General features: G+C 33.7%; 55 protein-coding genes, 2 pseudogenes and 1 other annotated feature. Of the genes and pseudogenes, 50 read left to right on the top strand and 7 right to left on the bottom strand.

Annotated elements, in window-relative coordinates:
- The 19 genes from yqeK to sdhB all read left to right on the top strand — a co-directional run.
- Positions 1-416 (top strand): bis(5'-nucleosyl)-tetraphosphatase (symmetrical) YqeK (yqeK, locus tag KBI38_01880; GenBank protein MBP8628809.1); only part of this gene is annotated, 416 nt, incomplete at its 5' end.
- Positions 417-434: 18 nt separating this feature from the next.
- The gene (locus tag KBI38_01875; protein ID MBP8628808.1) at positions 435-1,385 is read left to right on the top strand and encodes an LCP family protein; all 951 of its coding nucleotides are present in this window, start codon (positions 435-437) and stop codon (positions 1,383-1,385) included.
- Between the two features lie 14 nt (positions 1,386-1,399).
- Complete coding sequence (rsfS, locus tag KBI38_01870) at positions 1,400-1,741, top strand: ribosome silencing factor (protein MBP8628807.1); 342 nt, start codon at positions 1,400-1,402, stop codon at positions 1,739-1,741.
- Positions 1,734-2,594: a S1 RNA-binding domain-containing protein gene (locus KBI38_01865; protein MBP8628806.1), complete on the top strand. Its 861-nt coding sequence runs from the start codon at positions 1,734-1,736 to the stop codon at positions 2,592-2,594. The genes rsfS and KBI38_01865 overlap by 8 nt, the downstream gene beginning before the upstream one ends.
- A gap of 176 nt (positions 2,595-2,770) precedes the next feature.
- The gene (locus KBI38_01860; GenBank protein MBP8628805.1) at positions 2,771-3,679 is read left to right on the top strand and encodes a chemotaxis protein CheV; all 909 of its coding nucleotides are present in this window, start codon (positions 2,771-2,773) and stop codon (positions 3,677-3,679) included.
- A 132-nt stretch (positions 3,680-3,811) separates the two neighbouring features.
- Positions 3,812-4,204 (top strand): acyl-CoA thioesterase, encoded by a 393-nt coding sequence (locus tag KBI38_01855; protein MBP8628804.1) that lies wholly within the window; start codon positions 3,812-3,814, stop codon positions 4,202-4,204.
- 31 nt (positions 4,205-4,235) lie between these two features.
- Positions 4,236-5,033 carry a glutamate racemase gene (locus KBI38_01850; protein ID MBP8628803.1) on the top strand — a complete coding sequence of 266 codons (798 nt, stop codon included), beginning with the start codon at positions 4,236-4,238 and terminating at the stop codon, positions 5,031-5,033.
- A 19-nt stretch (positions 5,034-5,052) separates the two neighbouring features.
- Positions 5,053-5,598, top strand: coding sequence for a hypothetical protein (locus KBI38_01845; protein ID MBP8628802.1), 546 nt, complete (start codon positions 5,053-5,055; stop codon positions 5,596-5,598).
- A 1-nt stretch (position 5,599) separates the two neighbouring features.
- Positions 5,600-6,259, top strand: a complete 660-nt coding sequence (locus KBI38_01840) for a coenzyme F420-0:L-glutamate ligase (GenBank protein MBP8628801.1) — start codon at positions 5,600-5,602, stop codon at positions 6,257-6,259.
- 83 nt (positions 6,260-6,342) lie between these two features.
- Complete coding sequence (locus KBI38_01835) at positions 6,343-7,323, top strand: 2-hydroxyacyl-CoA dehydratase (protein ID MBP8628800.1); 981 nt, start codon at positions 6,343-6,345, stop codon at positions 7,321-7,323.
- 11 nt (positions 7,324-7,334) lie between these two features.
- A complete protein-coding gene (locus KBI38_01830) occupies positions 7,335-8,111 on the top strand; it encodes a 2-hydroxyglutaryl-CoA dehydratase (GenBank protein ID MBP8628799.1) in 777 nt (258 codons plus the stop codon).
- A gap of 156 nt (positions 8,112-8,267) precedes the next feature.
- Positions 8,268-9,011 (top strand): ribonuclease PH, encoded by a 744-nt coding sequence (gene rph / locus KBI38_01825; protein MBP8628798.1) that lies wholly within the window; start codon positions 8,268-8,270, stop codon positions 9,009-9,011.
- On the top strand, positions 9,008-9,601 hold the full coding sequence (locus tag KBI38_01820; GenBank protein ID MBP8628797.1) for an XTP/dITP diphosphatase: 594 nt from the start codon (positions 9,008-9,010) through the stop codon (positions 9,599-9,601). Before rph ends, KBI38_01820 begins: the two co-directional genes overlap by 4 nt.
- Positions 9,598-10,068 (top strand): metallophosphoesterase, encoded by a 471-nt coding sequence (locus KBI38_01815; GenBank protein MBP8628796.1) that lies wholly within the window; start codon positions 9,598-9,600, stop codon positions 10,066-10,068. The genes KBI38_01820 and KBI38_01815 overlap by 4 nt, the downstream gene beginning before the upstream one ends.
- Before the next feature lie 210 nt (positions 10,069-10,278).
- Positions 10,279-11,121 (top strand): fumarate hydratase, encoded by an 843-nt coding sequence (locus KBI38_01810; protein ID MBP8628795.1) that lies wholly within the window; start codon positions 10,279-10,281, stop codon positions 11,119-11,121.
- An 18-nt stretch (positions 11,122-11,139) separates the two neighbouring features.
- Positions 11,140-11,697 (top strand): Fe-S-containing hydro-lyase, encoded by a 558-nt coding sequence (locus KBI38_01805; protein MBP8628794.1) that lies wholly within the window; start codon positions 11,140-11,142, stop codon positions 11,695-11,697.
- Between the two features lie 33 nt (positions 11,698-11,730).
- A complete protein-coding gene (locus tag KBI38_01800; GenBank protein MBP8628793.1) occupies positions 11,731-12,348 on the top strand; it encodes a succinate dehydrogenase in 618 nt (205 codons plus the stop codon).
- Between the two features lie 49 nt (positions 12,349-12,397).
- Positions 12,398-14,152: a succinate dehydrogenase flavoprotein subunit gene (gene sdhA, locus KBI38_01795; protein ID MBP8628792.1), complete on the top strand. Its 1,755-nt coding sequence runs from the start codon at positions 12,398-12,400 to the stop codon at positions 14,150-14,152.
- Between the two features lie 5 nt (positions 14,153-14,157).
- Positions 14,158-14,910: a succinate dehydrogenase iron-sulfur subunit gene (sdhB, locus tag KBI38_01790; GenBank protein MBP8628791.1), complete on the top strand. Its 753-nt coding sequence runs from the start codon at positions 14,158-14,160 to the stop codon at positions 14,908-14,910.
- 52 nt (positions 14,911-14,962) lie between these two features.
- Here sdhB and lgt read toward each other — a convergent pair whose 3' ends face one another.
- Positions 14,963-15,739 (bottom strand): prolipoprotein diacylglyceryl transferase, encoded by a 777-nt coding sequence (lgt, locus tag KBI38_01785; GenBank protein ID MBP8628790.1) that lies wholly within the window; start codon positions 15,737-15,739, stop codon positions 14,963-14,965.
- 139 nt (positions 15,740-15,878) lie between these two features.
- Positions 15,879-16,070 (top strand) — a binding site (T-box leader).
- A 58-nt stretch (positions 16,071-16,128) separates the two neighbouring features.
- On the opposite strand from lgt, the gene KBI38_01780 reads away from it, so the two are divergent.
- The 7 genes from KBI38_01780 (at position 16,129) to KBI38_01750 (ending at position 25,123) form a co-directional block, all read left to right on the top strand.
- Positions 16,129-18,609 (top strand): leucine--tRNA ligase, encoded by a 2,481-nt coding sequence (locus KBI38_01780; protein MBP8628789.1) that lies wholly within the window; start codon positions 16,129-16,131, stop codon positions 18,607-18,609.
- A gap of 65 nt (positions 18,610-18,674) precedes the next feature.
- Positions 18,675-19,328 (top strand): HAD-IA family hydrolase, encoded by a 654-nt coding sequence (locus tag KBI38_01775; GenBank protein MBP8628788.1) that lies wholly within the window; start codon positions 18,675-18,677, stop codon positions 19,326-19,328.
- A gap of 105 nt (positions 19,329-19,433) precedes the next feature.
- Positions 19,434-20,942, top strand: coding sequence for an IMP dehydrogenase (locus KBI38_01770; protein MBP8628787.1), 1,509 nt, complete (start codon positions 19,434-19,436; stop codon positions 20,940-20,942).
- Between the two features lie 70 nt (positions 20,943-21,012).
- Positions 21,013-22,182: an ABC transporter substrate-binding protein gene (locus KBI38_01765; GenBank protein MBP8628786.1), complete on the top strand. Its 1,170-nt coding sequence runs from the start codon at positions 21,013-21,015 to the stop codon at positions 22,180-22,182.
- Positions 22,183-22,293: 111 nt separating this feature from the next.
- Positions 22,294-23,250, top strand: coding sequence for a D-2-hydroxyacid dehydrogenase (locus KBI38_01760; protein ID MBP8628785.1), 957 nt, complete (start codon positions 22,294-22,296; stop codon positions 23,248-23,250).
- A gap of 147 nt (positions 23,251-23,397) precedes the next feature.
- Entirely contained in the window at positions 23,398-24,093 is a 696-nt protein-coding gene (locus tag KBI38_01755) for an iron-sulfur cluster assembly scaffold protein (protein MBP8628784.1), read from the top strand.
- Positions 24,094-24,124: 31 nt separating this feature from the next.
- Positions 24,125-25,123 carry a GGGtGRT protein gene (locus tag KBI38_01750; GenBank protein MBP8628783.1) on the top strand — a complete coding sequence of 333 codons (999 nt, stop codon included), beginning with the start codon at positions 24,125-24,127 and terminating at the stop codon, positions 25,121-25,123.
- Between the two features lie 59 nt (positions 25,124-25,182).
- Here KBI38_01750 and KBI38_01745 read toward each other — a convergent pair whose 3' ends face one another.
- Complete coding sequence (locus KBI38_01745) at positions 25,183-26,742, bottom strand: response regulator (protein MBP8628782.1); 1,560 nt, start codon at positions 26,740-26,742, stop codon at positions 25,183-25,185.
- A gap of 189 nt (positions 26,743-26,931) precedes the next feature.
- Here KBI38_01745 and KBI38_01740 point away from each other — a divergent pair, with 189 nt between their 5' ends.
- The 12 genes from KBI38_01740 (at position 26,932) to KBI38_01685 (ending at position 39,443) form a co-directional block, all read left to right on the top strand.
- A complete protein-coding gene (locus tag KBI38_01740) occupies positions 26,932-27,417 on the top strand; it encodes a purine-binding chemotaxis protein CheW (GenBank protein ID MBP8628781.1) in 486 nt (161 codons plus the stop codon).
- A gap of 29 nt (positions 27,418-27,446) precedes the next feature.
- Complete coding sequence (locus KBI38_01735) at positions 27,447-29,135, top strand: MCP four helix bundle domain-containing protein (GenBank protein MBP8628780.1); 1,689 nt, start codon at positions 27,447-27,449, stop codon at positions 29,133-29,135.
- A gap of 105 nt (positions 29,136-29,240) precedes the next feature.
- Positions 29,241-30,329, top strand: coding sequence for a response regulator (locus KBI38_01730; protein ID MBP8628779.1), 1,089 nt, complete (start codon positions 29,241-29,243; stop codon positions 30,327-30,329).
- A 29-nt stretch (positions 30,330-30,358) separates the two neighbouring features.
- Positions 30,359-30,787 carry a response regulator gene (locus KBI38_01725; protein MBP8628778.1) on the top strand — a complete coding sequence of 143 codons (429 nt, stop codon included), beginning with the start codon at positions 30,359-30,361 and terminating at the stop codon, positions 30,785-30,787.
- Positions 30,784-31,167, top strand: coding sequence for an Hpt domain-containing protein (locus KBI38_01720; protein ID MBP8628777.1), 384 nt, complete (start codon positions 30,784-30,786; stop codon positions 31,165-31,167). The genes KBI38_01725 and KBI38_01720 overlap by 4 nt, the downstream gene beginning before the upstream one ends.
- On the top strand, positions 31,164-31,526 hold the full coding sequence (locus KBI38_01715) for a response regulator (GenBank protein ID MBP8628776.1): 363 nt from the start codon (positions 31,164-31,166) through the stop codon (positions 31,524-31,526). The genes KBI38_01720 and KBI38_01715 overlap by 4 nt, the downstream gene beginning before the upstream one ends.
- An 18-nt stretch (positions 31,527-31,544) precedes the next feature.
- Positions 31,545-33,635, top strand: a complete 2,091-nt coding sequence (locus tag KBI38_01710) for a chemotaxis protein CheA (GenBank protein ID MBP8628775.1) — start codon at positions 31,545-31,547, stop codon at positions 33,633-33,635.
- A 16-nt stretch (positions 33,636-33,651) separates the two neighbouring features.
- Positions 33,652-34,116, top strand: a complete 465-nt coding sequence (locus KBI38_01705; GenBank protein ID MBP8628774.1) for a purine-binding chemotaxis protein CheW — start codon at positions 33,652-33,654, stop codon at positions 34,114-34,116.
- 38 nt (positions 34,117-34,154) lie between these two features.
- Positions 34,155-34,970, top strand: coding sequence for a protein-glutamate O-methyltransferase CheR (locus tag KBI38_01700; protein ID MBP8628773.1), 816 nt, complete (start codon positions 34,155-34,157; stop codon positions 34,968-34,970).
- Between the two features lie 5 nt (positions 34,971-34,975).
- Positions 34,976-35,995 carry a chemotaxis response regulator protein-glutamate methylesterase gene (locus KBI38_01695; protein ID MBP8628772.1) on the top strand — a complete coding sequence of 340 codons (1,020 nt, stop codon included), beginning with the start codon at positions 34,976-34,978 and terminating at the stop codon, positions 35,993-35,995.
- An 18-nt stretch (positions 35,996-36,013) separates the two neighbouring features.
- The gene (locus KBI38_01690; protein ID MBP8628771.1) at positions 36,014-39,025 is read left to right on the top strand and encodes a PAS domain S-box protein; all 3,012 of its coding nucleotides are present in this window, start codon (positions 36,014-36,016) and stop codon (positions 39,023-39,025) included.
- A 25-nt stretch (positions 39,026-39,050) separates the two neighbouring features.
- A complete protein-coding gene (locus KBI38_01685; GenBank protein MBP8628770.1) occupies positions 39,051-39,443 on the top strand; it encodes a response regulator in 393 nt (130 codons plus the stop codon).
- A 44-nt stretch (positions 39,444-39,487) separates the two neighbouring features.
- On the opposite strand, the pseudogene KBI38_01680 reads toward KBI38_01685, so the two are convergent.
- Positions 39,488-41,332 (bottom strand): annotated as a pseudogene (locus KBI38_01680) (APC family permease).
- A 492-nt stretch (positions 41,333-41,824) separates the two neighbouring features.
- Here KBI38_01680 and KBI38_01675 point away from each other — a divergent pair.
- From KBI38_01675 to KBI38_01625, 11 genes are read left to right on the top strand one after another with little or no spacing between them, the layout of a single operon-like run.
- Positions 41,825-42,178, top strand: a complete 354-nt coding sequence (locus KBI38_01675) for an NADH-quinone oxidoreductase subunit A (protein ID MBP8628769.1) — start codon at positions 41,825-41,827, stop codon at positions 42,176-42,178.
- Positions 42,169-42,687: an NADH-quinone oxidoreductase subunit B gene (locus KBI38_01670; GenBank protein ID MBP8628768.1), complete on the top strand. Its 519-nt coding sequence runs from the start codon at positions 42,169-42,171 to the stop codon at positions 42,685-42,687. Before KBI38_01675 ends, KBI38_01670 begins: the two co-directional genes overlap by 10 nt.
- Positions 42,665-43,135 (top strand): NADH-quinone oxidoreductase subunit C, encoded by a 471-nt coding sequence (locus KBI38_01665; GenBank protein ID MBP8628767.1) that lies wholly within the window; start codon positions 42,665-42,667, stop codon positions 43,133-43,135. The genes KBI38_01670 and KBI38_01665 overlap by 23 nt, the downstream gene beginning before the upstream one ends.
- A 1-nt stretch (position 43,136) precedes the next feature.
- Complete coding sequence (locus KBI38_01660) at positions 43,137-44,234, top strand: NADH-quinone oxidoreductase subunit D (GenBank protein MBP8628766.1); 1,098 nt, start codon at positions 43,137-43,139, stop codon at positions 44,232-44,234.
- Between the two features lie 24 nt (positions 44,235-44,258).
- Positions 44,259-45,293 carry an NADH-quinone oxidoreductase subunit NuoH gene (gene nuoH, locus KBI38_01655; protein ID MBP8628765.1) on the top strand — a complete coding sequence of 345 codons (1,035 nt, stop codon included), beginning with the start codon at positions 44,259-44,261 and terminating at the stop codon, positions 45,291-45,293.
- Positions 45,294-45,317: 24 nt separating this feature from the next.
- Positions 45,318-45,749 (top strand): 4Fe-4S binding protein, encoded by a 432-nt coding sequence (locus KBI38_01650; protein ID MBP8628764.1) that lies wholly within the window; start codon positions 45,318-45,320, stop codon positions 45,747-45,749.
- Complete coding sequence (locus KBI38_01645; GenBank protein MBP8628763.1) at positions 45,742-46,245, top strand: NADH-quinone oxidoreductase subunit J; 504 nt, start codon at positions 45,742-45,744, stop codon at positions 46,243-46,245. Before KBI38_01650 ends, KBI38_01645 begins: the two co-directional genes overlap by 8 nt.
- A gap of 2 nt (positions 46,246-46,247) precedes the next feature.
- Positions 46,248-46,553: an NADH-quinone oxidoreductase subunit NuoK gene (gene nuoK, locus KBI38_01640; GenBank protein ID MBP8628762.1), complete on the top strand. Its 306-nt coding sequence runs from the start codon at positions 46,248-46,250 to the stop codon at positions 46,551-46,553.
- Between the two features lie 15 nt (positions 46,554-46,568).
- On the top strand, positions 46,569-48,476 hold the full coding sequence (gene nuoL, locus KBI38_01635) for an NADH-quinone oxidoreductase subunit L (GenBank protein ID MBP8628761.1): 1,908 nt from the start codon (positions 46,569-46,571) through the stop codon (positions 48,474-48,476).
- Between the two features lies 1 nt (position 48,477).
- A complete protein-coding gene (locus KBI38_01630) occupies positions 48,478-50,013 on the top strand; it encodes an NADH-quinone oxidoreductase subunit M (protein ID MBP8628760.1) in 1,536 nt (511 codons plus the stop codon).
- Positions 50,010-51,431, top strand: coding sequence for an NADH-quinone oxidoreductase subunit N (locus KBI38_01625; protein ID MBP8628759.1), 1,422 nt, complete (start codon positions 50,010-50,012; stop codon positions 51,429-51,431). The genes KBI38_01630 and KBI38_01625 overlap by 4 nt, the downstream gene beginning before the upstream one ends.
- A 47-nt stretch (positions 51,432-51,478) precedes the next feature.
- Here the strand turns inward: KBI38_01625 and KBI38_01620 are convergent, their stop codons facing one another.
- The 4 genes and pseudogenes from KBI38_01620 to KBI38_01605 all read right to left on the bottom strand — a co-directional run bounded on the left by KBI38_01620 (position 51,479) and on the right by KBI38_01605 (position 53,431).
- Positions 51,479-51,856: an ATP-binding protein gene (locus KBI38_01620; protein MBP8628758.1), complete on the bottom strand. Its 378-nt coding sequence runs from the start codon at positions 51,854-51,856 to the stop codon at positions 51,479-51,481.
- A 36-nt stretch (positions 51,857-51,892) separates the two neighbouring features.
- Positions 51,893-52,159: pseudogene (locus KBI38_01615) on the bottom strand (hypothetical protein).
- The gene (locus KBI38_01610; protein MBP8628757.1) at positions 52,144-52,575 is read right to left on the bottom strand and encodes a hypothetical protein; all 432 of its coding nucleotides are present in this window, start codon (positions 52,573-52,575) and stop codon (positions 52,144-52,146) included. Before KBI38_01610 ends, KBI38_01615 begins: the two are co-directional and overlap by 16 nt.
- A 73-nt stretch (positions 52,576-52,648) precedes the next feature.
- A complete protein-coding gene (locus KBI38_01605) occupies positions 52,649-53,431 on the bottom strand; it encodes a transglycosylase domain-containing protein (protein MBP8628756.1) in 783 nt (260 codons plus the stop codon).
- Positions 53,432-53,664: 233 nt separating this feature from the next.
- On the opposite strand from KBI38_01605, the gene argC reads away from it, so the two are divergent.
- Positions 53,665-53,772, top strand: a 108-nt coding sequence (gene argC, locus KBI38_01600; GenBank protein ID MBP8628755.1) for an N-acetyl-gamma-glutamyl-phosphate reductase, incomplete at its 3' end; no start/stop codon positions are given.

Here is a 53,772-nt window from a genome sequence, read left to right as displayed (position 1 = left end):
GTGCTAGCGAATTTAGTGTTACATCTTTGCTTAATTGTGCACAAGAGTATAATATTAAGATAAGTGCTTTAGAAAAAGGCCATCCAATCTTATTACATTCTTATGTTGGTGCTATGATTGCAGAGATGGAATACTTTGTAACAGATCAAGAAATTTTACGAGCAATAAGGCTTCATACAACGGCCGGAGAAAAGATGACAAAGCTTGATAAAATAATTTATTTAGCCGATGCGATTGAAGATGGCCGAAGTTATGCTGGCGTTTTAGAACTTAGAGCTGTTGCGATGGTTGATTTAGATGAAGCGCTATTATTAACAATTGACAAATCGATTCAATATCTTATTAAGAGAAAAAATATTGTGCATCCAGATACAATTATGGCAAGAAATGAATTGATTTTAAAACTTAGTGATTAGACGAAAGAGGTAATAAGGTTGAAAAAACGACGAAAAATTCGTTGGAGTAGAGTTCTTTTATTGATTGTTTTTTTAATTGCTTTATTAATAGGTGTTGTTTGGCTAGGGAAAAATATTGCAGTAATAGTTCAAGGAATTCAGCTCAAATACAGTGAATTAGTTGCAGAACAAAAATTGCACAGTAAGTTTCAAGATGAAAAATTTAAACAGTATGCTAACATCTTATTTTTTGGTCTGGATGATGGTGATTTAGATCAAACTAACTCCGGGAAAAGAGCTGATGCGGTTTTTCTAATTAGCATTAACAAGCAAACTGGACAGATTAATATTTTATCAATACCAGCGACTGCGCAAATCAACATTATCGGTAAAAAAGATCAAACTGATATTAGTAAAGCCTATTATTACGGTGGAGCACAACTGGCAGTGCGTAGCATTGAAAACTTCTTAGAAGTTCCCATACACCATTATATTGCGTTAGATTGGAACTCTTTTGAAAAGTTAGTAAATGAAATGGGTGGAATAAATTTATATGTTGAAAAAGATATGCAATATATTGATCCTACTGTTAATCTTTCAATAAATCTTAAACAAGGATATCAACATTTAAATGGTCTGGAAACAGCACACTATGCAATGTTTTGTAAAGATGAACTTGGTGAAGTTGGCAGGGTCAAACGACAGCAAAAACTTATTAAAGTGATGTTGGATGAATTTATTAAGATTGATACTATTGTTAAACTACCCAAAGTAATAGAGCTGATTAATCAACATATTACAACCAGCTTATCAATGTATGATGTAGCAACATTGGCAAAATATATAAATAGTAGTAGCCCAGAGAATTTAAATATGGAAATGCTGGGGGGCAATAATATCGTTGCTCAAAACAAAGAAATCTGGGCGGTAGACAAAGAAAAAGTTAATGGACAAATGGAAAAAATGTTTATTAATAAAAATATAGAATAATTTTGGAGGAACTTATGAATACAACAGAAATGAGTAATTTTATAGCAAAAGCTGCTAGTGACAAGAAGGCCCGTGATATCGTTATGCTGGATATGCGTAATATTTCAATCATAACCGATTATTTTATAGTTTGTAGTGCAAACTCAACAACTCAAGTAAAAGCAATTGCTGATAATATCGAAGATGAATTAGCTAAACAAAACTTGAATTTTAAAAGTAAAGAAGGTTACCGCGAAGGCAGATGGGTTTTATTAGATTATTGTGATTGCGTAGTTCATATTTTCTTGGATGAAGATAGAGAATTTTATAATTTAGAAAGATTATGGAGTGAAGCTCCGCAAATTAAATATGAATAATATAATTAAGCTAAAACCCAGTAGTGTGGCAACCTTAAAAGCCGTTCGCGAAAATGAAATGGGCGTTTTTCTTGATGCGATAACAGGTAATACCTCAGATGATATTTTATTGCATAAAACGCAACAAACTAAACCGGTAGCAATTGGTGAAGAAGTTTCCGTTTTCTTATATCTTGATCCGAAAGGTCGTTTAACTGCTAGTATGAGAACGCCAAAGATGAAAGAAGGACAAATTGCTAGAGTTAATGTTATTAATGTTAGTAAAGATGGTGCTTTCGTAGATGTTGGTGCGGAACGTGGGATTTTCATGCCTTTTGCTGGGATGAGAGGTAAACTGAAAATTGGTGAAAAAGTATGGGTTAAATTATATACTGATAAGTCGGGAAGATTGGCTGTTACTATGGAAGTTGAAGACGAAATGCGCAGAGCCTCTAAGCCGGCGGTTGATGTAAAAGTTGGGGATATGGTAACCGGTACGGTCTATAATTTTACTGACCAAGGAGCCTTTGTTTTTACTAGTGAGCGTTATATTGCCTTTTTGCACCGCGGTGAAATACTTGAAAAGCCAACTGTTGGTCAGGAGATTAATGCTAGAATTACTTTTATTAGAGAAGATGGCAGAATAAATATTTCGATGAGACCACAAAAGGAAAGTGCGATTGAAATTGATGCAGAAAAAATTCTAAATTATCTTACAGATCGTGGTGGTAAAATGCCGTATGGTGATACTACTGCACCAGAAGTAATTAAGGACAAGTTTAATATTAGTAAGGCTGCATTTAAAAGAGCATTAGGTTTTTTGCTTAGGTCAAATAAAATTGAGCAAATTGATGGTTGGACATATATAAAATAAATTTTATATATTACAAAAGCAGGAATTAAGATTGTAGATATAGAAATAATAGTAAAATCTAAACCTTATTTTTATTTAAAATAAAGTTTAAACTAAAATTAAGAGGAACATGGTAATTTTCTTACTGTAAGGCATACACTTTTGAAAGTATATTTTACTGTGTGGGGGGAATTTAAATGGATGATAAAAAAGGGATATTATTAGAAACTGGTACTAATGAATTTGAAATAGTTGAATTTAATGTTGGTAAAGTTAATTATGGAATTAATGTTGCTAAAGTTCGTGAGGTTATTAATTTAGTTCCGATTACCAAAATGCCACAAGCGCACCCTTACGTTGATGGATTATTTACTTTACGGGGAAGAGTTATGCCACTAGTTAATTTGCCACGTTGTTTAAATCAGGAAACTGAAGATGATTTAAAAAATATAATTGTTACTGAAATAAATAATTATAATATCGGTTTTTTGGTAAATAGCGTTTCACGCATTCATCGAATTTCTTGGACAGAAATGGAACCAGCTCCAAATGTTAGTGATTCACCAATGGTTGTTGGTATTATTAAAATGCTTGATAAAATGGTGTTGTTGCTTGATTTTGAAAAAATAATTGCGGAAATTAATCCGGAAATTAACGAAAAATTAACAACTTTACCGGAAGTAACTAAAGATATTAAAGACCAACGTAATGATATTAAAGTTTTTGTGGCTGAGGATTCACCAATGCTTCGTGACTTATTAGTACAAACATTACATGATGCAGGTTATATTACTACTCGTGATTTCAGCAATGGTAAATTAGCCTGGGAGGCATTACAAAAAATTGGTCAAGAAGAGGCGCCTCTTGATGATAGCATCAATATTTTAATCTCAGATATTGAAATGCCACAGATGGATGGACATCACTTATTAACTCAAATCAGAGAACATAATAAACTAGGGAAATTACCGGTAATTTTCTTCTCTTCATTAATTAACGAAGAAATGAGAAGAAAAGGTGAGGCGATTGGTGCGAACGGACAAATTTCTAAACCTGAAATTGGGCAACTGATAGATTTAATTGATAGATTGGTCTTTAAAAAATAATACTTTAAAACCTGCGGAAACGCAGGTTTTTATTTGTGCTAATCCCTGAATATAAGCTATGCGGTTAAAATTATTGATACTTAAATGCAAAAATGTTATTATTTAAGGATGGAAGTAAGAGGTGAAGAAGTCTTGATTACAGTAACAGAAAAAGTTCGGTTTGTTGAAACTGATGCGATGGGTGTTGCACATCATTCAAATTATTTTCGTTGGTTTGAAATGGGACGGGTTGAATTTTTAAAGCAACATGAAATTTCTTTGAATGATTTACTAAATAGTGGGATTGTCTTTCCGATTACAGCAGTAGAATGTCAATATAAGCATTCAGCGAAGTTTGATGATGTTATTATTATTAAAACTGTTTTAGAGACAATAACACCAGTAAAAATGATTTTTTCTTATCAAGTCTTTAGAGCTGTTGATAATGTTTTATTAGCACTAGGAAAAACCCAGAATGTTTTTACAAATAAGGCTGGTAAAATAACAAAATTACCGCCGGAGATATATCAAAAAATAAAACAATAAGATTGATGTGAATGTGATAGGGGGCGGTGCAATGGACAAAAATGCACCAATTGGATTATTTGATTCAGGAATTGGCGGATTAACAGTAGTAAAAGCAATGAAAAAAATATTGCCTAATGAAAACATTATTTATGTGGGTGATAATAAAAGAGCGCCATATGGACCAAGATCACCAGTTCAAATTGTTGAGTTCATGCATGAAATTTTAAAATTTTTCTTAACAAAAAAAGTTAAAATGGCAGTATTTGCTTGTAATACGATGACCGCGTATGGGTATGAAGAAGCAAAAAAAAATTACCCGTTTTTAATAACAGCGATGAATACAGGGGCTCAGCAAGCTTTGCAAAGTAGCATTAATAAAAAAATAGGGGTAATCGCAACGCAAGGAGCAATAACCAGCAAGATGCATGAAAAAGCAATTGCTCAAATTAATCAAGAGGCGGATGTTTATGCTGTTGCCTGCCATGATTTTGTACCATTGATTGAAAAGGGAGATTTTGTTGGAACAAAAATAAAAGAAGTAGCGAAAAAATATTTACAACCATTAAAAGAAAAAGAAATAAAATCATTAATTTTAGGTTGTACGCATTATCCGCTGATTAGTAGTGTCATTAATGAAATTTTAGGTTCAGAGATAACTTTGATAAATCCGGCCGAAGCAACGGCGGCTGATGCTAAAGAGTTACTAAGAGTACATAATTTACTAAAGACAACACAAAGTGCTGGCACTACTGAAATTTACTTTTCAGCAGAGCTTGAAAAATCAAAAAAATTATCACAAATGATTCTTAATAATAATACTGATTTATATAAAACTGTTGAATTATAATTTTATTTTAGGAGTGAAGATGTTGGAAATTTTATATTATACCATTGGCTTGTTAGCGGTTATAACAATTTTAATTAGTTTATACATTAAAAATAAAGGTGATGCCAATATTGAATTCAAAGTTGCAGATCGGACAGCCTTTGAAGTTGTAAGTGCTAACCCACAAGAAGTAATTCTTAGTTGTAAAATTCCTTATATTAATAAAGGAAAACAATGTGGAACTATTATGGATTGTTTTTCTAGACATTATTTACCGCAAGAACAATTTGCTAATGTAGAGGTTAAGACGCAAATAGAATTGTTGAGCGCACCAAGAACAGATGATTATTTTGAAGCGGTTTTAGTACAAGCCGGAACTGGTGATGTTTTAAATTTAAGGGTTGTTTTAAAAACTTCTAAAGAAGAAATCAAAAATGTTTTAGTAGAGATGGTTGATTTGCCAATCGATATTTTCTATCAGATTGTAGCCCGCAAAGAATGGTTTATTAATAAGAGTAGACTAGAATTAAAGGCAGAAGAAATAAAACTAGCAATGAAAATTGCTGATGAGTTGAAGGAGGTCTAAAATGTCTAGTATTGAAATATTGCCGGTGCCAACGAGAATTTTAACAGATAAAGATAATATTGTTGAGATAATTGAAAAATATACGCAAGGTCAAGTTGGACCAAATGATGTTATTAGTGTTGCTGAAAGTGTAGTAGCAATAACTCAAGGGCGAATAACTAGACCAGAGGATCTTAAACTATCCTTTTTGGCAAAAGTTTTATGTCGTTTTGTTCCGGCCGAAGGAAGCTTAGCTAGTCCCTATGGAATGCAGGCTTTAATGAATGTTGAAGGACATTTTAGAGTGCTCTTTGCGATGATTTTAGGAATGCTAGGGAAGTTAGTAGGGAAAAGTGGTGTCTTTTATCAATTGGCGGGCGAACAAGCAGCACTAGTTGATGATGTTACAGGGACGATGCCACCGTTTGATAAATATATTGTTTATGGGCCGAAAGACCCTGAAAAAGTTGCCAATGAAATTAAAAATAGATTATCTTGCTACGGAGCAGTAGTAGCTGATGTTAATGACCTAAAAAGATCGAGAATCGTTGGAATAACAGCTGGATTAGATGGTAGGGAGATTGCTGGCTTACTAATTGATAATCCGTTTGGTAATGCGTCACAAAAAACTCCGATTGTGATAATTAAAAATTATGCTCAATATCAAGCTAAGAATAAGTAATACTGGACATTACTTGATTTTTCAAAAGAGGATAGTTAAAACTATCCTCTTTTTCTTAAAAAATAGAGGATTAGGAGGTGTTGATGTTGAAAATAGGAATTACAACAACTGTCCCTGTTGAGATAATTTTAGCAGCAGGCTATACGCCTGTTGATCTAAACAATATTTTTATAATGGATAATGAACCTAATAAATTAGTAGAAGCTGCAGAAACAGCTGGTTACCCCAGAAATATTTGTGGCTGGATTAAAGGGTTATATTCCGTAGTTTTGTCACCGGAAAATAATATAAACAAGATTATTGCTGTGACTCAAGGTGATTGTAGTAATACTCATGCACTAATGGAAACATTACAATTAGCAGGGGTAGAAACGATACCGTTTGCTTATCCTTTTGACAGAGATTATGATTTACTGAGACTGCAAATGGATAAATTAATCAAAATTTTAGGGACGGATTGGGACAGTGTTGAGCAACAAAGAAAACGCTTAGTTAAGTTGAGAAAGAAAGTAGCAGAAATTGATGCTTTAACGTGGCAAAAAAATAATGTAAGTGGTATTGATAATCATATTTTTCAAGTTAGCTGTAGTGATTTTGATGGTAATGTTGATTTATTTGAAAAGAAGGTTGATCAGTTTTTACTAAAAGCTCAAACTGCACCAGAAAAAGGAGAAGAGCTTAGATTAGCCTTTATTGGTGTTCCGCCAATTTGCCCTGACATTTATAATTATCTTGAAAGTATTGGTGCTAGAGTGGTGTTTAATGAAGTTCAACGGCAATTTGCAATGCCAAATGAAGTAGCTGATATTGTTACGCAGTATCAACTCTACACCTATCCTTATGGTGTTTTTGGCAGGCTAGAGGATATTCAGGAAGAAATAGACAAACGCAATATTGATGGCGTTATCCACTATGTTCAAAGCTTTTGTTATCGACAAATCGAAGATATGATTTTTCGCGAAAAGCTGAATGTTCCTCTGTTGACGATTGAAGGGGATAAACCGGGGAAAATTGATGCCAGAACAAAACTAAGAATCGATAGTTTTGTCGAAATGCTAAAATGAGGTGATTAATTGTGTTTTGTGGAATTGATTTAGGTAGCCGCAGTGTTAAACTAACAGTTATGAGCGATGAGAAAAAAATAATTTTCAATAAAGTTTTTGAAACAGTAAATTTCTATCGCGAATATGGTCAAAAAACACCGGAAGGGTTAGTAGTTGATTTTTCAGCACTTAATATTGATAAAGCAGATACGCTTGTTGCTACCGGTTACGGACGCAACACCCTTGATATTGTTGGAGCGATAGTGATTCCAGAACTAAAAGCTCATGTTTTAGGTGCGATTTATCAAACGGGCTTAAAGGATTTTACATTACTGGATTTAGGTGGACAAGATAGTAAGGTTATTAAAGTCGAACAAGGTAAAATGGTTGACTTTGATACTAATGATAAGTGTGCTGCCAGTACGGGACGTTATTTAGAAAATATGGCCAACGTGCTAAATATATCATTAGATGAAATGAGTAATTATAGTGAAAATCCCGTAGAATTGAGTTCAACTTGTGCTATTTTTGGTGAATCTGAATTAATCGGCAGAATCGTTGAAGGTTATAGCGTTGAAGAACTGTCAGCAGGGGTTAATTATACTATTTTTAAAAGAATAAAACCGATGCTTATTGGTTTAAAAAGTGATAAAATTATTTTTACCGGTGGAGTTGCAATCGGCTATGCTATAAAACATTTTATTGAGACTGAGTTAAATGTCGAAGTGATTGTTCCGGAATATCCCCAATTAAATGGGGCTATTGGTTGCATTGCTTATGGCATTGAACAGGTGGAAAAAAACAAATGATATTATGCAGATGGAAATTATAGAAAGTATTATGATTTTCATCTGCCTTTTTCTGTAATAAAAGGCAGATGTGCTAATTTGTAATTTTTATCACCATTATAAATAAAAAGAGAACACAGAGAGTTTAACGATGTGTTTCTTATACAAGGAGAATTTATGAATAGATTTGATAATAGAAAATTTGATCAAATGAGGTTTGTTAAGATAACCAGAAACTATTTAAAATATGCAGAAGGATCGGTGTTAATTGAGGTTGGTAATACCAAAGTTATCTGTGCAGCCACTATTGAAGAAAGAGTTCCGCCATTTTTAAAGGGTAGTGGACAAGGCTGGATTACTGCCGAGTATTCCCTGTTACCACGTTCGACGCAAACTCGCAATGCTAGAGAATCAGCGCGAGGAAAAGTTTCAGGGCGGACACATGAAATTCAACGACTAATTGGACGAGCTTTGCGGAGCGTTATTGATTTAAAAGCTTTGGGTGAAAGAACAATTTTAATTGATTGTGATGTCATTCAAGCTGATGGCGGTACTAGAACTGCTTCGATTACCGGTGCTTTTGTGGCGTTAGTTGAAGCCATTGCTGGTGTTTACAATAAAGATAAACCTTTTCCCATTAAAGATTTTATTGCAGCTATCAGTGTTGGTATTTTAAGTGACAACAATGCAGTTTTAGATTTATGTTATGAAGAAGATTCAAAAGCAACGGTTGATATGAATGTTGTTATGACGGGCAGTGGTGAATTTATTGAAATTCAAGGAACAGGTGAAGAAAGACCATATACAAGAACTGAACTTAATATGATGCTTGAAAAAGCTGAAAAAGGAATTAATGAATTAATAGATTATCAAAAAGGGGTGTTGGGTGACTTAGCTTGGAAAGTTGGTTCTGAGCCATGAAAGAAATAGTTATTGCTACTAAAAATAAAGGTAAGATTGCTGAGATAAAGCTAGCATTAAAAAACCTGCCGATAAAAGTTTATGGTCTGGACGAATTTGATAATGTACCGGATGCTATTGAAGATGGCAGAAGCTTTACCGAAAATGCGATGATAAAGGCTAAATTTTATGCTGACTATTTAAATAAAGCCTGTTTAGCAGATGATTCGGGATTGGAAGTTTACAACCTTAATGGTGAACCGGGGATATTTTCGGCACGATATGCCGGAGAAAATGCCACTGATGCTGATAATAATCAACATCTATTAAAAAGGCTTGAAACATTAAAAATAACCGATACTACCTGTTGTTTTCGTTGTGTCTTAGCGTTTGTTGATAATGAAACTAGTATTACGACCGAAGGAATTTGTGAAGGGGTTATTTTGGCTGAGGGTCGAGGAGACGGTGGCTTTGGCTATGATCCTTTATTTTTCTTGCCTCAATATAAAAAAACAATGGCGGAATTAACCCCGTTGGAAAAAAATAAAATTAGTCATAGAGGGATAGCGATAGACAAAATGACTGATAAATTAACAGAGTATTTAAAATGAAAATTGGCATAATGAGTGATAGCCATGGGCAGGAGAAGGCTGTTAAAATCGCAGTAGAAAAAATGGGAGCAGTGGACTTATGGATTCATTGTGGTGATCATGATAAGGATTCGTTGTTATTAAGGACAGGTGCTGTAAAAGAGGTAATTGCGGTACAAGGAAATTGTGATTACCACTCATATTATAAAGTTGATGAATTTATCGAAATAGCTGGCAAGAAAATATGGATTACTCATGGGCATCAATATAAAATCAAAAATTCAAAGTTGGAGTTATTGTGGTGGGCTAAACAATATGAAGTAGATATTGTTATTTACGGTCATACTCATATTGCTGAAAATGTTATGATTGATAATGTTGTTTTATTTAATCCTGGAAGCGTTGGGAGTCCTCGTCAAGGAAAGCCGAGCTGTGGCTTATTAGAAATTAATAAGGAAATAGTAAAATTTGAAATAATTCAATTGTAATTATTAAAAAATAGGAGTAAAATATAATGGTTGTGTTTGGATAAATACAACTATTATATTACAACTACAGTGGCAAATTAGTAGATGATTTCAAGGGTTTTCAAGGTCTTTCTTATGGTGAAAAGTGGTTGAAACGCCTAGCTAAATATGCTATGATTGTGACTGTAAGTTTAATAAAAATTTCACATAATTTTTTTAGGAGGGTTTGCATTGCGTACAATTCAAGTTGAGCAAATAACAGAAGCAGTTGCTAATATGTGCAAAGAAGCCTGTTATTATTTGCCTCAAGACGTTTATGATGCCTTGGTAAAAGGTAAGGAAACAGAGGAGTCTCCTCTTGGGAGAGACGTATTAGACCAAATAATTAGAAATGCTGACATAGCACGTAGTGAAGATAGACCGATCTGCCAAGATACAGGTATGACGGTTGTTTTTATGGAAATTGGGCAGGATGTTCAATTTGCTGGTGGCAATTTAATTGATGCGGTTAATGCTGGTGTTGCCAAAGGTTATATTGAAGGTTATCTTCGTAAATCAGTAGTAGCAGAGCCATTATTTGATCGTAAAAATACTACCAATAATACTCCGGCAGTTATTTATACTGATATTGTGCCAGGTGACAAATTGAAAATTAAATTAGCACCAAAAGGTTTTGGTAGTGAAAATAAAAGTGCATTAAAAATGTTAGTGCCAGCTGATGGTATTGAAGGTGTGAAAAAGGTAGTTCTTGATACTGTTATTCATGCCGGGGAAAACCCATGTCCGCCAATTGTGGTTGGTGTTGGTATTGGTGGAACAATGGATAAAGCGGCTGTTTTATCTAAAAAAGCATTATTACGTTCTATTAATAAGCGTAATGACCATCCTGAATATGCAAAATTAGAAGAAGAACTATTGGATTTAATTAACAAAACTGGTATTGGGCCACAATTAGGTGGTACTACAACCGGATTAGCAGTTAATATTGAGTGGTATCCTACTCATATTGCAGGTTTACCTGTATCGGTAAACATTAGCTGTCATGCAACTAGGCATGCGGAAGTAGAATTATAAGAGGAGGTGTAAATTTAAATGAGTGAAAAAATACGCATTACTACTCCACTAACTGAAGAGCAATCTCGTAAGTTAAAAGCGGGTGATAGTGTTCTTATTACTGGTACTATTATTAGTGCTCGTGATGCTGCCCACAAAACTATGACTGAAGCGTTGGCTCGTGGTGAAAAATTACCAGTAGACTGGCAAAATCAGATCGTTTATTATTTAGGGCCAACTCCGGCTAAGCCTGGTAACCCTATTGGTTCAGCAGGTCCAACAACAGCTGGTCGTATGGATGCTTATACTCCAACGATGCTGGCACAAGGTATTAAAGCGATGATTGGTAAAGGTTCACGTAGCAAAGAAGTTGTTGAAGCGATGAAAAAACATGGCGTAACTTACCTTGCTGCTGTTGGCGGTGCTGCTGCTTTAATTTCCAAAAGTATTAAGAAATATGAAGTATTAGCGTATCCGGAACTCGGACCTGAGGCAGTTGCAGCTCTTGAAGTTGTTGATTTCCCTGCAATAGTTGTTATTGATAGTGAAGGCAATAATTACTATGAAGAAGGTCAAAAACCTTATCGTAAACTATAAAATAGAGGTTACCTAAAAACAGGAGGCTAAAAAATGAATAATACTGATTTTTACATTAGACGATTTCATTCATTATTAGGGATTGTACCGATTGGTTTCTTCCTAATTGAACACGTTTTCTCAATTTCTACAGTGCTAGGTGGACCAGGCGTGTTTGATAGTACTGTTGCTAAATTAGCAGCAATTCCACACGAAATATTATTATTTATGGAAATTTTCTTTATTGCTATTCCACTGTTACTACATGGTATTTATGGAGTTTATATTGCATTACAAGCTAAAAATAATCCAACTAATTATGGTTATGCTCGTAACTGGCAATTCTATTTACAAAGAATGACTGCATGGTACACTTTCTTCTATTTAATTTGGCACGTTGGTTATTTACGTGTAATGATGAAAGGTTCCGGCGTAGCAATTAATTATGCACTTATGAATAGTTATTTAAGCAATCCAATCGTATTTGTTCTTTATGCAATCGGGTTGGTTGCAGCAATTTATCATTTTACAAATGGCTTATTTACTTTTACTATTACTTGGGGTATTGCAAAAGGCCCTCGTATTCAATCATTCGTTAACAAATGTGCATTAGGTTTATGTGCACTAATGTCAATCGTTGGTTTAGTTGCATTAACTCGCTTTATAGCATAAATAATACATATGGTAATCCATATAATCTTAGATTAAGGAGAGAATCCGAGTGAAAAAAAGAATTATAGTTGTAGGTGGCGGTTTAGCCGGCTTAATGGCTACGATGAAGATTTGTGAAGCTGGCGGACAAGTTGACCTTTTCTCTTTATGTCCAGTAAAACGTTCCCATTCGGTTTGTGCCCAAGGCGGTATTAATGCCTGCATGAACACTAAAGGTCAAAACGATAGCATTGATGAACATTATGATGATACTGTATATGGTGGTGACTTCTTAGGGGATCAAATTGCCATCAGAGGGATGATTGAAACAGCACCAAAACTTATCGAAATGTTTGATAGAATGGGTGTTACTTTTACCCGTACTCCTGAAGGTTTATTAGATCTTCGCAACTTTGGTGGTCAAAAAAATAAACGTACTGTATTCTCCGGTGCAACAACTGGTCAACAATTGTTATATGCCTTAGATGAACAAGTACGTAAATGGGAAACCAAAGGTGCAGTTAAAAAATATGAATTCTGGGAATTCTTAAAAATCATTAAAAATAATGCTGGCGAATGTCGTGGTATCGTTGCTCAAAGCATGAACTCCATGGAAATCGAAGCATTCCCTGCTGATGCAGTAATTCTTGCTACAGGCGGTCTTGGTGTTGTGTTTGGTAAAAGCACTAACTCCACAATTTGTACAGGGGCAGCAGCAGGTGCTGTTTACCAACAAGGTGCATTACTTGGTAACAGTGAATTTATTCAAATCCATCCATCCGCAATCCCTGGTGATGACAAAAACCGTTTGATGTCAGAGTCTGCTCGTGGTGAAGGTGGTCGTGTTTGGACATACAAAGATGGCAAACCTTGGTACTTTTTAGAAGAAATGTACCCTGCATATGGTAACCTTGTACCTCGTGATATCGCAGCTCGTGCAATTTTCGATGTTTGCGTAAATCAAAAATTAGGTATCAATGGTGAAAATAGAGTTTATTTAGATTTATCACATATTGACAGTGATTATCTTGATCATAAACTTGGTGGTATTTTGGAAATTTATGAAGAATTTGTTGGTGAAGATCCGCGTAAAGTTCCAATGCAAATATTCCCGGCAATCCATTACTCCATGGGTGGTATTTGGGTAGATGTTACTCATAGAACAAACATTCCTGGTCTACTTGCTTCCGGTGAGTGTGACTACCAATATCACGGTGCTAACCGTCTTGGTGCTAACTCCTTATTGTCAGCAGCATATTCCGGTACTGTTTCCGGTCCTAGTGCAATGAAATGGGCAAAAGATGAGCAACAAGGTCCTGCATTAACAAAAGAAGAATTAGAAGCAGCTAAAAAAGCGGAAATCGAAAGATTTGAAAGCTTATTAAAAATGAGCGGTACTGAAAATGCTTATGCATTACATAAAGAGCTTGGTGATATCATGCTTGAAAATGTTGCTATCGTTCGTTTCAACGAAAAACTTGCAGCAACTGATGTTAAATTGCAAGAATTGTTAAAACGTTGGGACAACATTGGTATTTCAGATAAAGGCCGTTGGGCTAACCAAGAAGTTATGTTCGTAAGACAATTACGCGATATGATTATTCTTGCTCGTGTAATTACTTTAGCAGCATTAAACCGTGATGAAAGCCGTGGTGCTCATTACAAACCTGAGTTCCCTAATCGTGATGATGAGAAATATTTAAAAACTACTATTGCTAAATTCAACCCTGCAACAAATGCTCCTGAAATTAGCTATATTGATTTTGATCACTCTGCGATTAAACCACGTCCTCGTCGTTATGACATTGCTAAAGGAGGTAAATAGTAGCTATGACAAACAAAAAAACAGTTCATTTTATAATTGAAAGACAAGATTCTCCTAACAGTGCTCCTTACACTGAAGAATTTGTTCTTCCATATAAACCGGCAATGAATGTTGTTTCCTCTTTAATGGAAATTCAAAAAAATCCTGTTACTAAAGACGGCAAAAAAACTACTCCTGTAGTTTGGGAATGTAATTGTCTTGAAAAAGTATGCGGTGCTTGTATGATGGTTATCAATGGTAAAGCACAACAAGCTTGTGCAGCACTGATTGATCATTTAGAACAACCTATCCGTCTTGCTCCTGCTCGTACTTTCCCGGTAATTCGTGATTTGTATATTGATAGAGCAGTAATGTTTGAAAGCTTGAAAAAAGTTCAAGCTTGGGTTGATGTTGATGGTTCATGGGAAACAAAACCAGCACCTCGTCAAAACCCTAAAACTGCTGAAACGGCTTATGAAATTTCCCGTTGCATGACTTGTGGTTGTTGCATGGAAGCTTGTCCTAATGTTAATTCCGGTTCAGACTTTATCGGTCCGGCACCATCAGCACAAGCTCATTTATTCAACCTTCATCCAATTGGTGAATACTCTAAAGAAGAACGCCTTGGTGCTTTAATGCAAAAAGGTGGTATCGGTAGCTGTGGTAACAGTCAAAACTGTGTACAAGCATGTCCGAAAGACATTAAACTTACAGACTATCTTGCACAATTAAATCGTGATACCAATAAACAAGCTATCAAAAACTTATTTAATAAATAAGCAAAATGGGCATCTTAACTTTTCGTTAAGATGCCCATTTTTTATAAGTTTATTACAGTGATGATTTCTTTTGGTTATAGCCTGACCAAACAAATAAAGTAAAAGCTATTCCTAAAACGATTAAACTTGTCCATTGTGCTGATTTTAAGCCCCAAATTAGATTAGTATAATCGCCACGGAGATATTCTAAAAAAAAGCGGGCTAAAGAATATAACATTGCATACAACAAAAACACTTGCCCTTTGGCATAGTTAGTAGTTCGGAAAATTAGTAAAAGTGCAAAAATAACAATATCAATTTGCCCCTCCCAGATTTCAGCTGGCCAAAGTGGCTGATTACCATAAGTTTGATAAGCTAAGGTTGTTTGCGGATAAATGATTCCATAACTTGTACCGGTAGGGTTACCAAAGGCATCACCATTTAATAAATTAGCGATACGACCCAAGGCTTGACCTAAGATAATGGCAGGAGCAATGATATCAGCTAACGCCCAAGTATCAATTTTATGAATTTTAGTATAGATATAACCAGCTAATAGTCCGCCAACAATACCACCTTGAATCGCCATTCCGCCTTGCCAAACAAATGGTATTTCTAATAAATGATTATGATAATAAGACCAATCAAAAAAGAATACATCCCATAATCGAGCTCCAATGATACCGGAAAAACCACCAATTATGCCAATATCAACAATATGATCAGACCATCGACCATCTTGCTTGGCAAAAAAATAAGCAACACCTGTCGCTAAAATAATACTAAAGCTTAATACCAAACCATAAGCTCTAATCGGAAAATCGCCAATAAAAAACAAATATTGATGCATAATGCCCTCCTTATTTACTTAATAATTATTATAGGTTAAATAAAAAGTTTAAGCAAATAATAGTGATGTTATGGAGATATTGACTTTTAAAAAAGGAAAATATATAATAAAATTTAGTAATTATTATTATATATTGTTTTTAAATCTGGTGATGCAGAGTAGTAAGCAATTATTTTTTTGCAGAAAGTTAGCGGTTGATGCGAGCTAATAAAAAATAAAGCTGAACTTGCTGTTGAAGAGCAATTAGTTTGCCGGTGGTTACGTTATAACTAATGAGAGGATGATTATTTTCATCAATCAGGGTGGTACCGCGAATTAATTCGTCCCTGGCATAAGCCAAGGGATTTTTTTATTTTATAGTGGAAGTAAAACTCAAGGAGGTTATGATAATGGATGAAAAATATATGCCACAAGAAATTGAAGGAAAATGGCAACAAAAATGGCTTGATAACAAAGCCTTTAAAACTGAATTGGATCGTCAAAAACCGGAATACTATGTATTAGAAATGTTTCCATATCCGTCGGGAAATTTACACATGGGTCATGTCCGTAACTATTCTATTGGCGATGTGTTAGCACGATATAAAGCCATGGATGGTTATAACGTACTGCATCCAATGGGCTGGGATGCCTTTGGGATGCCGGCAGAAAATGCGGCGATTAAACATGGTGTTCAACCGGCTGAATGGACGATGAAGAATATTGAGAATATGAGAAAGCAACAAACTGAAATTGGTCTTTCTTATGATTGGGATAGAGAGGTTGCAACTTGCACTCCTGAATACTACCGCTGGACTCAATGGCTATTTTTATTGTTTTATGAGCGTGGTTTAGCTTATAAGAAAAAAGCAGCTGTAAATTGGTGCGAACAATGCAATACTGTATTGGCTAATGAACAAGTTATTGACGGTAATTGTTGGCGTTGTGACACCGTTGTGATAAAAAAAGAATTAGAACAATGGTTTTTTAAGATTACAGATTATGCTGATATTTTATTGGATGATTTAAAATTATTAAATGGTTGGCCGGATCGCGTTAAAACAATGCAAGAAAATTGGATTGGCCGTAGTGAAGGGGCTGAGTTTAATTTTTGTCTAGATGGTTCGACAGAGAAAATTCCTGTTTATACAACTAGACCGGATACAGTTTTTGGTGTAAGTTATGTTGTGTTAGCGGCAGAACATCCGCTGGTAGCGAAACTTATTGCCGAGCAAGAAAACAAAAATGAAATTGAAGATTTTATTACAAAAGTTCGTAATCAAACTGAGCTTGAACGTACTTCGACGGAAGTAGAAAAAGAAGGTGTTTTTACCGGTGCCTATGCTATTAATCCGTTTAATGGCGAAAGAGTACCGATTTGGATTGCTAACTATGTATTATTTGAATATGGAACTGGTGCAGTAATGGGAGTTCCAGCTCATGATGATCGAGATTGGCAATTTGCAACAAAATATAATTTGCCGAAAAAATTAGTTATAACCGATAAAGAAAAATCTTTTGATATTAGCACTATGACTAAAGCTTATACTGATGAAGGCATTTTAATTAATTCAGCTCATTTTTCAAATATGGAAAATGAAAAAGCTAAAAAAGCAATCACTGCATGGTTAGAAGAAGAAAACATTGGTATAAAACGAGTTAATTATCGCTTGAGAGATTGGTTGGTTTCGCGTCAACGTTATTGGGGAGCACCAATTCCAATGATATATTGTGAGCATTGTGGAGTAGTTCCTGTACCAAAAGAACAATTGCCGGTAATGTTGCCGGGAAATGTTGATTTTACAGCAGGAGCGGTATCACCGTTAGCCCAAGTTGAAGATTTTGTTAATTGTTCTTGTCCGAAATGTGGTGCTGCTGCCCGACGGGAAACTGATACAATGGATACGTTTATTTGTTCATCATGGTATTATTTGCGTTATACTGACCCTAAAAATACTAATCTACCATTTGACAGTGACCGAGCTAATTATTGGATGCCGGTAGATCAATATATTGGTGGGATTGAGCATGCTATTTTACATTTATTATATTCCCGCTTTTTTACAAAAGTTTTAAAAGATGCTGGATTAGTTAACTTTAGTGAACCTTTTAAAAACTTGTTAACACAAGGGATGGTTATTAAAGACGGTTCAAAAATGTCAAAATCTAAAGGTAATGTTGTATCACCGGAAGAGATTATCAGTAAATATGGTGCCGATACAGCTCGTTTATTTATTTTGTTTGCCGCTCCGCCGGAACGTGATTTGGAGTGGAGTGACCAAGGGGTTGAAGGTGCTTATCGTTTCTTAGGTCGGGTATGGAGAATTGTTTACCAATTAGCGCAAAAAGTTTCGCAAGGGACAGAAAATTATGATGTGGCAGTTTTAACGAAACCTGAAAAAGATTTACGCAGAGTACTCCATGCCACCATTAAAAAGGTTACTGATGATATTGGCTTAAGATTTAATTTTAATACTGCAATTAGCGCGATTATGGAGCTAGTAAATGCCATCTATACTGTTAATGATAAACAAGAAAATATAAACAATGATTTGGCGAGGGAAGTAGTTAGTTCATTATTAAAATTGTTGGCACCGTTTGCTCCGCATATTACTGAAGAATTATGGAGTGAGGTTATTGGTTGTGGCAGTGTTCATAAACAAGTTTGGCCAAAGTTTGATGAAAAAGCTGTTGTGTTAGATGAAGTTGAAGTTGTTTTACAAATTAATGGCAAGGTTCGCGATAAAATAGTTGTACCGGCTGGCTTAAATGCAAAAGAACTCGAAGAAAAGGCTTTGGAACAACAAAAAGTAAAAGATGCTGTAGCAGATAAGAATATTGTGAAAGTAATTTGCGTTCCCAATAAATTAGTTAATGTTGTAGTAAAGTAATAACTTAAGGATTAGGTGTAATAACCTAATCCTTAGTTAGTGATAATAGCTTTTTAGGAGGAAAAATGAAAAAATATAAGGTTATTTTATTTGATTTGGATGGAACTTTATCAGACTCGCAAGAGGGAATAGTAAAGAGTATTCAATACTCCTTAAAAAAACTGGGGATTATCGAAGATGATTTATTGAAGTTAAAATCAAGTATTGGCGGTTCTCTAGCTGATATTTATACTAAATGGTATGGCTTATCGCCAGAAATAGCACAAGAAGGAATCAGATTATATCGAGAAAGGTTTGAAAAAGAAGGTATTTTTGAAAATAATTTATTTTATGGCGTTAAAGATCTTTTAGCAAATTTAAAAGATTCTGGTAAGATATTGGGTTTAGCTACAGCCAAACCTAATATTTATGCTGAACAAATATTAATTAAAGAAGATATTAGAAAATACTTTGACGTTGTAGTGGGCGCAGATTTTAACAATAACCAAAAGACTAAAAGCGATATTATCAGATTAGCAATTGAAGCGGTGAGTTTTGATAATAAACAAGACTATATTATGGTTGGAGACCGCTATCATGATATTGTTGGCGCTAATGATAATGGCATTGATAGTGTCGCGGTTACTTATGGCTATGGTGAGCTAGCAGAATTAACAAAAGCACAACCTAAGATGATTGTGAACAGCGTGGCAGAATTAACAAAAGTTTTGCTAATATAATTTTACTAATTGATAAAATAGATATTGACAACTCTAGCTAAAAAGTAGTAATATACAAAACAATAATTATAAATGAAATATCTCAAGATAAAGGAAGGAATAATCATGGCTTATTACTTTAAAGAAGCATCACATACTTTTGGAGAATACTTATTGGTACCGGGCTATTCTTCAAAAGACTGCATTCCACAAAATGTTAGTTTAAAAACACCACTTGTAAAATTTAAAAAAGGTGAAGAACCTTTAATTTCAATGAACATTCCTCTTACTTCAGCTATAATGCAGTCAGTTTCGGATGATAAAATGGCAGTAGCATTAGCTAAAGAAGGTGGTGTGTCCTTTATTTATGGATCACAATCCATTGAAAATGAAGCAGCGATGGTCGCTAGAGTGAAAAATTATAAATCAGGTTTTGTAACTAGTGATTCAAACTTGAAGCCTAACGATACTTTATTATCAGTAATTGATTTAAAAGAAAAAACAGGACATTCAACAATGGCCGTTACCGAAGACGGTACGCCTACCGGTAAATTGGTAGGGATAGTGACTAGTCGTGATTATCGTGTTACTAGAATGCCAATGGATACAAAAGTTTCTGAATTTATGACCCCTTTTAGCGAATTAATTTATGCTGATGCTGATATTTCACTAAAAGAAGCGAACAATATGATTTGGGATCATAAATTAAATATGTTGCCATTAGTTGATGCGGAGCAACGCCTAAAATATATGGTTTTCCGTAAAGATTATACTGATAACAAAGAAAATGTCAGCGAATTGATTGATCCAGAGAAACGCTATGTTGTAGGTGCTGGTATTAATACTCGTGATTATGCAGAAAGAGTACCTGCATTAATTGAAGCTGGAGCAGATGTATTATGTATTGATTCATCTGAAGGATTTTCGGAATGGCAAAAAATCACACTAGAGTATATTCATAAGAACTTTGGCGATCATATCAAAGTTGGTGCGGGAAATGTTGTTGATCGTGAAGGGTTTAGATTTTTAGCGGAAGCCGGTGCTGATTTTATTAAAGTTGGTATTGGTGGCGGTTCAATTTGTATTACGCGTGAGCAAAAAGGGATTGGTCGTGGTCAAGCAACTTCGATTATTGATGTTGTGGCAGCACGTGATGAATACTATCAAGAAACAGGAATTTATATTCCGATTTGTTCTGATGGTGGGATTGTTCATGATTATCATGTGACCTTAGCCTTAGCAATGGGTGCTGATTTTGTAATGCTTGGTAGATATTTTGCACGCTTTGATGAAAGTCCAACTAACCGTGTAAAAATTAAAGGTAATTACTTAAAAGAATATTGGGGCGAAGGTTCAAGTAGAGCAAGAAACTGGCAACGTTATGATATGGGTGGCGAGAAAAAATTATCCTTCGAAGAAGGTGTTGACTCTTATGTCCCTTATGCCGGTAGCCTAAAAGATAATGTTAAAGTTACATTAGATAAAGTTCGTTCAACAATGTGTAACTGTGGTGCATTAACTATTGATGAATTGCATAAAAATGCTAAGCTTACTTTAGTTTCATCAACCAGTATTGTTGAAGGTAGCTCGCATGATGTAATAGTTAAAGACAAATATTATCGTAATGAAGAGTAAATAAAACAGCGGAGTATATTGAAAAATGTACTCCGTTTTTAGCTATTAATAAAATAAAGGCGGTATGATGATGCGCAAGAATATTATGGTGGTTTTATCATTGGTCTTAGTTTTAGTATTAGGTCTTATTACTAGCGGTTGTAATAACCTAATTAAAAATGATAAGGAAATTATTTTGGGAGCAAATTATGAAATGACCGGAGCGTTAGCGGCAGTTGCGAAACAAACCGTTAATGGTATTAATTTAGCTATTAAACAAACTAATGAACAGGGTGGAGTTTTAGGAAAACAAATTAAATTGATTATTGCTGACAATAAATCGGAGCCTTCTGAATCAGCAAATGCTATAACAAAATTAATTAAAAATGATAATGTAAAATTAGTATTTGGTTCAGTAGCAAGTTCAAATGTTTTAGCAACAGTGCAAATTGCCCATGACTCTAAAATACCATTAATAACTGCTACTGCTACTAATCCTAGTGTTACGATGGAACAGGATCAAGTTCGACCATATGTTTTTCGTACTTGTTTTATTGATCCGTTTCAGGGGGAAGTTATGGCTAATTTTGCTGCGAAATCGTTACAAGCGAAAACGGCTGTTATGTATATCGACAGTAGCTCAGATTATTCCAAAGGGTTAGCCAAAATATTTGCCGAAAAGTTCATTGCTAATGGTGGCATTATTATTGGTGAAGAATCTTTTTTACAAAAAGACCAAGATTTTAAATCAACGTTAACAAAAATTAAAGCAATAAATCCTGATGTTGTCTTTATTCCGGCTTACTATGAAGAAGTCGGCAAAATAATCAGGCAAGCCCGTGAAATCGGCATAAAATCACAATTGATCGGGACTGATGGATGGGATGATCCTAAATTAATAGAAATTGCCGGATTGAGTGCAGTTGAAGGAACATTTTTTAGTAATCACTACTCTCCACAGGATCAAGATCCGAAAGTTGTAGAATTTGTTAAAGCTTATAAAGCTGAATATAATCAAGAACCTAGTGCACTGGCGGTTTTAGGCTATGATTGTGCATTAGTTGTGATTGATGCAATTAAAAGAGCCGGTAGTGATGACCCGGAAAAAATCCGTCAGGCGCTAGAAGAAACAAAAAAACTACAGATTACAACCGGTTTACTAAGTATTGATAATAATCATAACCCAATAAAAAGTGCAGTAGTAGTAGAAATAAAAAATGGTCAACAGATATTTAAAGAAAAAATTAACCCTCAACAATAAATGAGTTATAATGATAGCAGAATAGCTGAAACTTCAGTTGTTCTGCTATTTTATTAATTTTTTCTAAGGCTCGTCTTGCTATAAATTTTTATAATACAAAAGGAGAAAATGATGAAAATAGTAGTATTGGATGGCTATGTGCTAAATCCTGGCGACTTGAGTTGGTCGAACTTAGCCAGTTTAGGTGAATTGATAGTGTATGACCGAACGAAGCCGGGTGAAGTTATAGAAAGAATAGCTGATGCTGAAATAATTTATACTAATAAAACAGTTATCAATGAGGAAATAATTACAGCTTGTCCTAATTTGAAATTTATTGGAGTACTGGCTACCGGTTATAATGTAGTGGATATAGTTGCTGCTAAGAAGAATAAAATAGTAGTTACTAATATTCCTGATTACGGCACTACGGCGGTGGCACAGTTTACGTTTGGACTAATTTTGGAGCTGTGTCATCGCATCGGACTACATAGTGATAGTGTTAAACAAGGAAAATGGAGTAATAATAGCGATTTTTCATATTGTTTAACGCCACAAACTGAATTGAAAGATAAAATTTTAGGGATTATTGGTTTTGGTAAAATTGGTAAAGCTGTTTTGAAAATAGCGCAAGCTTTTGGTTTGAAAGTAGTAATTAGCACAGCTTATCCCCAAGAACAATATTTAAATGAAAATGTAAAGTTTGTCACTACAACTGAACTTATTAAAATATCTGATATTATTTCACTACATTGTCCGTTAACAACACAAAATGAAAAATTAATAAATAAAGATAGAATAAAAGAAATGAAAGATGGGGTTATGATTATTAATACTGCACGAGGTGGGTTGATTGATGAAAAAGCTTTGGCAGAAGGTTTAACTACAAGAAAAGTATTGGGGGCAGCATTAGATGTTGTTAGTGCTGAGCCAATTTCAAGCAATAACCCTTTATTAAAAGCACCTAATTGTATTATTACCCCTCATATTGCTTGGGCTCCTAAAGAGGCTCGACAGCGACTAATGGATATTGCAGTGTTAAATTTGGAAAAATATCTTGAACAAACTCCAATTAATATTGTAAATTAAGTTATTGAGCTATTTACAAGGTTAAAGTAAATGATATAATATATATTGTGGTTAAAAAAGCGATGGAGTTCGCTAGGAAACCTGTTTACATGGTTACAACTCCTGCGATTATGTAGGAGTTTATTTATTTTTGAGAGGAGAGCTAATATGATTTACTCGCATGAAGTAAAAGAAATGACTTGCGTGGCAAGAGCTACTAATCATGGTTCTGCGCCAATCCCACAAGAAGGCAAATGGACAAAAACAAAAGAGGTAAAAGACATTAATGGTTTAACACACGGTATTGGCTGGTGTGCACCTCAACAAGGCGCTTGTAAATTAACTTTAAATGTTAAAGATGGCGTTATCCAAGAAGCTTTAATTGAAACAGTTGGTTGTTCCGGTATGACTCATTCTGCAGCAATGGCAGCAGAAATCCTTACAGGTAAAACAATTTTAGAAGCATTAAACACAGATTTAGTTTGTGATGCTATTAACACAGCAATGCGCGAATTGTTCTTACAAATTGCTTATGGTAGAACTCAAACTGCTTTCTCCGAAGGTGGTTTACCAATCGGTGCTGGTCTTGAAGACTTAGGAAAAGGTTTACGTAGCCAAGTTGGTACAACTTTTGGTACTTTAGCAAAAGGTCCTCGTTACCTTGAATTAGCAGAAGGTTACATTACTACATTAGCACTTGATGAAAATAATGAAATCACTGGTTACAAATTTGTTCATCTTGGTAAAATGATGGAAATGATTCAACAAAAAGGTATGGATGCTAACGAAGCACTACAAAAAGCTACTGGGCAATATGGTAGATTTGATAATGCTGCTAAGTACATCGATCCACGTAAAGAATAGAATTATTTAATATAGAGAGGGGATTTATAGTATGGCGATGTTTGAAGGTTACGAACGACGTATAGATAAAATCACAGAATCTTTAAAAACATTTGGTATTTCTTCATTAGAGGAAGCTAAAAAAATCTGTGATGATAAAGGTATAGATGTAGCAGGTATTGTAAAAGGAATACAACCAATCTGCTTTGAAAATGCCTGTTGGGCATACACTTTAGGAGCGGCAATTGCAATTAAAAAAGGTTGCACTAAAGCTTCTGATGCGGCAAAAGCAATTGGTGAAGGGTTACAAGCTTTTTGTATTCCTGGTTCTGTTGCTGATAGCAGACAAGTTGGTATTGGACATGGTAATTTAGCATCAATGCTACTTACTGAAGATACTAAATGCTTTGCATTCTTAGCAGGTCATGAATCTTTTGCAGCTGCTGAAGGTGCGATTGGTCTTGCTAGATCTGCTAATAAAGTTAGAAAAGATCCATTACGTGTAATTTTAAATGGTCTTGGTAAAGATGCTGCTCTTGTAATTTCTCGTATTAATGGTTTCACTTATGTGCAAACTGATTACGATTATTACACAAACGAATTAAAAATCGTTAAAGAAACAGCTTACTCTGATGGTGAAAGAGCAAAAGTTAGATGCTATGGCGCTGATGATGTTCAAGAAGGTGTGGCAATCATGAGATCTGAGAAAGTTGATATTTCCATCACTGGTAACTCAACTAACCCAACTCGTTTCCAACATCCTGTTGCTGGTACATATAAAAAAGAATGTAACGAAAATGGTAGAAGTTATTTCTCCGTTGCTTCAGGTGGTGGTACTGGTAGAACATTACATCCTGATAACATGGGTGCCGGTCCTGCTTCATATGGTATGACTGATACTATGGGTCGCATGCATTCTGATGCTCAATTTGCTGGTTCTTCTTCAGTTCCTGCACACGTTGAAATGATGGGGCTAATCGGTATGGGTAATAACCCAATGGTTGGCGCTAGCGTTGCCGTGGCAGTTGCTATTGAAGAGTCCAATAAATAATTTTACAATTAAAGATAAAGTCGCAATTAACATTTTGTTAATTGCGACTTTTTTTGTTTTCACAGATTGACATAATCAGCAGGAACATTTTTGGACAATAAGTTTTTTAAGCGATAGAACTTATAAGCTAGTAATAATTGATTTTTAATATGAATATCATCTAAGTTGTAACCTAAAATTTCCTCTATTTTTTGTTTACGCCATAAAACGGTGTTTTGATGAATAAATAACTTTTGTGAAATGATTTTTGTACTGGCATTATTTAAAATATAAAATAGGGTTTTTAATAATTGCCCATCATTCTGTTTGTCGGATAAAATTATTTTTCCGAGCATTTTATCAATAAATCGATCTACATCAGTATTATTAAAAGCATTTAAAACTATTTGGTAAATTGCATGTAATTCAAAATTAAATAATACATAATTATCATTATTATCAAGGGCAAATAGTAAGCTAGATAAAGCGTCAGCATAAATTTGGTTAAAATTAAAATTATCTTCTTCTAACGATATGGATATTTTAAATTTATATTCAGGAAACCTCAACAAGAGTTTTTCCGCTAGAAGTTTGGCATTTTTATTTATACTTGCCGGATTAACCGGTTGGACTAAAGTAGAGATACCCCAGGTTGTAAGCCAAGTCCAAGCATAGCCATTAATAAATAACCATTCTCCTAATGCATTATTAATAATGTCAGTTAGATGATGCTTATCATCTAACACTGATATTATATAACAAGCTACCGGAGCGTTTAAATCCAAACCATAAGTTTCGAGGATTTGATTTTTTTGTTTAACACTATATTGTTCTGACAATAAGTTGTTAAATAAACGATTGCGATTTTGAAACTCATATAATAAATCAATTTGCCTATTTTCAAGGACTTTGTTTGTGATATCCAAGATATGTAGCGATAAGATCTTTTTATTATTAAAGCTATACTTCATGTCTGAAATAGAAATTTGCAATACTTTTCGTACGCCGTTTTGTGTAAGTTCACTTTCAAAAGAAAAGTTGGCATTTGATTTTAATGCTTTTTTAATCCCTAGAATAATTTGATTAAGAAATTTACTGTTACTGGTATCGGTAGGTAACTTTATATTATGGGGTAAATTAGGACATTGTGTTTCAAAAGAACCGAATTTTTCTAAAATAATTCCTTCTTCATTAATTATTGCAGAGGCTCCGGAAATGGCTTGAGCAAAGGATCTTAATAACTCAAAACTGGTATCATAGCTATTTTTCACATTAAAATGATTTTTAATTTTAGCCTTGATGTCTTTTGCATTAAAGGGTTTTATTACATAGTCAACTGCCCCTAATTCTAAGCCCTTGTTGATATAGTCCATATCGTCAACACTTGTTAACAATATGACCGGTATTCTAGCTGTTAGGGGTGAGGCTTGGATTTTTTCTAGTAACTCAAAGCCTCCTAAATTAGGCATAACAATATCCAATAAAATTAAATCAGGATTATTATTTCTTAAATATGTTAAAGCTTCTAATCCATCGCAAGCATTAATAATATTAATATTGTTGTCATCTAAGAGACCAATTACTAACTCACGATCAATATTGTTATCGTCAACTATGAGGATAGTATTTTTACAACTCATAATATCTACCTCGTAACCTTTATATAATATGATATTACTATTGTAAGACTAATTTCCTGTTTTTACAAGTTGAATTGTATTATTACACAATAATAGCGGATTTTTTTTGTTTATTGCTACAATGCATAAAAATGGATATTGAGTTATAATAAAAGTAAATTTATAGAAACTAATTAAGGAGGTAGCAATATGAATAACCTAGCGGAAGTACTTGATATCGCTGAAGATACACAAAAAGGAAAATTTTTAACGTTTTTGCTAGGGGATGAAGTTTATGGCATAGAAATAGCGATTGTTATAGAGATAATCGGCTTACACCCCATTACGGAAATGCCACAAATGCCACCTTATGTAAGAGGAATTATTAATTTGCGTGGCAAGATAATTCCGGTAGTTGACATGAGGCTGAAATTTAAAAAAGATTTTAAGGAATACAATAGTAGAACCTGTATTGTTGTTGTGAATATAAGAGACACTTTAATTGGGTTAATTGTTGACAGTGTGGTAGAGGTTGTTTATATTGCTGATGAAAATATTGTTGTACCACCAAATGTTAATGTTATCAGTAATAAATATGTAAAAAGCATTGGTAAAGTAGGCGATAAAGTCAAATTATTGCTAGATTGTGAAAAAATATTTACTGATGAAGAGCTATTTGTAAGCATGGACATCTAATAAGTAATAATACTTGAGGAGGTTTTATTGTGAAATGGTTTATGAATTTAAAAATTGGTGTTAAGTTAACGGTAGCATTTGTGACAGTGGCAATTTTAGCAGGCTTTGTTGGTGGTATTGGCATTATTAATATGAAATCAATAGATAAAGAATATACGATATTGTATAGAGATTATGGTATTGGTATGGGCGACTTAGGTGGCTTTGGTATGGATTTTCGTGATATGAGAACCGCAACTAGGCTTGTATTTATGGATAAAACTAGTGATTTAAGATTAAAAAGTTATAATAAAGTTGTAGAACTTGATAAAAAAATAGATGATGATATTAAACAAATTGAACTCAGCCTTCTTAGTGAAGAGGAAAAAGTAAAGTTTAATGGTCTAAAAAGTAAAATAAGTAGTTTTATGTCAACTAGAGAGCGAGTTTTTTCACTCGCTAATAGTGGCAGATTAGATGAAGCTGCTACATTATTTCAAAATGAAGCAGATGCAAAAAGTCTGGAGATTATTGGAGAAATTACAGATCTTTTTAAGTTGAAAGAAACTTTAGGTAATAAAAGAATTGTTGAAGTTAATGATATGAGCTCATCAACAATGACGATGATGCTCATTACAACAATTATAATTTTCATTTTAGCCGTTATTTTAGGAATGTTCTTGTCAAAACTTATTAGTAAACCGATTTATAAATTAAAAGATGCTGCTAATAAAATAGCAGAAGGGGACTTGACAGTTAAAGTTAATGTTAACAGTAAAGATGAGATTGGTGATTTGGCACAAGCTTTCACACAAATGGCAGATACAACCAATGAAATTATGACACAAATCAATACTGCAGCCGTTCAAGTTGCGGCCGGTGCGAAAAATATTTCCGATTCTAGTCTTTCTCTATCAGAAGGAGCGACTGAACAAGCGAGCGCCGTAGAAGAATTAACTTCTTCCATCGAAGAAATTTCAGCACAAACAAGGCAAAACGCTGAAAATGCTAATAAAGCAAATCAACTTACTATTGATGCCCAAACTAGTGCGTTGCAAGGAAATAGTCAAATGCAGGAAATGTTAAAAGCAATGAATGATATTAATTCATCATCTAACAGCATTTCTAAAATAATAAAAGTAATTGATGAAATTGCCTTCCAAACTAATATTTTAGCGCTAAATGCGGCAGTGGAAGCTGCTAGAGCTGGACAGCATGGCAAAGGCTTTGCGGTAGTAGCGGAAGAGGTTAGAAACCTAGCCGCAAGATCAGCTAAAGCAGCTGAAGAAACTACTGATATGATTGAAACTTCGATTGTAAAAGTTAATGAAGGAACTAAAATTGCGAATAATACGGCTATGGCGTTAGAAGAGATTGTCAATACAGTTACTAAAGTTGCTGAATTGGTAGAAGGCATTACCCATGCTTCCAACGAACAAAGTTTAGGTATTGAACAAATCAGCCAAGGGGTAATACAAGTATCCCAAGTTGTTCAAGCTAACTCTGCTAATGCTGAAGAAAGTGCTAGTGCGAGCGAAGAATTAAGTTCACAAGCTGATTTGTTAAGAAAAAATGTAGCAAAATTTAAAACAAAAAAAATTAGCAATAATATTCATTTGGATAATTTTGAGAGCCACTCACAAGGATATTATGATAATAGACGAAATCAAGAAAATACAAAAATTCATTCATCAATTCAGCAGATTTCTTTAAGTGATGAAGAATTCGGTAAATATTAATTACTAGGATATTAATGTTAGGGCAAGCTATATTTCATAAAAAAAGAATATAGCTTGCCTTTATTCTAATCCTGATATTTTCTTGAAAGAATCAGGGGGATTTATATGAATAAAAAAGCTACAGTTTTTATTTTAGATGATGATGACATCAACTTAATGTTACTAGAAGAAGCCCTACAAGATGATTATTTGGTAATAACTGAAAAACAAAAATTACCAGCCTTGATGAAAATTAAAAGTTATAATCCTGACATCATTTTACTAGATGTTATGATGCCGGAAATTAGTGGTTATGAATTTTATAAAATTTTAAAAGGTGATATGGCTACAGCTAGCACTCCGGTAATATTTTTATCGGCACTGGATGATCCTAATAGTAAAGCTTACGGATTAGGCTTAGGGGCTGCTGATTATGTCACTAAACCTTTTAATATCAATGAAATTAAAATTAGGATTGATAATCATTTAAAAGTTAGAGTTAGAGAAGCGGAGCTCCTAAAAAAGATAAACAATGTTCATAAGGATTATTTACATAATCAAGAAAAATTAAAAAGTGTTATGGATGAGTACAATAATATTATGCTAAGAGTAGTAACGGCATACAGCAAGGAAAAGAGTAATCATATTTTAAGAATAAAAAAATATACTGAGCTTTTAGTAAAAAAATATGGTGAGGTTTACGGTGACAGTAAAAGTCAGGGTAAACTAAAAATAATTTCTAAAGCGGCAATGTTACATGATATAGGAAAAATAACAATACCTGACGAAATAATAAATAAGAAAGAAAAATTGTGTAAGGAAGAGTTTGCTTTAATCAAAAAACATACTATTGCCGGTCTTGATTTATTGAATAGTGAAAATATAGTAAATTGTACAGAAGTACTGGATTATGCTGTGGATATAATAAAGTATCACCACGAACGCTTTGATGGTAATGGTTATCCTGAAGGTCTGAAAGGTTATGATATTCCTTTTTGTGCCAGAGTAGTGGCCTTAGCTGATGTGTATGATGCTTTAGTTACGCCTAGAGTATATAACAAGTTATATACTCATAGTGAAGCAATGGGAATTATAAGCGATGAAAAATCAAAGCACTTTGACCCGGAAATTGTAGAAATCTTCATTAATAATAATGAATTATTTGTGCAGATTGCGAAAGAATATGCTGATGGAAATAATGATTATAGTTGTTAAAGTAAACTAAGCAGAGAAGAGTGTTTGAAATGATTATTATAGCGGATATTAAAATTAATATAATGCTGGTAGATGATATGGTTATAAATCGGCTTATTTTAGAGGATTTGATACTACAAGCTTTTAATAATAGTTCTAAAATTCCTATTACACATGCCGCAAATGGAGAAGAAGCGTTGGCTATTTTAAAAGATAATTATGATTATGATTTAATTTTTATGGATGTTAATATGCCGCTGATTAATGGGTATGAAGCAAGTAAGTTTATTAAAGAAAAAATTTCGCCTGATATTGCTGTTTACATTATTTCCGGCAATGATATTTTGGGCGAATTTGATAAAATTTCACAAGCAAAAGCTGATGGTTATCTGGAAAAGCCTATTGATATAAAAAAAATTGAAAAAATTATTAGAGAAATATTTCATAAAAAGATAACACGAGAGGTGGAAGCTTTATGAAGAACAAAAGAATTAGATATAGCTTTGTTGATGAAGTTGAAGTATTAGAGCGATTAAATGACAATTTAGACTTATTTAATAGAATGATTATAAAGTTTAAAGAAACTTATACAAAATCTGATGAAGAGATTGCAATGCTAATAATCCAAGAAAATTATGATGATGCAAGAATAATTGTTCATTCAATAAAAGGAGTTGCAAGAAATTTAGGAATTTTTAAACTAGCATTGGTTGCTGAAAAGTTAGAAAAGTTGCTACTGGACAGAGCAAAAAATGAACTGTTAATGAGTTGTTTGGTAGAGTTTAATAATACATTAGTTGAGGTTTTAAATGAAATTAATAAGTTCGAAAAAGACACTGTTAAGGAGGGAGAAGAATGAAACAGGTTTTGATTGTTGATGATGCTCCTTTTGTTAGATTAACATTGAAAAATATGTTAGAGAAAAATGGTTTTTTAATTGCAGGTGAAGCAACAAACGGTCAGGAAGCTATTATGAATTATTTTCAATTAAAACCGGATGTGGTGACAATGGATATTAGTATGCCGGTTATGAATGGGACTACAGCCTTAAAGCAAATTATCAATAAAGATCCTCAAGCTAATGTTATTATGGTAACAGCCGTAGGACAAGAGGAATTTATTAAAGAAGCAGTTTTAAATGGTGCGAAGTATTTTATTGTGAAACCACTAGAAGAGGAATTTGTGGTTAATACTATTAATAGGATTTTAACCTGCTAATGAAAGGGTTTGGTGAAAATGTCGCAAAATATTAATGAACCAATGTTGGAGATGTTCATTTTTGAAACAACACAATTGCTAGAACAACTTGAGCAAATTGTAATGAGAAGTGAAAAAAATGATATGTTTGATAATAATGATGTTAATGAAGTTTTTAGAATAATGCATACTATAAAAGGTTCATCTTCAATGATGTTGGTAAATGAAGTTGCAACATTGACGCATTCATTGGAGGATATATTTTATCAATTGAGAAGTGATAATTCTCTGAATTTTGATTGTAGTGAATTGGCTGATATTATTTTAGAGTCGATAGATTTTATTAAAGACGAAGTAGGAAAAATGCAAAATGGCACTGATCCTGATGGTGTTGCGCAAGAACTAATTAACAGAACTAAAAGCTTTTTAGAAAATTTAAAGTTAAATGTTAAGTCTGATAATGTTGCTCAAGAAAAACCTAAAATTGAAAATCAACAATACTATATTAGTGCGGACAAAAATAAAAGTAGTGATAATGAAAATTATTTTTTAGTAACAGTTTTTTTTGATGCGGAATGTGATATGGAAAATATCAGGGCATATACTATTGTTAATTTTGTAAAAGATATAGCTAGTGAGATACAGTTTAAGCCACAGGATATATTAGAAAATGATCAATCTGTTGACGTTATAAAAAAAGATGGTTTTAAACTGTGGTTTAAAACCGAGGCAAAATATAGTGAAGTAGAAAAACTGATTGATGGAACGCAGTATTTAAAGAAAATGGAAGTTAAGCAACTTGATGATTTGGCACAATATCAAGAATTATCACAGGAACAAACAAGAGCAACAATCAATGAAATTTTCTTGAGTGATGAAACTATTAAACCAACGGAAATTATAGTTCCGCAAATTACTGAAGAGAAGAATAAAAACACTAGTGAAAGCAATCATATTACTCAAGAGGTTATCAGTGTACAAGTAGCTAAACTTGATATGTTGATGGATTTGGTGGGAGAGTTGGTTATAGCGACAGCAATGGTGACCGAAAATCCTGACTTGCAAGGGTTAGAATTGGATAATTTTCAAAAAGCATCAAGACAGTTAAGCAAAATAACTTCTGAATTACAAGATAGTGTGATGTCTATTAGAATGGTTCCATTAGCTGGGACATTCCAGAAAATGAATAGAATCGTTAGAGATATGTCTAAAAAACTAAATAAAAAGGCAGAGTTGGTGTTGATTGGTGAAGAAACAGAAGTTGATAAAAATGTTATTGAACATATATCCGATCCATTAATGCATTTAATCAGAAACTCATTAGATCATGGGGTTGAATTACCGGATGAAAGAACTAATAAAGGGAAAAATCCGGTGGGGACAGTGACGTTAGAAGCGAAAAATACTGGTAGTGAAGTAATAATAAGCATTTCTGATGATGGTAAAGGTTTGGATCGTGATAAAATCTTAACTAGAGCAAAAGAAAATAACTTATTGCGTAAACCGGAAAATGAATATAGTGATAAAGAAATTTATAATTTCATTTTTGAACCAGGATTTTCAACTAAAGAAAAAATTACAGAGTTTTCTGGTCGTGGTGTTGGTATGGACGTGGTAATGCAAAATATTAATGCTATTGGTGGAAATATTATTATTGATAGTACTCCGGGGAGTGGTAGCATTATAACTTTGAAAATTCCATTAACGCTAGCAATTATGGAAGGAATGATAGTTGCAGTCGGTAAAAGTAGTTATACGATTCCGATAAAGACTATTAGAGAAACTTTTAGACCAACTGATAAGCAAATTATAATAGATCCCGATGGAACAGAATTAATTATGGTTAGAGGAGAATGCTATCCAACGATAAGATTACATAATACTTACAATATTGAAACTGCTATTAAAGAATTTACTGAAGGAATTGTGATTATGGTAGAAACTGATCATATGACGATTGGTGTGTTGGCTGATAAATTAATTACAAAGCAAAGTATTGTAGTTAAACCAATTCCGCTTTATATTAAAAATATTAATAATATCAAAGGGATTGCCGGCTGTACTTTACTGGGTGATGGTAGCATTAGTCTTATTATTGATCCGGCGGGGCTTAGCTCCAGAATTAATTAAAGAAGGTGAAACTAATATGAATTCCGAAGCAGAAGTTCTACTGGAAGAAGATACGCAGAAAAATAAGTTTCTTACTTTTGTGATTGGTAATGAAAATTATGGTATTGATATCAAGGTGGTTACGGAAATTATCGGTATTCAGACTATTACAACAATTCCTGAAATGCCGGATTATGTTAAGGGAATTATTAATTTGAGAGGAAAAATTAATCCTGTAATTGATATGCGCTTAAAGTTTAAAAAAAATTATGTACCTTACAATGACCGAACTTGTATCGTTATCATTGAAGTAGAAGGAATTGCGGTGGGCTTAATTGTAGATAGTGTTTCCGAGGTTATAGAAATAGCTGAAGAAAATATTGTTTTGCCACCAAATGTTAAAAATAACAGTAATAAATATGTAAAAGAAATTGGTAAAGTAGGTACAGATGTTAAACTTATTTTAGATTATTACAAGCTTATTTTCGAAGTTGATTCCTGATAATGACGCATAAGTTACAGATTATTTAGGTGATAATTATGAAGAATATTACTGATGAAGAATTTAGATTATTAGCAGATTATATTAAGGCTAATTTTGGGATAAATTTATCAGAACAAAAGAAAACTTTATTAGTTAATAGACTTTATAAACTGGTAGCAAGCTTAAATTTAAATAGTATCACTGATTATTATGAATATCTTTTAAATGAAAAGAGTGGCAAAGCGAAAATTGAACTTGTTAATAATATTACGACTAACCATACTTTTTTTATGCGAGAAATAAGTCATTTTAAATTTTTTGCGAATGAGGTTTTGCCTTATATTTCAAAAAATATTAGAGATTATGATTTGAGAATTTGGACGGCTGCTTGTTCTACCGGTGAAGAAGCTTATACTTTAGCAATGATTATTGATGATTTTTTTTCAGAAGATGCCTTAAGGTGGAATAAAAAAATTTTAGCAACTGATATATCGGAAAAGGCATTAAATTGTGCGATGAAAGGCCAGTATAGTGGTAATGAAATTGCTGGCTTACCTTCAAGCTGGAAACTTAATAAAATGAAAGAAGTTGAAAAAAACATTTATCAGATAAAGGAAGAAATTAGAAGTGAAATAATTTTTCGAAAGTTTAATTTAATGACAGATGTTTTTCCGTTTAAAAAGAACTTTCAAACTATTTTTTGTCGTAATGTAATGATTTACTTTGATTATGAAACAAGAAAAAATCTAGTTAAAAAATTTTATAAGGCCTTAGAGCCAGGTGGCTATTTGTTTGTAGGACATGCCGAAACAATAGAACGAGGTAATAGTGGTTTTAAATATGTTATGCCTTCAGTGTATAGAAAGGAATAATTATTATGAAAAAGATAAGAGTTTTAATTGTCGATGATTCTTTATTGTTTCGTGAAATTTTTTCCAAAATGTTAAATTCTGATCCTAATATTGAAGTTGTTGCAACAGCAGCAGATGCTTTTGAGGCCAGAGATAAGTTATTGCAATATCATCCTGATGTTATGACTTTGGATGTACAAATGCCTAAAATGAATGGAATAGAGTTTTTGCGCAGATTAATGCCACAATATCCTATTCCAACAATAGTAATTAGTGGTACTGATGATTCTGATGATTCTGTATTTGAAGCGATTAGTTTAGGAGCGGTAGACTTTGTAAAAAAACCTGATGGCAATATTGTTGTAACTGGTAAAGAGTTTTTTGATGATTTAATTTTCAAGGTGAAAATTGCGGCAGCCGCCAAAGTACAAAAAGAAAAAAATGTTATCAGAAAACCAGTGATTGAAGAGCGGATAAGTCACAGCAAAAAGAAAATCGTTGCTATCGGGGCGTCAACAGGTGGAACTGTTGCGATTACTAATTTGCTAGAAGGAATATCACCACCGATTCCACCAATTTTAATAGTACAGCATATTCCTCCGGTTTTTTCGAATATGTTTGCCCAAAGATTAAATGAGACATTTAGCTTTGATGTAAAAGAAGCGGAAAGTGGTGACTTAGTATTACCGGGCAGAGTTTTGATTGCACCTGGCAATAAACATATGATTGCGAAGAAAGTTGGTTCGACCGTTAAGGTTGAATGTTTTGAAGGAGAAAAAGTAAACGGACATTGTCCAGCAGTTGACGTATTATTTGATTCAATGGCAGCTTTTGGTAGCGAGGTTGTTGGGGTTATATTAACAGGAATGGGCTATGATGGTGCTAAAGGTTTATTAAAGATGCGTACGCAAGGGGCTTATACCATTGGACAAAATGAAAAGAGTTCAGTAGTTTATGGGATGCCAAAAGTAGCCTATAGCATTGGTGCAGTTGAAATACAATTATCATTGGAACAAATTGCAGGAAAAATAAATTCAGTTGTATAAAAAGTTGGTGGGGAAAATATGAAAAAAGAAATCAACATTAAAAATTTATTACTGGAATCGCTTGATTGTGTAGGTGATGGTGTAATAATAACTGATATTTTATCTAACATTATTTATGTAAATGATGCTGGTGTCAAAATTATCGGCAATAAAGAAAATATTTTGCACAAAACTTTTACCGCAGGGTTCCCAATTTTTAATGTAGATAATAAAAATAATTTATTAAATCCTGTAAAAACAGCGATGGAAAAGAAAAAAACAACGGGCTTAGTACGTGGTACGGTTTTTATCAATGAAAAGGGTGAAAATATATATTTATCAGCAACTTGTTCGCCAATAATAGAAAATAATGAAGTGATTGGCGGAATAGTTGTTTTCCGTAATATTAATAAAATAAAAGACTTAGAGCAAAGAATTTATGATGAGAGTAATAGTCTGAAAAATATTTTTAACAGTGCACCGATGGGAATGTGCTTAGTAGATGATAGTGGACATATTGTAAGTATGAATAATGCGGCGATAACGTTAGCTGGTAATAAGGATGTTATTGGAAAAGCTTTTGGTAGTGCCTTTTTATGCAAAGGTCACATTGAAAGTGAATTAGGCTGTGGTTATGGAGAAAGCTGCAAAAAGTGTGAAGTTAATAAAGCAATAATAAAAGCGTTGGTTAGTGAAGAAACTACTGAATATATTGAAAAAAATTTTGAGGTTTTAAACAGTGAAAATGTTAAATGGTTAAAAATTGCAATAGCACCAACTAAAATTGGTGGTAAAAAAAATATTATTGTCAACATTCTTGATATTACCGATAGTAAAGAACGAGAATTGGAGTTATCTAGGTCTAGAGATTTTCATTTAAGCATTTTAGATAGTTTCCCAGGGTTAGTTTGGTGGGCTAAAGAAAAAGGTAATCGGTATGTTAATGATATGTTTGTTGAGTTCACCGGTAAAAATAAAGAGGAAAGTTACGGCACTAAATGGCTGAAAATGGTTCATCCTGATGATCAAAGAGAATATTTTGAAAGATATTGCAAAGAGGAAGGGTTTGAAGCTGAAATAAGGATGAAAGGTAAAAATGGTGAATATCAGTGGTTTTGGTGTATTAATAGAGAGTTTTTCGATATAAATGGTAAAAAAGATGGTATCATTGGTATTGCCTTTGATATTACCCAACGTAAAGAGTTTGAATTCGCGGTTGAACGTACAAAATCACAATATCAGTCATTATTTATGAATATGCAGAGTGGTTTTACTTATAATAAAGTTATACCACATGTTAAGGAAGGTTATATTGATTTTGAGTACTTAGAAGTAAATGAACACTTTTTAAATATGACTGGACTTAGTAGAGATGAAATTGTTGGTAATTATTACTCTGATATAATGGAAGACTGCTTTGAACAGCAAAATGAATGGTTAATGATTACGTATGATATTGCGCATAAAGGTCAAGGCCGTTACAATTGTGAATTTTTTTGTCCGGTCAGCAAGAAATGGTTTTCTTTATCTAGTTATAGCTTTGAAAAAGAAAAATTTGCGGCGATATTTACCGATATTACTGAGCGAAAACTGGCCGAGCAGGCAATGAAAAAATCGAAAGAAATAGCCGAAGAAGCCAATAAAGCTAAAAGTACGTTTTTAGCCAATATGAGTCATGAAATTAGGACGCCGATTAATGGAATGTTAGGGATGATTGACTTAACACTGTTGACTAGTTTAGATGAGGAGCAACAAGATAATTTACAAACGGCTAAAATGTGTGCAAGATCTTTGCTGAAAATAATAAATGACATTTTAGATTTTTCTAAAATGGAAGCCGGTAAGATGGAAATAGAAACTATTGCTTTTTCACTAAAAGAATTGGTAGATACTATTATTAAGCCACATAAAATAAATGCAATTAACAAAAATTTAAAATTTATGTGTGATTTTGCGCTTGAAAGTAAAAAATTAATTTTAGGTGATCCTATTAGATTAGAGCAAATTTTAAATAATTTATTAACAAATGCCATTAAGTTTACTCAAACAGGCTTTGTGGAATTAAAGGTTAAAAAAATTATTGGCGGTAATAATCAAGAATTTATTTATTTTACGGTTAGAGATACTGGTATTGGCATAGCCAAAACTGATATTGATAAATTATTCAAGTCCTTTAGTCAAGTGGATGGTTCAATAACTAGAAATTTTGGTGGAACCGGTTTAGGGCTGAATATTAGTAAGCAACTTATTGAAATGATGGGTGGAGAAATTTGGGTTGAGAGTGAAGTTGGTGTTGGTAGTAGCTTTAATTTTTACATTCCCTATACAACAATTACGAAAAAGCGAAAAAAAGCTGTGAGTTGTCTTAATAATACAAAAATTGAAGAACGGAATATTTTAATTGTTGAGGATGATAAAACCAATCAAATTGTTTTACGCAAAATGCTAGAAAAAATGGGTTATAAAACAGTGTTAGCCAGTAACGGCTTAGAGGCAATTAGAATGGAGTTAGGTAGTATTGACTGTATTTTGATGGATATACAAATGCCAATGATGGATGGGGTTGAAGCCACAAAATATATTCGGCAAAGAGAAAAAAATTATAATCGGCACTTGCCGATTATTGCACTTACCGCTAATGCGATTAAAGGGGATCGTGAACGATATTTAAATAGTGGGATGGATGATTACTTATCAAAACCAATCGATATGATAGAGTTGCGTGACAAAATAGAAGGTGTTTTTTTTGAAAAAGTCGATAATAGCATTGACGAAAAATTTGACTGTCAAATTTTTTTGGAAGCTTTAGAAAAACCAGTTACCAATGAAAGTAATGTGGTTAACATTGAAGATTTAATTAGAGGATTAAGAATAGCAAGCGAAGCAGCAGACTATGATAAAATTGCTGAAATAGCGGGAACTTTAAAAGATTATTATAAAGAGGCAAAAACTGAAATATCAGATGCTGCCTTTAAAATACAAATGGCAACGCGAAAAAATGATTTATCAACAATAAAGCAATGTTTAAATGAAATCTTGACAATGCTGTAACAACATAAGAGAGGGGTTTGTTAAAATGAGAATTTTAATAGTAGAAGATGATTTAGCGAGTAGAAAAATTATGCTGAAAATTTTATCTAAATATGGAGAGTGTGATGTTACAGTAGATGGCTTGGAAGCAGTTGACGCCTTTATGCTAGCACAAAAAGAAAATAAACCTTATGACTTAGTATGCTTAGACATAATGATGCCTAAACTTGATGGAGTAAAAGTTTTAAAAGTGATAAGAAGCTTAGAAGATAAAAAAAATATTCAGGAAGGTAAACAAGTTAAGGTTATTATGACCACTGCTTTAGCCGAGAAGCAATATGTTGATAAAACATTTGAACTTGGTTGTCAAGCTTATGCTAATAAACCGATTGATGCTATAAAATTTAAAGAAGTTTTAGAAAAACTAGCATTGATATAGAAAAAAGAGTATTTAAATAATGAAATTATTTAAATACTCTTATCTTATTTTTTAAGGTGAAACGGGATTGTTGTAACAATAACATTTTCTTTTAAAATTAAAAGAGTTCTTAAAATAAAACCAGTTTGATTGTGAAGAACTCTATGCCACCATTTTTTTGTTTCGAATTCGGGAATTAAAACGGTGATAAAGTCTTCAGGATTTTTCTTACTAGCTACTTCGTTGATGAAATTTAAAATAGGTCGATTGACCATTCGATAAGGTGAATAAATTGTTATTAATTCAACCCCCGGGTTCCAATTTTGCCATTTAGCTTGATTTTTTTGCCCGGTGGCTTCATCAGTTACGACATTGATAACAAGAATATCGGTACTGATTGATTTAGCATATTTCATAGTTTCGGCAACCAGTAATGTGGGGCTGGCAATTGGCATAATAACGATATTTTTACCGATTTTTAAGTTTGCTTCAATATCTGGATTTAATTCTGATACCGGTAAATGTAATTGTTCAGCCATATCCATATAGTGACTTTTTATTTGTTTGAAGGTTTTAACCATGAAAGGAATAAAGATAACAACCAACCAAGCGCCATAAATAAATTTTGTAAAGCCGATGATTAAGACAATTATTCCTGTTACAATAGCCCAAAGGCATTTAGCATTGCGCGAGGAAGACACCCGGAGGTTTTTTCGCGGTGCCAGTGGATAACCATACCGGCTTGAGCAATCGTAAACGATAAGAAAACACCAATAGCATAAAGTGAAATCAGATGTTCAATGTTTCCTTGATATAATACGATCAAAATAGCAGCAATTATTGTCAATAAAATAATACCGTTGGAAAAGTTTAATCTTTCACCTCTAGCGCCGAGATAGCGCGGCATGTAACCATCTTTAGCTAAGATAGACAATAATGGTGGTAAGCCGTTAAACGAGGTGTTTGCTGCTAAATATAATATTAACATTGTCGTTATTTGGATGTAGTAATAAATCCAGCCTCGTCCCAACGTTATTTCAGCAAGTTGTGATAGCGCGGTTACTTCGGCTAAGGGATTTATATGATAATGCATTAATAAAAATGTAATGCCGAGAAACATCAAGCCTAATAACCCTGACATTAAATAGGTTGTTACTTGTGCATTTTTAACTTCAGGCTTTTTAAACATAGGAACGCCGTTAGAAATCGCCTCAACACCAGTCATTGAGCTACAACCATTAGCAAAAGCACGGAGAATTAATCCTAGCATTGTCCAATCGAATTGACGTTGCAATGACTCTTGCGGAATAATTGGCGCCACGCCGGTAAGTGCCTGATATACTCCAGATATTATTAGCATCAATATCCCTAATATAAACGCATAAGTAGGAAAAACAAAAGCCGTAGAAGATTCTCTAACACCACGAAGGTTAACAATCATTAAAATACCTAATAATACCAATAAATCAATCATAACTTCATGGTGCGCAAATTGTGGAAAAGCCGATATTATGGCGACAGTGCCGGCTGATACACTAACTGCAACTGTTAATGTGTAGTCGGCAAATAAAGCGGATGCAGCAACTAAAGCCGGTATTTCGCCAAGATTTTTGATGGCGACGGAATAAGAACCGCCTCCGCCGGGATTTACTTTAGCCACTTGAGAATAAGAAATAGTAACAATAAATAATAAGGCCAAAATAGCTAAAGCGATGGGACCTAGAAAACCATAGGCGACTAGCCCAGGAATGGATAGTACTAGTAAAATTTGTTCAGGACCATAGGCCACTGACGATAAAGCGTCGGAAGAAAAAAATTGCCAATGCTTTCCATTTCGGGAGATTTTCTTCTGATAACTCTTCGTTGTGTAAGGGCTTACCTATTAAAAAGTGCCTTAACATGCGAAAAATATTATAATTCCACCCTCCTGATAATTAAGATAACTACTACATTATACAGATTTTATATGATAAATAAAGATATTTTTAAACCAATAAATAATTATTATTGATAAAATTATCTTGATTAAAATAGTGAAAATTTTCTGATATATTTTACAATAGATAGTTTTAAGTGATATAATAAGAATTAAATATTTAATTCTTATCTGTTATAAAACCTTAAAATATTCTCATTAGATTACAAAAAAATATTAAAAAAAACAAAAAACATGAAAAGTTTACACTTATACATAAAAAAACAGCAAAATACATCTAAAAGTGTATTGCTTAGTCTTTTTATTCAATGTAAAATAATATAAAAGATTTCTATAATAATTAGAGAAGGAAATTTTAAAGTTTATACAGCATAGAGGCAGTAGTCTATTCTGTTGACATAAAAGTCAACAGTTTTATTATTTTTAAATACTTTTATTATTTGCTTAGGGAAAGGATGAATAGTTTATGAGTGAATTTGGTGGCATTGGTATTTTGTTAGTAATTGCATTGGTTTTTCCGTTAATGGCATTGATACCGTCTTGGTTTATTCAACCCAGACAGCCTAATGAGGAAAAGTTAAAACCATATGAATGTGGTGTTGATACAGTTGGGAAAACATCAGTACAATATCGTGTAAGTTACTTTTTATATGCACTGGTGTTTGTTGTTTTTGATATCGAAACTATTTTCTTATACCCGTGGGCTGTTAAATTTCAAAAGCTAGGGTTGTTTGGCTTAGTAGAGATGCTAATTTTTATTGGTATTTTAACCATGGGCTTGTGGTATGCATGGAAAAAGGGGGCTTTAACATGGAAATAGTAGATTTAGTACCAGACTCACTAAAAGAAAATGTAATTGTAACCTCGGTTGATGATTTATTTAAGTGGGCTAGAGGTAACTCTTTGTGGCCGTTAACTTCCGGCTTAGCCTGTTGTGCGATTGAAATGATGTGTTCAGCAGCAGCTAGATTTGATGTATCGAGGTTTGGTTATGAGGTTTTTAGACCGTCGCCACGACAAGCTGATTTATTGATTGTTGCCGGAACTTTAAGTTATAAAATGGCAGGACCGTTGAAACGCTTATATGAACAAATGCCTGAGCCTAAGTATGTTATTGCGATGGGAAACTGTGCTAATTGTGGTGGACCATTTACTGATTCATATTCCGTAGTACCGGGAGTCGATAAAATAATTCCAGTTGATGTATATATACCAGGTTGTCCGCCAAGGCCGGAGGCATTGATTAATGGTCTTATTCAATTAAAAGAAAAAATTAAAAATCCAAAAGTAGCGAGGTTGCATGAAAATGAGTCAACAATATCTAAATAAAGAGCTGTTAGAACAATTGCAAGCTGATTTTCCAGCAATAGTTGAAATTTTTGGTGAAAGTGCACCTTATCAGATTATTGTTAACCAAAAAAACATTTTAGAAGTTTTGGAATATTTAAAAAATAATAAGCAATTTGATTTTTCGATGCTTAATAACTTAACGGCAGTTGATTATAAGGAATACTTAGAAATAGTCTATCATTTATATTCATATGATAAAAAACATATGGCAATCGTAAAAGTAAGACTAAGTAAAGAAAAACCTAGTATTGAATCTGTAGTGCCAATATGGCAGACTGCTGATTTTCAAGAAAGAGAAGTTTTCGATTTGTTTGGAATATGGTTTAAAAATCACCCTAATATGAAAAGAATTTTATTGCCGGAGGACTTTGTCGGACATCCATTATTAAAAGATTTTCAAATGTTGAATGAGGAAAAGAGGGGTTAAAATGCCACATAGTGAAAAATACATACTGAATATGGGACCTCAACATCCAAGTACTCATGGTGTTTTACAAGTTGAATTAGAGTTAGATGGTGAAAGAGTTTTAAAAGCTACGCCACATATGGGCTATTTGCATAGAGGCATTGAAAAATTATTGGAATCTCGGACCTATGCACAAGGCTTACCATATACAGATAGACTTGATTATGTTTCAGGGATGAATAATAATTATGCTTTTTGTCAAACAGTAGAAAAATTAGCTAATATTGAAGTTCCTGAGCGGGCTGAATATATTAGGGTTATTATGGCTGAACTTAATCGGATTGCCAGTCATTTAATTTTTATTGGTACTTTAGCAATTGATTTAGGTGCCAGTACAGGAATGATTTATGCTTTTCGTGACAGAGAGAAAATTTTAGATTTATTTGATTTGGTCTGTGGAGCTAGAATGACATTCCACTATATAAGAATTGGTGGAGTTATTGCGGATGTTCAATCAGAGTTTATTAAAAAGACCAAGGAGTTTATTAAATATGCTCCGAAGATGATTGCCGAGTTTCATGGTCTTTTATCAGGCAATGAAATTTTTTATAATCGCTTAAAAGGCACTTCGACAATTACAAAAGACCAAGCTTTAGCTTTAGGTTTAACCGGTCCGGTATTGAGGGCAAGTGGCTTTAATTTTGACCTTAGAAAAGATCAACCTTATGGTGTTTATGATAAATTTGATTTTATTGTGCCAACCGGAACTAACGGTGATAACTGGGATCGCTATATGGTCAGAGTTCAAGAAATTGAAGAGAGCTTAAAAATCATTGAACAAGCACTGGAAATGATGCCGGAAGGTGAGTTTATGGCAAAGGTGCCAAAAGTTTTAAAGCCGCCAGCTGGTGAAGTTTATCATAGACTGGAAAATCCTCGCGGAGAATTAGGGTTTTATATTGTCAGTGACGGCAGTACTAAACCTTATCGTGTTCATGTAAGACGACCATCTTTCATTAATTTACAAGCATTGGATTTATCTTGTCGTAAGATGCTTTTAGGAGATGTCGTAGCAGTATTATCAACATTAGACCCGTTAATGGGTGAAGTTGACTGTTAATAATTTGGTTGGGCGGGTGAAATTATGCAAGAGTATTCAGGACTAGCAAAGTTGTCGGCTGATTTACAATGCTTTTTATTGGGGTTAATTGGCAATGCTGACGTAGTCGCTTTAATTATGATTTTAGTAAAAATTGCCGGTATTTTTGCAGTTGTTTTAACATCAGCAATAGTATTGGTATATATGGAGCGTAAAGTATGTGGTTTTATGCAAGATCGGATTGGACCAAATCGAGTTGGGCCACGTGGGATGTTGCAATCTGTAGCTGATATGCTTAAATTGCTGGGAAAAGAAGATATTATTCCTAATGGTGTTGATAAAATGGTATGGGCGTTGGCGCCAATGCTGTTATTTGTACCGGCAGCATTGGTATATTCAGTGTTTCCGTTTGATAATGGTGTTGTTTTTGCTGACTTAAATATTGGTATTTTCTTTATAATTGCGATTGCTTCGCAAAGTATTCTTCCCTTTTTGATGGGTGGACTTGCTTCGAATAATAAATATTCACTAATTGGTTCAATGCGTACGGTTGCGCAGATGTTAAGTTATGAAATACCGATGGTATTTTCATTGCTAGGGATAGTAATGTTGACCGGGTCACTAAAAATGAGTGATATTGTTGCGGCACAAAGTGATCTTTGGTTTATTGTATTACAGCCGTTTGCTTTTATTATCTTTGTTATTGCTTCTACCGCTGAAACAAATCGTACCCCGTTTGACTTAGTAGAAGGTGAATCGGAAATTATCGCCGGGCCTTTTACGGAATATAGCGGGATGAGATGGGCGTTATTTTTCTTAGCAGAGTATGCTAATTTATTAGCGGCTTCAATTATTACTACGACATTATTTTTAGGTGGGTGGCATGGACCGTTTTTACCGGGAATGATCTGGTTTTGGTTAAAGGTTTTTGCGATGGTTTTCCTCTTTATGTGGTTTAGATGGACGTTCCCACGCCTAAGAGTCGATCAATTATTAGCGTTTGGATGGAAAATATTATTGCCGGTGGCATTAATCAATGTCTTGGTAACAGGTGTAGGAATTTATCTGTTTAAGATGTAATCAAAATAGAAAGGATGTGTTAGCATGAAAGGTAAGGGATTACTAAAAGGGATGAAGATTACTTGGCAACATTTTTGGGGCAAAAAAGAAACCGTAATGTATCCCGAAGAAAAGCTAACAATGACTGAACGATTTCGTGGTGGAACACTTGACCTTAATATAGATAAATGTATTTCTTGTAAATTATGTGAAATTGCTTGTCCGAATAAAGCTTTATCACTTAAAGTTTCAATAGATGAACAAAAGAAACGCCATTTAGAAGAATATATATATCACTCCGGTAAATGTTTAATGTGTGATTTATGTATTGAGGCTTGTCCAACGAAAGCTATAGAATGGGATAAAAATTACGAAATGTTTTCTTATCATAGAAATAGCTTAGATCATGATTGCAAAGCGGTTGCTGAGCAGAAAAAAGCTAAAGCTGATGCACAAGGAGTGAAGTCTGATGAATGATCTTGCAGTTAGTATTGCGTTTTATGCATTAGCGCTAGTGACAGTATTATCAGCAGTAGGGGTTGTTTTTAAGAAAAACATCTTGCATAGTGCGTTGTTATTAGCTGTTTGTTTTATTGGGGTTGGCGGAATTTATGTATTGTTGCATGCCGATTTTTTAGCGGCAGTACAAATTCTAGTTTATTCAGGAGCGGTAGCTGTCATCATAACATTAGCAGTGATGTTAACTAAGCGTGATGTCATGGAAGAAACTAATCCTAGCAATAATAATTTTAAAAGTTCCATAGCAGTAGTTGCTAGCTTTATCTTATTAACTTTACTAGCTATTTTAGCTACGCCATGGAAAATAGCTGATAATGTTATCAATAACTCAGTAGAATTACTGGCTGACTTAATGTTAACAAAGTTTATTATTCCATTTGAAGTTGCAGCAATTTTGTTATTAGCAGCAATGATTGGTGCAATTATTTTAGCTAAAGGAGTGAATGAAGAATGACAATCGGGTTATTACATTATTTAACTCTGGGTGCTATTTTATTTGGGATTGGTTTATATGGTGTGTTAACGAAAAGAAATGTAATTGCCATTTTAATGTGTATAGAATTGATGTTAAATGCAGTTAATATTAATTTCATTGCCTTTAATAAATTTATTCAAGTATCAACATTAACAGGACAAGTAATGACTATTTTTACCATTACGGTAGCGGCAGCTGAGGTAGCGGTAGGATTAGCATTAGTATTTAGAATTTATCGCGATAATTATACGGTTCTTGCTGATAAACTTGATAACATGAAATGGTAGGAAGGTAGGTGCTTTATGTTTAGTCAGTTTGCGTTGCACCATGCATGGTTAATTCCGCTATTACCGGCGATAGCCTTTTTGATCATCGGACTAGGTGTTAAAAATTGTTACAAAACTGCAGCTACTGTTGCAATATCTTGTAGTACAACAAGCTTTATATTAGCTTTAGGTGTTGCTATGGCTGTATTTAATAATAATATTACCGTGGATAACCCATTTGTTCAAAGAATACCATGGGTTAATATTGCTGGGCTTAATATTGATATGGGTGTATTAATCGATCCAATCACTACAATGATGTTGTTTGTAGTTACTTTGGTATCGTTATTGGTGCAAATATATTCAGTAGGATATATGCACGGCGATAACGGATTTGGCAGATTTTTTGCATATTTATCATTGTTTGCTGCTTCCATGCTTGGGTTAGTGATTGCAGTTAATTTTGTGCAGATGTTTGTTTTTTGGGAACTGGTAGGTCTTTGTTCTTATTTATTAATTGGTTATTACTTTTATAAAATATCAGCGCGAGAAGCTGCTAAAAAAGCTTTTATGACAACGCGAGTAGGCGATTTTGGACTGCTATTAGGAATTTTATTAATTCAAATAGTCTTTGGAACGCTTGATTTTATTCAACTTAGAACGATGATTCCTGAATATATTGCGGTGTACGGAACGACGGCTCTTACGATTATTGCAATTTTAATTTTTGTTGGACCGATTGGAAAATCCGGACAATTTCCACTGCATGTATGGTTACCTGATGCAATGGAAGGTCCAACTCCAGTTTCAGCTCTTATTCATGCCGCAACAATGGTTGTTGCGGGGGTGTACTTAGTGGCTAGAGCGTATTTCTTATTTAGTGCGCTACCAATGGCGATGGATGTTATTGCTTGGTTTGGTGGTATAACAGCTCTTTTTGCCGCTAGTATTGCGTTTACACAAAGAGAAATCAAAAGAATTTTGGCATATTCTACTGTAAGTCAATTAGGTTATATGATGTTAGCATTAGGAGTGGGATCGCTTACTGCTTCAATGTTTCATTTAATGACTCATGCCTTTTTTAAAGCTTTATTATTCTTAGGTGCTGGTGCGGTAATGCATGCCCTTAATGACGAAGCTGATATTTTTAAAATGGGTGGCTTGAGAAAGAAAATGCCGATAACCTTTATTACGATGGCTATTGGTGTGGCAGCTATTGCCGGCTTACCACCGTTTGCAGGCTTTTTTTCAAAAGATGAAATTTTAGTAGCAACAGCAGCCGTGAGCACGCCACTTTATCTGATGGCGGTTGTGACTGCCTTTATGACAGCTTTTTATATGTCTAGATTGTTATTTGTGACTTTCTTTGGCACTGCTAATAATGAATATCACCCACATGAAGCGCCAAATAGTATGAAATTACCACTAATTGTTTTAGCGGTGTTAGCAGTAGTAAGTGGCGTAGTAGGACATTTCTATGGTTTTGGAGAATGGGTTCGCTTCGGTGTTGCACATCATGGCGGTATTGATTGGCAAGTTGCAATTACTTCAACAATCTTATCAATAATAGCAATAAGTTCAGCTTGGTTAATATATGGAGCGAAAATTATTTCTGCCACGACTTTAAAAGAAAAATTTGGTTTATTATATACTATAAGTTTTAATAAATTTTATGTAGATGAATTATATGCTTTGCTAACAAAATACTTTGTTGATGGCATCGGAAAAATCTTATATTGGATAGATGTAAACATTGTTGATGGTTTTATTAATGGCTTAGCAAAAATTACGGACTTTATTGGAGATGTTTTAAGAAAAACCCAAACCGGTCAAGTTCAACAATATGTCTTTATCTTTTTTTGCGGAGCATTATTATTAATAGTCTTTAGCTTTGTATATTTGATAAAATCGTTGTTAGCTGGCTATATGGGAGGTGTATTGTAAGATGACAACATTTCCTTTAATGACAGCAATCTTATTAATGCCTTTAATAGGGATGTTAGTATTATGTTTTTTACCAAAAGAGCAAGAAAAAGCTATCAAAAATATAGCGGCAGTAGCGATGATGATGGCTTTGGGAATGACGATTTATGCTTATGTTAATTATGATTTTAGTATTGGTGGAATGCAATTTACACAAAGTATTCCATGGATTACTGACCTTGGAGTTAACTATGCGGTGGGTGTTGATGGAATATCTTTACCATTACTATTTTTAACTAATTTAATTGGCTTAGCAGCAGTTTTCTCTTCTTGGAATGTAGTAGATCGCGTTAAAGAATTTTTTGTGCTACTGTTGATTCTTATTGCCGGTGTAGCCGGAACTTTTATTGCTTGCGATTTATTCATCTTTTTATTGTGCTACGAATTAGTTGTAATACCTATTTACATAATGGTTATTATGTGGGGATCGACGAAACGGGTGACTAAAGAATATGCAGGGATGAAGTTAACTATTTATTTATTGTTGGGTTCAGCTTTTATGTTGGTAGGCGTGGTAGCACTTTATCTACAAGCTTTTCCAGCTGAATATCGTACTTTTGACATGAATTTGTTAGCACAAGCGCATCTATATGGATCGCTAAGTGAACCGTTTCAAATTTTCATCTTTTTCTTATTTTTAATTGGCTTTGGTTCATTGTTATCAATGTGGCCTTTTCATAGTTGGTCTCCGGATGGTTATGCCGGTGCCCCAACGGCAGTATCAATGATTCATGCCGGTGTCTTAAAGAAAATTGGTGGATATGGATTAATTAGATTGGGGTTACTAATTGTTCCGCTAGGTGCTAAATTTTGGGCACCATTAATTGCACTATTGGCTGTTGTCAATGTAATGTATGCAGCTTATATTGCGTTGGTGCAAAAAGATTTAAAATATGTAATCGGTTATTCTTCGGTATCTCATATGGGCTATGTCTTAATTGGTTTTGCTTCGCTGAATGTTATTGGTATTACCGGTGCGGTTGCCAATATGGTAGCACATGGTGTTATGAGTGCCTTATTCTTTGCAATGATTGGTTATGTTTATGAAAAAACGCATTTGCGCAGTACTGATGAATTAGGTGGCTTAGCGCATCAAATGCCTAAAATTGCCACTGGTTTTATGCTTGCCGGAATGGCTTCATTAGGACTACCGGGCTTAATTAGTTTTATTCCGGAGTTTACAATTTTCATTGGCGTTTTTCAAACTTATCCATTATTAGCAATATTGTCAATTTCGGGCATAATTTTTACAGCTTTATATACTTTAAGGGTTTTGGCAAATGTTTTATTTGGACCACGCTTGCCAAAACTTGATAGCTATAAAGATGCTACTGGTGTAGAAGTACTGCCGTTAATAATCTTAGGAACGGTGTTAATTGGCTTTGGTTTATTTCCGCAACTTTTAATGGGGATGGTTAATAGTGGTGTAGAACCATTAATGCCATTATTAGAAAGACTGGATAATATTTCCGGGTTGCTAGGAGGGGTATTAAAATGAATTTTTTAGCAATTAGTTCCGAAATAGCAACGACAATTTTAGCGATGGTGATCTTAGGAATTGATTTATTAATGCCTAAAGAAAAATCGCGTAAATGTTTAGGTTATATTACTGTTATAGGCTTAGTAGGCGTTTTTATTGCGATCTTTAATCAGTATCACCTTGGTAATGCACCGACATTTGTTCAAAATTTATTTATTATGGATAATTTAGCGTTGTTAATTAAACAAATGTGTTTGTTAGCAGTAGGTTTTACAGTGCTATTTTCAGTTGATTTTGTAGAAAAATTGCCGAAACATCATGGTGAATTTTATGTTTTGATATTGTCCGCATTAATTGGGATGATGGTTATGGCTTCTGCAAATGACTTTTTAACATTATTTGTGGGCTTAGAGTTGATGGCAATATCTTTCTATGTATTAGTAGGCTATGCCTTAAAAAGCTCTAATTCTAGTGAAGCTGGCGTTAAATATCTGATTGTTGGTTCAACCTCCAGTGCGATCATGTTATATGGTGTGAGTTTGGTTTACGGAACAACCGGTAGTATTATTTTTCAGGAACTGGCGGCAAATTTTGCGTTATATTCTACGGCTGCTTTAGTGGGAATTTTAATGGTGTTAATTGGCTTTTTCTTTAAGATGTCAATTATTCCGTTTCATATGTGGGCGCCGGATATTTATCAAGGTGCACCAACACCGATTACGGCATTGTTGGCAACGGCATCAAAAACTGCGGCAGTGGCCGCGTTAATTCGAGTTTTATTTATGGCTTTTGCAATTGTTAAAATCTATTGGTTACCGGTGTTGGTTTTATTGTCAACACTATCAATGATTGGCGGAAACCTAATGGCGCTTCGGCAAACTAATGTAAAGCGGCTACTAGCTTATTCGTCAATAGCACAAGCTGGATATATGTTAATTGGTATTATCGCAGCAGATGCTGCGGGAATTAAGGGTGTATTGTTTTACACTTTAATTTATATCATTGCTAATATTGGGGCATTTAGTGTCTTGATTGCTGTCGATAAAAACTATGGTGAAGCTGAGTTTAGCACTATTGCGGGCTTAGGACAAAGAGCACCATTGCTAGCGGCTGTACTGACAATATCACTCTTGTCGATGGCAGGGATTCCACCGATGGCTGGGTTTGTTGGTAAGTTATATTTGTTCACTGCTGTTGTAGAAAAAGGACATTTGTTACTAGCGTTTATTGGCTTTATTATGTCGATGATTTCGGTTTATTATTATCTGCAAGTTGCTAAAACCATGTATATTGATAAACCTGCTAGTAGTGAAAAAATAGAGTTAACTTTTGCGATAAGAGTAACAGTATTGTTAAGTTTAATTGGAACGGTAGTACTAGGCATTTATCCTGAACCAATTTCAAACTTTATTAATATGGTAATTAGTACATTATAAAAAAAGGGTGGCTATACTATTAATTAGGTATAGCCACCCTTTTTTGCTTAAGCAAGAGGGATTTTAATACTTATAATTGTGCCGGTATCAATAGTTGAAGTTACTTCAAAGGTTCCGTTAATTCTTTTTGTCCGTTCTGCCATTGATGTTAAGCCAAAGCCTGTAAGTTCATTCTCCGGATTAAATCCAACACCATCATCACTAATTGTTACAGTGATTAAATCTTGATCTACCTTAAATGTAATAAGGCAATTTTCCGCTTTAGCGTGTTTTACAATATTTGAAAGTGCTTCTTGAATAATGCGAAATAAATGTAAATCAATGAGGTTATTATTAGCATAAACTGCCGTGCTTAACGGTGATATTAAAATAATATTAAGTCGATACTCTTGTTTTACCCAGTTTATATATTTTTCCAAAGCCAAAAGAAGATTATTGTGTTCTAGCTTAAAATATTGAACGCCTTTAATGTATTCACGAGCATCGGTATAAGCGTTTTTTGTAATTTTGACTAGTTTTGTTAAATTTAAAATACTTTTATCAATTTCTTTACCTTTAAGGCTATGAATAATATCTTGAATTTGAAAACTAATGTAACCTAGCGTTTGACATAAATCATCATGAACTTCGCGCGCTAAAGAATGTCGTTCTTCAATAATAGCTAAAGATTTTTCGTGTTCTAATAAGCTCTGTTGCTCTTGTTTTTGCTTGGTTATCCAAAGGAGCAGATTAAAATATTGTTTTCTAACATAATATTACTATAATAAAGGCCATGCCAAGGATTTGATAAAATCACTAATAAAAAAGTTGTGGTAGTTAGCAAAATAAAGGATTGAAGTTTCAAGGGGATTAACTTAATTTGTCCACTAATTTGCAAAATAAATAAAAGCCATAAATAAGGTGATAGCAAAGAAGTCGCTTGTGCCCAAATAACCCAAAAAGATTTATCAGCTAAAGTCTCGCTAACAGCTAACATTAGCATTGTTACTAACCAAAATGTTTTTGATAATTGCAAGTAAACTTGGACTTTAGCTCCAATCATTTTCTTAAATTGCCAAGTGTAAGTCGCTAAAATCAATAAGCCAGCAATGGCTAATAAAAAAACCTTAACATTAATGATTGGACTAAAAGTTTCAATTTCCATAAAATACAAATCCTCTACAACGAATTTTCATGCACACTTATTGCATAAATATATTAGCAAAGTATAATGAACACTATTTTATAAAATTTAAAATCTCAAGCTTAGCATCTTGCGAAGCTTGTTCACCAATATACCCATTTTTAAACATTGCATTTAAAACAATTGCTTGACGAGTTTTTGCTGCACCGAAATTTACATATGGCGAATACACTGAAGGAGCATTGGGGATTCCTGCTAGCATGGCGCTTTCAGCAATATTTAATTCATAAGGAGATTTGCCAAAATAACCTTGACTAGCATCAGCAATGCCATAAAACCCAGCTCCAAAATAAATACTATTAAGGTAAAATTCTAAAATCTCATCTTTAGTATATCTTTGCTCTAAAACTAAAGATAATATGATTTCTTCAACCTTGCGGTTAACTGTTCGGTCGTTATTGAAAAATAAATTTTTGACTAATTGTTGCGTAATAGTGCTAGCGCCTTCTTCAACTTGACCATGTTGTAGATTAACTAAGGTTGCCCTAATAATACTTTCGATATCAATCCCTAAATGTCGGTTGAAACGATTATCTTCAACAGCAATGACTGCTTGTTGCATTGTTAAGTTAATATTTTTAAGTTTAGTGTAATTTTTGATGTTTTTTTCTTTTAATGCAATATCAACTGCTTCAGGAAGAAAAATCAGCCGTTTTACTTTATCGTAGAAACTTCCAGCGGTTATTAGTGAATCGTCAATAGCTTTATTGTTAACTGTTGCTGAGTTGTGATAGTCATTAAATAGATTATTTCCACCGGTCAGCCAAAAACTGATACCGAAAATTAATAACAACAATAGTAACTTTATTTTACTCATAAATTATCTCCTAAAAATTAAAGTATCCTTATCAATAATAAATCTATTTTACATTAATATCAGTAGATTTGCCAGAAGCAGTAAGTTTAATAAAATAATAATAGTTTTTATCAATAAAAAGGCAGGAAATATAAGAAATAATTAGAAATTATACAAAGTAATTGCAAAAAAAAATCCTTGCAAAATTATACACCAACAATGTATAATTATAAATAGTTAAAGGGGGTATTATTGTGAAGGTCAGTGTTATAGGTGCTACCGGTTATGCCGGAGCTGAATTGTTAAGATTATTGCACAACCATCCGATGGTTGAAATTGTATATATTACATCAGAAAGTCAA

It is taken from the genome of Negativicutes bacterium, from assembly GCA_018052945.1.
Classification (GTDB): Bacteria; Bacillota; Negativicutes; order JAGPMH01; family JAGPMH01; genus JAGPMH01.
This window is presented reverse-complemented; position numbering and strand designations above follow the sequence as displayed.

Excerpts from the sequence above, each read along its gene's own strand:
- rsfS (MBP8628807.1), top strand. The coding sequence starts at position 1,400 with ATGAATACAACAGAAATGAGTAATTTTATAGCAAAAGCTGCTAGTGAC.
- KBI38_01865 (MBP8628806.1), top strand. The coding sequence starts at position 1,734 with ATGAATAATATAATTAAGCTAAAACCCAGTAGTGTGGCAACCTTAAAA.
- KBI38_01860 (MBP8628805.1), top strand. The coding sequence starts at position 2,771 with ATGGATGATAAAAAAGGGATATTATTAGAAACTGGTACTAATGAATTT.
- KBI38_01850 (MBP8628803.1), top strand. The coding sequence starts at position 4,236 with ATGGACAAAAATGCACCAATTGGATTATTTGATTCAGGAATTGGCGGA.
- KBI38_01845 (MBP8628802.1), top strand. The coding sequence starts at position 5,053 with ATGTTGGAAATTTTATATTATACCATTGGCTTGTTAGCGGTTATAACA.
- KBI38_01840 (MBP8628801.1), top strand. The coding sequence starts at position 5,600 with ATGTCTAGTATTGAAATATTGCCGGTGCCAACGAGAATTTTAACAGAT.
- KBI38_01835 (MBP8628800.1), top strand. The coding sequence starts at position 6,343 with ATGTTGAAAATAGGAATTACAACAACTGTCCCTGTTGAGATAATTTTA.
- rph (MBP8628798.1), top strand. The coding sequence starts at position 8,268 with ATGAATAGATTTGATAATAGAAAATTTGATCAAATGAGGTTTGTTAAG.
- KBI38_01820 (MBP8628797.1), top strand. The coding sequence starts at position 9,008 with ATGAAAGAAATAGTTATTGCTACTAAAAATAAAGGTAAGATTGCTGAG.
- KBI38_01815 (MBP8628796.1), top strand. The coding sequence starts at position 9,598 with ATGAAAATTGGCATAATGAGTGATAGCCATGGGCAGGAGAAGGCTGTT.
- KBI38_01805 (MBP8628794.1), top strand. The coding sequence starts at position 11,140 with ATGAGTGAAAAAATACGCATTACTACTCCACTAACTGAAGAGCAATCT.
- KBI38_01800 (MBP8628793.1), top strand. The coding sequence starts at position 11,731 with ATGAATAATACTGATTTTTACATTAGACGATTTCATTCATTATTAGGG.
- sdhB (MBP8628791.1), top strand. The coding sequence starts at position 14,158 with ATGACAAACAAAAAAACAGTTCATTTTATAATTGAAAGACAAGATTCT.
- lgt (MBP8628790.1), bottom strand. The coding sequence starts at position 15,739 with ATGCATCAATATTTGTTTTTTATTGGCGATTTTCCGATTAGAGCTTAT.
- KBI38_01780 (MBP8628789.1), top strand. The coding sequence starts at position 16,129 with ATGGATGAAAAATATATGCCACAAGAAATTGAAGGAAAATGGCAACAA.
- KBI38_01775 (MBP8628788.1), top strand. The coding sequence starts at position 18,675 with ATGAAAAAATATAAGGTTATTTTATTTGATTTGGATGGAACTTTATCA.
- KBI38_01770 (MBP8628787.1), top strand. The coding sequence starts at position 19,434 with ATGGCTTATTACTTTAAAGAAGCATCACATACTTTTGGAGAATACTTA.
- KBI38_01765 (MBP8628786.1), top strand. The coding sequence starts at position 21,013 with ATGCGCAAGAATATTATGGTGGTTTTATCATTGGTCTTAGTTTTAGTA.
- KBI38_01760 (MBP8628785.1), top strand. The coding sequence starts at position 22,294 with ATGAAAATAGTAGTATTGGATGGCTATGTGCTAAATCCTGGCGACTTG.
- KBI38_01755 (MBP8628784.1), top strand. The coding sequence starts at position 23,398 with ATGATTTACTCGCATGAAGTAAAAGAAATGACTTGCGTGGCAAGAGCT.
- KBI38_01750 (MBP8628783.1), top strand. The coding sequence starts at position 24,125 with ATGGCGATGTTTGAAGGTTACGAACGACGTATAGATAAAATCACAGAA.
- KBI38_01745 (MBP8628782.1), bottom strand. The coding sequence starts at position 26,742 with ATGAGTTGTAAAAATACTATCCTCATAGTTGACGATAACAATATTGAT.
- KBI38_01740 (MBP8628781.1), top strand. The coding sequence starts at position 26,932 with ATGAATAACCTAGCGGAAGTACTTGATATCGCTGAAGATACACAAAAA.
- KBI38_01730 (MBP8628779.1), top strand. The coding sequence starts at position 29,241 with ATGAATAAAAAAGCTACAGTTTTTATTTTAGATGATGATGACATCAAC.
- KBI38_01725 (MBP8628778.1), top strand. The coding sequence starts at position 30,359 with ATGATTATTATAGCGGATATTAAAATTAATATAATGCTGGTAGATGAT.
- KBI38_01720 (MBP8628777.1), top strand. The coding sequence starts at position 30,784 with ATGAAGAACAAAAGAATTAGATATAGCTTTGTTGATGAAGTTGAAGTA.
- KBI38_01715 (MBP8628776.1), top strand. The coding sequence starts at position 31,164 with ATGAAACAGGTTTTGATTGTTGATGATGCTCCTTTTGTTAGATTAACA.
- KBI38_01710 (MBP8628775.1), top strand. The coding sequence starts at position 31,545 with ATGTCGCAAAATATTAATGAACCAATGTTGGAGATGTTCATTTTTGAA.
- KBI38_01705 (MBP8628774.1), top strand. The coding sequence starts at position 33,652 with ATGAATTCCGAAGCAGAAGTTCTACTGGAAGAAGATACGCAGAAAAAT.
- KBI38_01700 (MBP8628773.1), top strand. The coding sequence starts at position 34,155 with ATGAAGAATATTACTGATGAAGAATTTAGATTATTAGCAGATTATATT.
- KBI38_01695 (MBP8628772.1), top strand. The coding sequence starts at position 34,976 with ATGAAAAAGATAAGAGTTTTAATTGTCGATGATTCTTTATTGTTTCGT.
- KBI38_01690 (MBP8628771.1), top strand. The coding sequence starts at position 36,014 with ATGAAAAAAGAAATCAACATTAAAAATTTATTACTGGAATCGCTTGAT.
- KBI38_01685 (MBP8628770.1), top strand. The coding sequence starts at position 39,051 with ATGAGAATTTTAATAGTAGAAGATGATTTAGCGAGTAGAAAAATTATG.
- KBI38_01675 (MBP8628769.1), top strand. The coding sequence starts at position 41,825 with ATGAGTGAATTTGGTGGCATTGGTATTTTGTTAGTAATTGCATTGGTT.
- KBI38_01670 (MBP8628768.1), top strand. The coding sequence starts at position 42,169 with ATGGAAATAGTAGATTTAGTACCAGACTCACTAAAAGAAAATGTAATT.
- KBI38_01665 (MBP8628767.1), top strand. The coding sequence starts at position 42,665 with ATGAGTCAACAATATCTAAATAAAGAGCTGTTAGAACAATTGCAAGCT.
- KBI38_01660 (MBP8628766.1), top strand. The coding sequence starts at position 43,137 with ATGCCACATAGTGAAAAATACATACTGAATATGGGACCTCAACATCCA.
- nuoH (MBP8628765.1), top strand. The coding sequence starts at position 44,259 with ATGCAAGAGTATTCAGGACTAGCAAAGTTGTCGGCTGATTTACAATGC.
- KBI38_01650 (MBP8628764.1), top strand. The coding sequence starts at position 45,318 with ATGAAAGGTAAGGGATTACTAAAAGGGATGAAGATTACTTGGCAACAT.
- KBI38_01645 (MBP8628763.1), top strand. The coding sequence starts at position 45,742 with ATGAATGATCTTGCAGTTAGTATTGCGTTTTATGCATTAGCGCTAGTG.
- nuoL (MBP8628761.1), top strand. The coding sequence starts at position 46,569 with ATGTTTAGTCAGTTTGCGTTGCACCATGCATGGTTAATTCCGCTATTA.
- KBI38_01630 (MBP8628760.1), top strand. The coding sequence starts at position 48,478 with ATGACAACATTTCCTTTAATGACAGCAATCTTATTAATGCCTTTAATA.
- KBI38_01625 (MBP8628759.1), top strand. The coding sequence starts at position 50,010 with ATGAATTTTTTAGCAATTAGTTCCGAAATAGCAACGACAATTTTAGCG.
- KBI38_01610 (MBP8628757.1), bottom strand. The coding sequence starts at position 52,575 with ATGGAAATTGAAACTTTTAGTCCAATCATTAATGTTAAGGTTTTTTTA.
- KBI38_01605 (MBP8628756.1), bottom strand. The coding sequence starts at position 53,431 with ATGAGTAAAATAAAGTTACTATTGTTGTTATTAATTTTCGGTATCAGT.